We start from the raw sequence: 57524 nt of genomic DNA, 5'->3' as shown, positions 1-57524 counted from the left end.
CTCTCCGGAACCCCCAGTTCCGGATGTTCTTGTACGCCCCTTTCCCGCAAGGCCCATCACCGTGTTCGACGTCGCCGTCTTCGGCTCGCTGTTCCTCACCCTCTTCGTGATCATGGATCCCCCCGGGATCACCCCGATCTTCCTCGCCCTCACCTCCGGCCGCGCCGCCAAGGTCCAGCGGCGCATGGCCTGGCAGGCCGTGGCCGTCGCCTTCGGCGTCATCACCGTCTTCGGCATCCTCGGCCAGCAGATCCTGGCCTATCTGCACGTCTCCGTCCCCGCGCTGATGATCGCGGGCGGTCTGCTCCTGCTGCTGATCGCGCTCGACCTGCTCACCGGCAAGACCGACGAGCCCAAGCAGACCAAGGACGTCAACGTCGCGCTCGTCCCGCTGGGCATGCCGCTGCTCGCCGGGCCCGGCGCCATCGTGTCGGTCATCCTCGCGGTGCAGCACGCCGACACCGTGGCCTCCCAGGTCTCCGTCTGGGCCGCCATCGCCGCCATGCACGTCGTGCTCTGGCTGACCATGCGCTACTCGCTGCTGATCATCCGGGTCATCAAGGACGGCGGCGTGGTCCTGGTGACCCGGCTCGCCGGCATGATGCTCTCGGCCATCGCCGTGCAGCAGATCATCAACGGCGTCACCCAGGTCATCCAGGGCGCCTGACGCCCCCCGGACACCACTGCGCCCCCGTACGGATTCCGCTCTGCGGAGTCCATGCGGGGGCGCGGTGCGCTCTACGGGTTACGAGGCCGAGGTCTCGGCCGGGCGGATCCAGATGCGCTGACCGATTGCGGCGGCCTGCTGCACGATCCGGTTGACGGAGGCGGCGTCCACGACGGTCCGGTCGACGGGCGTACCGTCGATGTCGTCGAGTCGCAGGATTTCGAAGCGCATGGGCTTCTCCCTTCGTCTGAGGTGTTCCTCCTGGAGGAGAACTGTCTTACGTACGGTCCAACGATGTGCATCCTGCAAACATTCCCTACGCTAAGGAAATTTTTCGGATGACTAACTACGTGCCGGTGGGGAGGGACGGGACGGACGCGCTCGAAGCCCGCCTGGAGCGCACCAACGAGCTCCTGCAGCGGATGCTGGCCGAGGTGGCGAAGACCCCCTCCACCCACGCCATCTTCGTCGACGCAGGTTACGTCTATGCTGCGGCCGGGTTGCTGGTGGCGGGAACCGAGGACCGGCGCTCCTTCGACCTCGACGCCGAGGGCCTGATCGAGGCCTTCATCGACACCGCCCGCACGATCTTCGCGGACAGCAGGCTGCTGCGCGTCTACTGGTACGACGGCGCCCGCCGCCGCATCCACACCCCGGAGCAGCAGACCATCGCCGAGCTCCCCGACGTCAAGGTCCGCCTCGGCAACCTCAACGCCAACAACCAGCAGAAGGGCGTCGACTCCCTCATCCGCTCCGACCTGGAGTCCCTCGCCCGCCACCGCGCCATCAGCGACGCCGCCCTGGTCGGCGGCGACGAGGACCTGGTCTCCGCCGTCGAGGCCGCCCAGGGCTACGGAGCCCGCGTCCACCTGTGGGGCATCGAGGCCGCCGAGGGACGCAACCAGGCCGAACCGCTGCTCTGGGAGGTCGACAGCCAGCGCACCTTCGAGCTCGACTTCTGCCGCCCCTACGTCACGCGCAAGCCCGTCACGATGTACGAGAACGAGGGCGAGCCGCCGCCCTCACGCGAGGAGGTGCGCTTCATCGGCGCCCAGATCGCGGCCACCTGGCTCGCCGAACGCGGCCGCGACCAGCTCGCCGAACTCCTCCCGGGACACCCCTACCTGCCCGGCCCCGTCGACCAGGAACTCCTGGTCGTGGCGGAACGGCTGCTCAGCCGCTCGCTGCGGGGCCACGCCGCGCTGCGCCGCGCGCTGCGCGACGGCTTCTGGCAGCACCTCCAGACGCAGTACTGACCTGCGCCGCCCGGTCCCAGAAGGCGGTCAGCCGGTCCGCGAGCTCCTGCGGGTGCGACACGTTGGGGGAGTGGCCCGCGCCCGCCACCACCGTGTGGTGCGCGCCCGTGCGGGCCGCGGCGGCGGCCAGCTCCGGCACCGGCCAGACCGTCTCCTCGTCCCCGTACGCGAGGTGCAGCGGCAACGGCAGCGCCGCCAGCGCGGCCGTACCGTCCGGATCGCCGGTCAGCAGCCGGCCCGCGCCCGCCAGCTGGGCGATCCGGGTGCGCATCCAGCGCCGCCGCAGGAAGCCCACGATCTCCGGCGGATCGGACGCGCCCGGCTCCTCGCCCCGGCTGTCCAGCCACCGGGTCGCCCGCCACACCCGCTCCTTCGACAGCAGCGCGAGCGCCGCGCGCAGCGCCCGGACCCGCGCCCGCTGGGAGCGCGCTACCCGGCCCGGCCCCGAGGACAGCAGCGTCAGCGAGCGGAACGCGTCCGGCGCGAGTCCGGCCGCCGCGCGGGCCACCAGTCCGCCGAACGAGTGGCCCAGCAGGTGCACCGGACCGTCGCCGAGCGCCGCCGCCTGCGCCACGGCGTCCAGCGCCAGCGCCTTGCGCCGGTACGCGGCCCGGCCGCGCGGACCCGGGGTCTCGTGCTGGCCGCGCCCGTCGACGGCCACCGCGCGGTAACCGGCCTCGCTCAGCGGGCCCAGCAGGGCCAGGAAGTCCTCCTTGCTGCCGGTGAATCCGGGCAGCAGCAGGGCGGTGCCGCGCGGCGCGCCTTCGGGGACCGTGTCGAGGACGGCGAAGGAGCCGCGCGCGGTCGTCAGTCGGTACGCACGGGTGCGGGGCGGCAGCGCCAGGGAGCGGGGCTTGCTCATACAGGGACTGTAACCGCCCCCGAACGCGCCGCGGCCCGGCCCCTCGACGAGGAGGGACCGGGCCGCGGCGCTGCCCGTTGCTACGCCTCCGGCGCGGCGACGGCCTTCTTGACGGCGCGCTTGCGCGGCGTCTTCGGGGCCTCTGCGGCCGGCTCGGCGACGGCCGCCTCGGCCGCCTTCTTCGTCGTGCGCCGACGGGCCGGCGTCTTCGGCTCCGAGGCGTCCGGCGCCACGGCGGCGACGGCCTTCTTGGCGGCCCGCTTGCGCGGGGCCTTCGGGGCCTCGGCCGCCTCGACGGCGGTGCTCTCGGCGGCCGGCTCGGCGACGGCCTTCTTGACGGTCCGCTTGCGCGGCGTCTTCGGGGCCTCGGCGGGCGTCTCGACGGCGACCGCCTCCGCGGCCGGCTCGGCGACGGCCTTCTTGGCGGCCCGCTTGCGCGGCGCCTTGGGGGCCTCGGCGGTCTCCGCGGTCTCCGCGGTCGCGACGGCCTTCCTGACGGCGCGCTTGCGCGGGGCCTTCGGCGCCTCGGCCTCGACGACGGGGGCCTCGACGGCCGGGGCCGCCGGGGTCTCGACGGCGGGGGCCTCGACGACCGGGGCGACCGTGGTCTTCGGGGTCCCGATCACCACGACGGCCTCGACCACCGGGGTGGACGTGACCGGGCTGGACGCCTTGCGGGTCGCACGACGGCGCGGCCGGGGCGCGGCAGCCTCCTCGACGGGAGCCGCGGGGGCCTCCGGGGCCACGGGGGCCTCGGTGGTCGCCGTGACCGTGCTCGTGGCCGGCCGGGTGGCACGGCGACGGGCCCGCGGGGCCGGGGACGACGAGGTCTGCGCCGGCACGGCGGCCTCGGCCACCGGGGCGGCGGCGACCGGCTCGGCGGACGGGGCCGCAGGAGCGGCGACGACGGGCTCGGCGGCCTGGGCCGGGACCGCGGTCTCCGCCGAGGCGGTGGCCTTGCGGGTCACGCGGCGGCGGGGCGCCTTGGGCTCCTCGGCGACCGGGGCCTTGGGCTCCTCGGCCGTCTGGGCCGGGACCGAGGCGGTCCGGCGGCCGGCGGCGAGCTCCGCGGCGGCCGTCTCGACCGTCTGGAACGTCACCGTGTCCTCGACCGGACGCGGGCGGACCCGGCGCCGACGCGGGGCCGTGGCCGGGGCCTCGACCGGAGCGGCGGCAGCGGCGGCCACCGGAGCGGCGGCCTCCGTGCGCCCGCCACGGCCACGGCGGCGGCGCGGCTTCGCCTCGGCGGGAGCCTCGGCGGCCTTGAACTCGGCGGCCGGAACCGTCGCGGCGGGGGCCGTCGTGACCGGAGCCGTCGTGACCGGGGCCGTCGTGACCGGGGCCGTCGTGACCGGGGCCTTGGCGGCCGGGGCCGGCTCGGTGCGGACCTCGGCGACCCGGGCCTCGGCCGGAGCGGCCTCCGGCTCGGCGGCAGGGGCCTGCGGCGCCGCGGCGGCACCGGCGACCGGCACGTCGGTCTGGCCCGTGGCGCGGGTGCGGCGACGGCGGCGCGGGGTGCGCGGACCGGCGGGCTCGGCGGCGGCGCCGGCCTCGGCGGACGGGGCCTCGACCGGTGCGGCGGCCGGCGTCACGGCCTGCGCCTCGGCGGCCGGGGCGTCCGAGCCGCCACGGGTACGGCGGCGCTGGCGCGGGGTCCGGGTGCGCGCCGGGCGCTCCTCGGTCTTCTCCTGGCGGTCCTGGCGCGGGCCGCGGGCCCGGCGGCCACCCGGCTCGCCCAGGTCCTCGAGCTCCTCGGCGTCCAGACCCGCACGGGTCCGCTCGGCGCGCGGCAGGATGCCCTTGGTGCCCTCGGGGATGTCCAGCTCGGTGTAGAGGTGCGGGGAGCTGGAGTAGGTCTCGACCGGGTCGTTGAAGTCCAGCTCGAGCGCCTTGTTGATCAGCTGCCAGCGCGGGATGTCGTCCCAGTCGACCAGCGTGATCGCCGTACCGCTCGCGCCCGCGCGGCCGGTGCGGCCGATGCGGTGCAGGTAGGTCTTCTCGTCCTCGGGGGACTGGTAGTTGATGACGTGGGTGACGCCCTCGACGTCGATGCCGCGGGCGGCCACGTCGGTGGCGACGAGCACGTCGACCTTGCCGTTGCGGAAGGCGCGCAGCGCCTGCTCGCGGGCGCCCTGGCCGAGGTCGCCGTGGACCGCGCCGGAGGCGAAGCCGCGGCGCTCCAGCTGCTCGGCGATGTCGGCCGCCGTGCGCTTGGTGCGGCAGAAGATCATCGCGAGTCCGCGGCCACGGGCCTGCAGGATGCGCGAGACCATCTCCGGCTTGTCCATGGAGTGGGCGCGGTAGACGCGCTGCGTGATGTTCGCGTGGGTCGCGCCCTGGTCGTCCGGCGCGGTGGCGCGGATGTGCGTGGGCTTCGACATGTAGCGGCGGGCCAGGCCGATGACCGCGCCCGGCATGGTCGCCGAGAACAGCATGGTCTGGCGCTTCGCCGGAAGCATGTTGATGATCTTCTCGACGTCGGGCAGGAAGCCCAGGTCGAGCATCTCGTCGGCCTCGTCCAGGACCAGGGCCCTGACGTGGGAGAGGTCCAGCTTGCGCTGGCCGGCCAGGTCGAGCAGGCGGCCGGGGGTGCCGACGATCACGTCGACGCCCTTCTTCAGCGCCTCGACCTGCGGCTCGTACGCGCGGCCGCCGTAGATGGCGAGGACGCGCACGTTGCGCACCTTGCCGGCGGTCAGCAGGTCGTTGGTGACCTGCTGGCACAGCTCACGGGTGGGGACGACGACGAGCGCCTGCGGGGCGTCGGTCAGCTGCTCGGGCGTCGCCCGGCCGGCCTCGACGTCCGCGGGGACCGTCACGCGCTCCAGGATGGGGAGGCCGAAACCGAGGGTCTTGCCCGTGCCGGTCTTGGCCTGGCCGATGACGTCGGTGCCCGAGAGGGCGACCGGAAGGGTCATCTCCTGGATCGGAAAGGGGGAAACGATGCCGACGGCTTCCAGGGCCTCGGCGGTCTCGGGAAGGATCCCGAGTTCTCGGAACGTAGTCAGGGAACTGCCTCTTCTGTGAGACGCGGCGCGAGGCGAACGCTGGGGGTCGTACCGTGCCGGATCACTTCCGGTCAGGCCTCGAAGGCCATGACCGGGTGGCGCGGGACCACTGCCGTCGCTCGAGCGTCGTGCCGCTTGAGGGACCCCTCGGCGGGTGCGCCGGAAGGGCTGTCGGGCCGGAGCCGATCGGGCCACCGACCGGGCATCCTCATTCATGAGTCGGCCCACCGGGTACGTCCGAACGTGCGAAAGCATGTCCGCATACTCAGCAGGCGCATTACCACTGTACCCCGGAATCGCGCATGTGTGTCGGGAGAATTCCCGACGAGGCCACGGTCACAGTCGCTGACCAGCGCCCGGGCGGGACACGGGAGCGGGCTATTGTGCGCTTCATGGAGACGCCCGACAACGCCACACCCACCGGTATCGCCGCCCAGGACTGGGCCACGGCCTCCGCCGTGCCGCAGTACCGCGCCGCCGTGATCGACCTGCTCGGCGCCCTCGCCTACGGCGAGCTGGCCGCCTTCGAGCGGCTCGCCGAGGACGCCAAGCTGGCGCCGACCCTCGCGGACAAGGCGGAGCTGGCGAAGATGGCCTCCGCCGAGTTCCACCACTTCGAGCGGCTGCGCGACCGGCTCGCCGCCGTGGACGCCGAGCCGACCTCCGCGATGGAGCCGTTCGCCAAGGCGCTGGACGACTTCCACCGCCTGACCGCGCCGTCGGACTGGCTGGAGGGCCTGGTCAAGGCCTACGTGGGCGACTCGATCGCGAGCGACTTCTACCGCGAGGTCGCGGTCCGCCTCGACTCCGACACCCGAGGCCTGGTGCTGTCCGTGCTCGACGACACCGGCCACGGCAACTTCGCCGTCGAGAAGGTCCGCGCCTCGATCGAGGCCGACCCCCGCGTCGGCGGCCGGCTCGCCCTCTGGGCCCGCCGGCTGATGGGCGAGGCGCTCTCGCAGGCCCAGCGCGTGGTGGCCGAGCGGGACGCGCTGTCGACGATGCTGGTCGGCGGCGTGGACGGGATGGCCGCGGGCTTCGACCTGGCCGAGGTCGGCCGGATGTTCTCCCGGATCACCGAGGCGCACACCAAGCGGATGGCCGCGCTGGGCCTGGCGGCCTAGGCCGCTCCGGCGGGTCGGGACCGGGGCCGCTCCGCCGCCCCGGTCAGCCCGCCGCGGCTGATCGCCGCAGGCGCCGGGAGGCCGGGCGGACCAGCAGCGAGAGCAGCACCGCCGCCACCGCGACCGCGCCGAACAGGGTGGCCAGGAAGTGGCCGGGGCCCAGGGCCCCGTGGGTCACCAGGGCGCCGAAGACGGCGCCGAGCGTGCCCGTGACGAGGACACCGCCCCGCGCGGGGAGGCGGTCGGGCAGCCGGAGCGCGGCGGCCCAGGCCAGGGCGAAGCCGAGCAGGGCGGAACCGAGAGCTTCCAGGAACACGGCGGATCACCTCGCGTGCGGTGCGGGGCGGGCAGTTCGGTCACAGCCGTCCTACCCGGCGGACCCGGAAGACAATCCTCCCGTACCCCCTGACGTGGGCATACGAAAGGCCCGGTGGACCTGGTCCACCGGGCCTTCCGCCGTTCACGTGCCGATCACATGCCGCTCAGAGCGCGCCGAAGCCCACCCGGCGGACCTCGGGCTCACCGAGCTCGACGTACGCGATCTTGTCGGCCGGCACGAGGACCTTGCGGCCCTTCTCGTCCGTCAGGCTGAGCAGCTGCGCCTTGCCGGCCAGCGCGTCGGCCACCGCGCGCTCGACCTCCTCGGCGGACTGCCCGCTCTCCAGAACGATCTCCCGGGGCGCGTACTGCACGCCGATCTTGACCTCCACGGCTATGTCCCTCCGAACGGTCAGCTGTGCGCGTGGTACCGCGCCGTACGCTGCACACATTAGCCCGGTGAGGCGACGCGTACGGCTCAGCCGCCGCACGCCAGGAGCGAACAGACGGCGCGCCGCGGGCCGGACCGGGTCAGTGGCCCTCGGCGGTGAGCTGGCCGTCCACCGGGTGCAGCGGGAAGCCGGCGATGCCGCGCCAGGCGAGCGAGGTCAGCAGCGCCACCGCCTTGTCGCGGGGGACCGGGGACTCGCTGGAGAGCCAGTAGCGGGCGACGACCTGGGAGACGCCGCCGAGGGCGACGGCCAGCAGCATGGACTCGTCCTTCGACAGGCCGGTGTCCTCGGCGATGACGTCGGAGATCGCCTCGGCGCACTGCAGGCTCACCCGGTCGACGCGCTCGCGCACGGCCGGCTCGTTGGTGAGGTCGGACTCGAAGACGAGGCGGAAGGCGCCGCCCTCGTCCTCCACGTACGCGAAGTAGGCGTCCATGGTGGCGGCCACGCGGAGCTTGTTGTCCGAGGTGGAGGCCAGGGCCGTCCGCACCGACAGGAGCAGGGACTCGCAGTGCTGGTCGAGCAGGGCGAGGTAGAGCTCCAGCTTGCCCGGGAAGTGCTGGTAGAGGACCGGCTTGCTGACCCCGGCCCGCTCGGCGATGTCGTCCATGGCGGCCGAGTGGTACCCCTGGGCGACGAACACCTCCTGGGCCGCGCCGAGCAGCTGGTTGCGTCGGGCACGGCGCGGCAGGCGCGTGCCCCGAGGGCGTGCTGCCTCTGTCTGCTCGATGGCGCTCACGCCGCCTCCAAAGATCGATCCATGCGCGCATTGGCGTCGCGCCGCCATCGTACTTTTGGGTAACCCGGCTGTGCGCGGTGCGGACGCAGAATTTCACGGACCGGACGCCCAGGGCGAGAGCGGATTCACCATCGAAGCGAACAAAACAGCGGGGAGCCGCCCGTCGATACGCCTTTTCGGGCGACGTCCGGCCCCGTGCTCCGCCGCGGTCGGCACCGGCCGGCGGTGGTCAGCGGTAGTCGTCCTCGTCCAGTGTGACCACCCGGGCCTGCTCGACGGCGTCCGCGTCGTTCGCCGACTCGTGCGCCAGGTGGTCGAGCGGTTCGTCCTCGTGCTGCTGGAGTTCGGTGTGCTGTTCGGCGGCGTCTGCCTCGGGGATCTCCTCGTCGAGCACGACGTCCTCTTCCTCGGCGAATGTGTCCGGCTCGGTCGGGTCGGCAGTCATGCGGTTCCTTCCGGAACAAGCGGGGTCCGCGGCTCCTGACGGGTCCTGACGGGTCCGGTCCGAGGCCCTCTCCTTCGAGCGTAGGAGCTCCCCGGGCCCGCCGCACCCGATCCTGTGACGCCACCCACACGCGCCCGGGCGTGATCGTCTCGTAATATCGCTGCCATGTCCTCGACCGAGCTGCCGGAAACCCGGACCGCCGCATCGCCCGCGACCCGGTCGCGCGCCGTCCGGGTCGCCGACGGCGAGGAGCTGCGCTCCGTCGCACTGCCCGGACTCACGCTGACCGTGCGCGCCCGGCCCGGCACGAGCCCCGGCCTGCCGCCCGCTCTGTACGTGCACGGCCTCGGCGGCTCCTCGCAGAACTGGTCGGCCCTGATGCCGCTGCTCGCCGACCTCGTCGACGGCGAGGCGCTCGACCTGCCGGGCTTCGGCGACTCGCCGCCGCCGGACGACGGCAACTACTCCGTGACGGGACACGCCCGGGCGGTCATCCGGCTCCTGGACGCCGGCGGCCGCGGGCCCGTGCACCTGATCGGCAACTCGCTGGGCGGCGCCGTCGCCACCCGGGTCGCCGCGGTCCGGCCCGACCTGGTCCGCACCCTGACCCTGGTCTCCCCGGCGCTGCCCGAGCTGCGCGCCCAGAAGACCGCCTGGCCGACCGCGCTGCTCGCGCTGCCGGGCATCGCCCCGCTGTTCGCCCGCCTCACCCAGGGGTGGACGGCCGAGCAGCGGGTCCGCGGAGTGCTGTCGCTCTGTTACGGGGACCCCGGCCGGGTCAGCGACGAGGGCTTCCGGCACGCCGTCGAGGAGATGGAGCGGCGCCTGGAGCTGCCGTACTTCTGGGACGCGATGGCCCGCTCCTCGCGCGGCATCGTCGACGCCTACACGCTGGGCGGCCAGCACGGTCTGTGGCGGCAGGCGGAGCGGGTGCTCGCCCCGACGCTGCTCGTCTACGGCGGGCGCGACCAGCTCGTCTCGTACCGGATGGCGCGGCGGGCCGCCGCGACGTTCCGCGGTTCGCGGCTGCTCACGCTCCCGGAGGCCGGGCACGTGGCGATGATGGAGTATCCGGAGACGGTCGCCGCCGCGGTGCGGGAGCTGATCACCGATGCCGGCGAAGTGGCGTCGGCCGAGGGCGGGAGCTGAGCCGGACCGTGGGACGACATAGTCGCAAGGGGCCCGCCGCGCCGGTGGCCGACACCGGGCAGGGGGAGGCCGCGGGGCCGGGGCCGGGGACGGGGCGACGCAGGAGGGGCGCGGGGCAGCAGCCCCCGCAGGCGCCCGGTGCGTACGACACGCCGGTGCACGGCACCCCGCGCTACCAGGACCCGTACGACACGCCCGGCGACCCCTTCGTCCGCGGGGGGCACCCGGTCCACGAGGAGCAGGCCGCGCCGGCCGCGCGCTACCCGTACCCGCCCGCCGCGCCCGCGGCCCCGTTCATCCCCGCGCCGCGCCGTGAGGCCCCCGCCGCGGGGGAGCGGGCCGTGCCGGCCGGGCCCGTCACGCGGGCGCGCAAACGGCAGGCGGTCCGGGCCGGAGGGCTCGGCCGCACCCTCACGGGCATCGCCGCGGCGGCCATCACCACCGTCCTCGCGATCGTCGTGGCCGGCCAGGTCGCCGAGCGCGGCAAGGACGGGACGCCGCAGTCCCGTCCGGCCGACGACGCCGTGGACCGGGCCGACGCCGCGCACCAGGCGTCCCGCTCCGACGACCGGGACACGCCGGCGAAGCCGCCCCCGGCGCCGGCCGCGCCGCCCTCGTACGAGCAGCTGATGGCCCGGCAGTTCCCGATCGACCCGCATCTGAAGGGGTCGGTGGAGTTCGCGGCCGTCCCCGGCTTCGACCGGGCGCCCGGCAAGGGCCGCAAGATCCGTTACCGGGTCGACGTGGAGAAGGGCCTGCCCCTCGACGGGGCGCTCTTCGCGCAGGCCGTGCAGAAGACCCTCAACGACCGGCGCAGCTGGGCCGGGAACGGCGAGATGACCTTCGAGCGGATCTCCAGCGGCGATCCGCAGTTCGTGATCACCCTGGCCAGCCCGGGGACCACCGGCGAGTGGTGCCGGAAGTCCGGTCTGGACACCACCATCGACAACGTGTCCTGCGACTCCGCCTCCACCGAGCGCGTGATGATCAACGCCTTCCGCTGGGCGCAGGGGTCGGCGACCTTCGGCCCGAAGGCGATGCACGCCTACCGCCAGATGCTCATCAACCACGAGGTCGGGCACCGGCTCGGGCACAGCCATGTGAGCTGCCGCACTCCGGGAGCACTCGCCCCCGTGATGCAGCAGCAGACGAAGTCCCTGGACATCGACGGCATCAAGTGCCGCCCCAACCCGTGGGTCCACCCCGGGAGTTGATGTTCCTTCACGAGGGCGTCCGTCCGGAATGTGAGACGGGCGTCTCGGAAATGCGGATATGCGCGTTGACATCGTTCGGGCGTTCATTCATATTTCTCGGCATGTCGCCCCGCCACGCCGTTTCCGATCGCGCCGCCCTTGAGCTGGCGCTCTTCGGCGTGACCGGACACGCGGTCGCCGACATTCTCTGTAGCTGACGCAGCCCGCGCGCTCGTCGGCCCTCTTTCGCCGCCGTCCTTTTCCCCGCGCCCGGGCCGCCCCAGCCCCGCAGGCGCGCGTTTCCCCTTTCCGAGTTCTCCCGGGCCCTTTCCCGGACTCTCGCAACGGCTCTGCCGTGCCTGCGGAAATCCCTTGCCCTTTCCCGCAGTTCACCGCAGTTCACTCCGAGAGGCTTCCTTCCCATGCGTCAACCGTCCGTCATCTCGCGCCGCGCGGCAGCGGCCGCCGTCAGTCTCGTCCTGGCCTCGGGCGCCGTCGCCTGCGCCGGACCGCAGGACGCCGGTGGAAAGGGTGCCTCCGGCAAGGCCGAGGGCGGCCCGAGGAAGGGCGGCACCCTCACCGTCCTGAACGCCGAGGCGCAGGAGGACTTCGACCCGGCCCGCCTCTACACCTCCGGCGGCGGCAACGTCCCCTCCCTCGTCTTCCGTACGCTCACCACCCGCAACCGCGAGGCGGGCGCCGCCGGCACCCAGGTCGTCCCCGACCTCGCCACCGACACGGGCCGCCCCAACAAGGACGCCACCGAGTGGACGTACACCCTCAAGGACGGGCTGAAGTTCGAGGACGGCACGCCCATCACCAGCGCCGACATCAAGTACGGCATCGAGCGCTCCTTCGCCGCCGAGCTCTCGGGCGGCGCCCCCTACCTGCGTGACTGGCTCGTCGGCGGCGACAGCTACCAGGGCCCCTACAAGGACAAGAAGGGCCTCGCGTCGATCGTCACCCCCGACGCGAAGACCATCGTCTTCAAGCTCAGGAAGCCCGAGGGCGAGTTCCCCTTCGTCGCCACCCAGACCCAGTTCGCCCCCGTCCCGAAGGCCAAGGACACCGGCGCCAAGTACGAGGAGCACCCGGTCTCCTCCGGCCCGTACAAGGTCGTGAAGAACGAGAACGACGGCCAGCGCCTGGTCCTGGAGCGCAACCCGCACTGGGACCCCAAGACCGACGAGGAGCGCAAGGCCTACCCCGACACGATCGACGTCAAGTCGGGCCTGGACGAGGCCGTCATCAACCAGCGGCTCTCCACCTCCGCGGGCGCCGACGCCGCCGCCGTCACCACCGACACCAACCTCGGCCCGGCCGAGCTCGCCCAGGTCGGCTCCGACAAGGAGCTCGCGGCCCGGGTCGGCACCGGCCACTTCGGCTACACCAACTACCTCGCCTTCAACCCGAAGGTGAAGCCCTTCGACAACCCGAAGGTGCGCCAGGCGATCTCCTACGCCATCAACCGCACCAGCGTCGTCAACGCGGCCGGCGGCTCCGCGCTCGCCGAGGCGGCCACCACCTTCCTGCCCGAGCAGAAGTCCTTCGGCTTCACGCCGTACGACCACTTCCCGGCCGGCAAGACCGGTGACCCGGAGAAGGCCAGGCAGGTCCTGAAGGAGGCCGGCTACCCGAACGGCCTGACCGTCACCCTGCTGCACTCCACCGCCCAGAACCGCGCCACCAGCCCCGAGGTCGCCACCGCCGTCCAGGAGGCCCTCGCCAAGGCCGGCATCACCGTCAAGCTGGACGGCCAGGAGCCCAACTCCTTCAACGAGAAGCGCTGGAGCGTCAAGGACGCGCCCGGCTTCTTCCTCTCCCGCTGGGGCGCCGACTGGCCGGCCGGCGGCCCCTTCCTGGCGCCGATCTTCGACGGCCGCCAGATCGTCACCAACGGCTCCAACTACAACCACGCGCAGCTGAACGACCCGGCGGTCAACAAGGAGATCGACGAGATCAACAAGCTGACCGACCTCCAGGCCGCCGCCGTCCGCTGGGGCGCCCTGGACAAGAAGATCGGCGAGCAGGCGCTCGACGTCCCGCTCTTCCACCCTGTCTACAAGCGCCTCGTCGGCAAGGACATCAAGAACGTCGTCATCAGCGACTGGACCGGCGTCCTCGACATCTCGCAGGTCGCGGTCAAGTGACCTCGCTCAGCTCACCGTCCGACGTGTCGGCGCCCGTGGCGGTCACCCCCGCCACGGGCGCCGCCCGGCAGGTGTGGCGGAGGCTGCGCACCCGGCCCTCCGCCCTCGCCGCCGCCTCCGTGCTCGCCCTGCTCGTCCTGCTCGCCCTCGCCGCCCCGTTGCTGGCGGCCCTCGCGGGCCAGGACCCGCACACGTACCACGACGAGCTCGTGGACTCCGCCCGCGGCGGCGTCCCGTACGGCTCCTTCGGCGGGATCAGCGCCGACCACTGGCTCGGCGTCGAGCCCGGCACCGGCCGCGACCTGTTCGTCCGCCTCCTGTACGGCGCCCGGATCTCGCTGCTCGTCGCCGTCGGCGCCACCGCCGTGCAGATCCTCATCGGACTGCTCGTCGGCCTCGCCGCCGGTCTCGGCAGCCGCTGGGTCGACGCCGTCCTGGGCCGGATCACCGACGTGTTCGTCGCCCTGCCGTTCCTCGTCCTGGCCATCGCGCTCACCGCGGTCGTACCGCGCGACTTCCCGCGCCCGCTGCTGCTGATCCTGGTCATCGGCCTGCTCGGCTGGGCCGGCACCTCCCGGATCGTGCGCGCCCAGACCCTCACCCTCAAGAGCCTCGACTTCGTCGCCGCCTCCCGGCTGGCCGGCTCGGGACGCGGGCGGACCGCCCGGCGCGAACTGATCCCCTCGCTCGCGGCGCCCGTCATCACCTACGCGGCGATCCTCGTCCCCACCAACATCGTCGTCGAGGCCTCGCTCTCCTTCCTCGGCGTGGGCGTCACCCCGCCCACCCCGTCCTGGGGACAGATGCTGTCCACCGCGCAGACCTGGTTCCGCGCCGACCCGGCGTACGTCCTGCTGCCCGCCGGACTGCTCTTCGTGACCGTGCTCGCCTTCACCGTGCTCGGCGACGCCGTCCGGACGGCCCTGGACCCGCGCGAGGCCAGCCGCCTCTCGGTGGGCACCGCCCGCGCCAAGCGGGCCCGCAAGGAGAAGACCTCATGACCCGCTACATCCTGAAGCGGCTCGCGGGCGCCGCCCTCGTCCTGCTCGTCCTGTCGGCCCTCGTCTACGGGCTGTTCTACCTCGTGCCCGGCGACCCCGCCCGGCTCGCCTGCGGCGAGCGCTGCAACCCGCAGCAGGTCGCCCAGGTCCGCGAGCAGCTCGGCCTGAACGACGGCGTCCTCGTGCAGTACCTGCACTTCCTCCAGGGCATCGTGGCCGGCCGCGACTACTCCACCGGCACCGGCGTCCTGCACTGCGACGCGCCCTGCCTCGGTCTGTCGTACCAGAACGACCAGCAGGTCACCCAGGTCCTCCTGGAGCGGCTCCCGGCCACCGCCTCCCTCGCGCTCGGCGCGATGGTCATCTGGCTGGTCGTCGGAGTCGGCACCGGACTGCTCTCCGCGCTGCGCCGCGGCGGGCTCACCGAGCGCACCCTGACCGTGCTCACCCTCGCCGGCACCGGCACGCCCGTCTTCATCCTGGGCCTGCTGCTGCTCATGGCGGTCTGCGCCTACCTCCAGTGGCTGCCCTTCCCGACCTACGTACCGCTCGGCGAGGACCCCGAGCAGTGGGCCTGGAACATGCTGCTGCCCTGGCTCACCCTCGGCTTCTTCGAGTCCGCGAAGTACGCCCGGATGACCCGCAGCGCGACCCTGGAGACGCTCGCCGAGGACCACATCCGCACCTTCCGCGCGTACGGCGTGGGGGAGCGGGCCGTCGTCACCCGGCACGCCCTGCGCGGCGCCGTGCCGCCCGTGATCGCGCTCAGCGCCCTCGACCTCGGCACGATGTTCGGCGGCGCCGTGCTCACCGAGTCGCTGTTCGGCATCCCCGGGCTCGGCAAGACCCTCATCGACTCCGTCCGGCACATCGACCTGCCGGTGGTCGTGGGCGTCGTGCTCCTCATGGGACTCGCCGTGGTCGTCGCGAACGTCGTCGCCGACCTCCTCTACGCCGTCGCCGACCGAAGGGTGGTCCTGACATGAGCCCCACCGACGCCCCCGCGCCCGACGCTCCGCTGGTGACCGTCGAGGGCCTCACCGTCGCGTTCGACGGCGGGGTGCGGGCCGTGGACGACCTGTCCTTCACCCTCGGGGCCGGCCGCGCGCTCGCCCTCGTCGGCGAGTCCGGCAGCGGGAAGTCCACCGTGGCCGGCGCCCTCCTCGGGCTCCACCACGGCACCGGCGCCACCGTCGGGGGCCGGGTCACCGTCGACGGCATCGACGTCGGCGCCGCCGGACCGGACGAACTGCGTCGGCTGCGCGGCGGCGTGGCGGCGATGGTCTTCCAGGACCCGCTCTCCGCGCTCGACCCGTACTACGCGATCGGCGACCAGATCGCCGAGGTGTACCGGATCCACCACCCCGGATCCCGCAAGGCCGCCCGCGCCCGCGCCGTGGAGGTGCTCGACCGGGTCGGCATCCCGGACGCCGCCCGCCGCGCCCGGTCCCGCCCGCACGAGTTCAGCGGCGGCATGCGCCAGCGCGCCCTCATCGCGATGGCCCTCGCCTGCGCGCCGAAGCTCCTCGTCGCCGACGAACCGACCACCGCCCTCGACGTCACCGTCCAGGCCCAGATCCTCGACCTGCTGCACGAGCTGCGCCGCGAGACCGGCACCGGCCTGCTGCTGGTCACCCACGACGTGGGCGTGGCCGCCGAGAGCGTCGACGAGGTCCTGGTCATGCGCGGCGGGCGCGAGGTCGAACGCGGGCCGGTGGCCCGGGTGCTGGCCGCTCCCGCGCAGCCGTACACCCGCGAACTGCTCGCGGCCGTGCCCCGGCTCGACGGACCGGCGCGCGCCGTCACGGTCCCCGCCCCGGCGGCGCCCGCCGACTCCGCCGACTCCGCCGACTCCGGCGGGACCGGTGGCCCCGGCAGGACCGGCAGGACCGGCGGGACCGGTGGCCCCGGCGCCGTCGCTCCGGGCGAGCCGCTGCTCGAAGCCGTCGGCCTGCGCCGGGAGTTCGGGCGCGGGAAGGACCGGTTCACCGCCGTCGACGGCGTGTCGCTGACCGTGCGCGCCGGGGAGACGCTGGGCGTCGTCGGCGAGTCCGGCAGCGGCAAGACCACCCTGGGCCGGATGCTGGTCCGGCTCCTCGACCCGACGTCCGGCGGACTCCGTTACGGGGGTACGGAGATCGGCGGCCTGTCCGAGAAGGAACTGCGCCCGCACCGGCGCGAGCTCCAGATGGTGTTCCAGGACCCCGTCTCCTCGCTCAACCCGCGCCGCTCGGTGGGCGAGTCCATCGCCGACCCGCTGCGCGTGGCGGGCGTCCTGGACGACACGCGGATCCGGGCCCGGGTGCGTGGACTCCTCGACCGGGTCGGGCTCGACCCGGACCGCTACGACGCCTACCCGCACGAGTTCAGCGGCGGCCAGCGCCAGCGCGTCGGCATCGCCCGCGCGCTCGCCGCCGAACCGCGCCTGATCGTCTGCGACGAGCCCGTCTCGGCCCTGGACGTCACCACCCAGGCCCAGGTCACCGCGCTGCTCGCCGACCTCCAGGCCGAACTCGGCCTGGCGCTCGTCTTCATCGCCCACGACCTGTCCGTGGTGCGGCAGGTCAGCGACCGGGTCGCCGTCATGCGCGGCGGCCGGGTCGTCGAACAGGGCACCGTCGAGGAGGTGTACGGCACGCCCCGCGACCCGTACACCCGGCGCCTGCTGGCGGCGGTCCCCTCGCTCGACCCGGTGCTCGCGGCGGAGCGCCGGGAGCGGCGCCGGAACCTCGTCGGGGAGCCCGCCGCGGCCTGACCCAGGGTGACCTGACCACTCCGTAGCGCCACGGAACGCTACCGAGGTGGGAAAGTCACGCGCATTCACCCCTTCCGGTGGCGCGACGGACAACCGTCCGTCGCGCCACCGGCATATCCGCTTACGTTCTTCCCGCTGCGGGTCACCGGACCGAAAGGTGGCCGCGTCACGGGAGATCGGGGGTGTGCTCATGCGGATCGGACTGCTCACGGAGAGTGGCTATCCGTATGCCTCGGGTGAGTCCGGGCTCTGGTGCGACCGGCTCGTCCGCGGTCTCGCCCCGCACGAGTTCGACGTCTACGCCCTCAGCCGCGACGCCCGCCAGGAGTCCGGCGCCCGGCTGCCCCTCCCGCCCAACGTCCGCGAGGTCCGCACCGCCTCGCTCTGGGCGCCCGAGGACGACGGCCGCGGCTACGGGCGGCGCGAACGCCGCGGCTTCGAGACCGCCTTCCGCGACCTCGCCGCCGGCATCTGCGCCGAGCAGCCGCCCACCGGGCCCGGCGCCGCGGGGCCCGGCGCCGCGGGCCCCGGGGCCGGGGAAGCAGCGGGCGCCGGGGGCTCCGGGGAAGCGGGGGACGCCGCCGAGCGTTTCGCCGCCGGGCTCTACGGGCTCGCCGAACTCGCCCGCTCCCGCGGCGGACTGCGCTCCGCGCTCCGCTCCGAGGCCGCCGTCCGCGTCCTGGAGTCCGCCGGGCGGGCCCCCGGCGCCCGCCGCGGCCTGGCCGCCGCCACCGTCCCCGACCACCTCGCCTTCCTGGACCGGCTGGAGCGCGCCCTGCGCCCGCTCTCCCTGGACTGGTACGACGAGGAGGGCGCGGGCCTCGGCCGGGCCGACCTCTGCCACGCCGCCTCCGCCGGGGCGGCGGCGCTCCCCGGCCTCCTGGCCAAACGCTTCTTCGGCACCCCGCTGCTCGTCACGGAGTACGGCGTCCAGCTGCGCGCCCACTACCTCGCCGCCGCCGAGGCCCCGCTCGCCACCCCGGTCCGGGCCCTGCTCGCCGCCTTCCACGGCCGGCTCGCCGCCGAGGTCTACCGCCGGGCCGACCTCCTCACCCCCGGCAACGCCCACGCCCGCCGCTGGCAGGAACGGTGCGGCGCCGACCGCGCCAAGCTCCGCACCGTCCACCCCGGCATGCCCGCCGACCGCTTCGCCGAGGTCGGCGAGGACGAGGAGAGCGGCGACCCGGCGACCCTCTCCTGGATCGGCCGCGCCGAACCCGCCAAGGACCTCATCGCCCTGCTGCACGCCTTCGCCGACGTGCGCCGCCGGCAGCCCGACGCCCGGCTGCGGATCATCGCCGCGCCGCCGCGCGAGCCCGGCGCCGCCGGGTACCTCGCGCACTGCCGCAACCTCGCCGAGCAGCTCTTCCCCGACGAGGCCGCCGGCCGGCACGCCGTCGGCGAGAACCCGGTCTCCTTCGAGGAGCTGGGCGGCCCCGAGGCCCCCACCCTGGAGGAGGCCTACGCCTCCAGCGCCGTCGTCGTCCTGTCCAGCGTCGTCGAGGGCTTCCCCGTGAGCCTCGTCGAGGCGATGTTCTGCGCACGGGCCACCGTCTCCACCGACGTCGGCGCCGTCGTCGAGGTCATCGGAGGCACCGGACTCGTCGTCCCCCCGCGCAACCCCAAGGCCCTCGCCGACGCCTGCCTCGCGCTGCTGCGCGACCCCGAGCGCCGCCACCGCCTCGGCGCCGCGGCCCGCGCCCGCGCCCTGGAGCTGTTCACCGTCGAGCAGAACCTGGCGGCGTTCCGCGGCATCTACCTCGAACTCCTCTCCCGCGCACCGGTGTGCCGCCGCACCGCCCGGGCCGTGCCCTTCGCGCACCCCGCCGAGGCGTACCTGCCGGGCAGCTGGGCGGACCAGCCGGTCACCGCCGCGGCCGGTACGGGAGACCCCGATGCCTGAAGGAGGCACACCCATGCGCGGCCCCGCCGCACCCACCAGCCCGGGCCCCTGGGACCCCCGCTCCGAGGCCCTGCTCCAGGCCGCCGTCCCGGCCGCCCTCGCCCTCCCGGTCACGGCCGCCCCCGCCGAAGCGATTCAGCAGCCCGCCCCCGCGCTAGGCCCCCGCGCCCCCCGGCGCGCCACCGCCGACCCCGTCAAGGCCCTGATGCACCGCCACCGCGAGCTGTGCGAACGGGCGGTCGACCCCCTGGAGATCGCCGCCGGACTCGAAGCCCACGGCGTCACCGACCGCACCGCCGCCCGCTTCCGGCACCGGGACGTCTTCTCGCTCGCCGAGGAGCTCTACGCCCGGGTGCCCCGCGGCGAGGCGCCACCCGCCCGCCCCGCACCCGCACCGGCCGCCCCCGGCGGAACGGCGGCCTGGGCGCTCGCCGCCTGTGCCCCCGGCGCCGTCGCCGCCCTCGCCACCGCGGGCCTCGCCCTCACCGAAGGGCCGCTGCGCGGCGCGGTCGGCGCGCTCGGCGCCCTCGGCCTCGCCGCCGCCCTCCTCGTCGCCGTACGCCGCGGCCCCCTGCACGCCGAGGGCCGCACCGCCCCCGCCGCCCGCCTGTGGACCCTCTGGCTGCTCGCCTACGCGGTGGCCGGCGACGGCCTCCTCGACCAGCTCCTGACCGGCGGCCCCGACGGCGCGTGGACCCTCGTCGTCCCCGGCGCCCGCACCGGTCCGGCCGACGGCGCCTGGATCCTCGACACCGGCCCGCTGCTCGCCCTCTCCCTGGCCGTCGCCCCCGCCGCCTGGTGCGCCCGGCTCTTCGCCGTCCGGGCCCGCCGCCGGCTCGCCGCCAGCCGGGGCCTGGCCGACTTCGCGGCCGGCGTCCGCCCGCTGCTGCTCTCCACCGTCGCCCTGCCCCTCGTCCTGCTCGCCGGGCTCCTCGCCCTCACCGGCTTCAGCCCCGGCGCGCTCGCCCTCGGCGCCCTGCTGCTGCTCGCCCGGCTCCTCACGGCGCACGGCCCGCCCGAGGCAGCCGCCCACGCCCTCGCCGCCGCCTGTGCCGCCGAGGCCCTCGCCCTCGCCCTCGTCCTCGCCGCCCGGCTCCCGGGCTGCGGCTTCCTCGACGCCCCGGTCCGCGCCGCCGTCGACACCTGGGGACCCGCCGCCGTACCCGCCCTCGTGTGCGGCGCCGCGGCCCTCGCCCTCCTGGCCCACGCCACCACCGCCCTCTCCCGGGCCTCGGCGCACGCCACCGCCCGCTGACCCCCCACCCGGCGCACCCGCGGAGCCGACGCCGCGGGCGCGCCCCCCGTACCTGGACCATCCCAAGGAGACCCAAGAGACATGACGCGCCAACCCGACACCACGGCCGGTCGGCACGAAGGGGCCGCACGATGAGGGTGCTGCTGCTCGGAGCCAACGGATTCATCGGCCGCTTCGTCGCCGACCGGCTGCTCGCCGACCCGGCGGTGCACCTCACCGCCCTCGGCCGCGGCGACGACGCCGACGTACGGTTCGACCTCGCGACCGGCAGCCCCGGCGCCCTGACCCGCTTCCTCGACGCCGTCCACCCCGGGGTCGTCGTCAACTGCGCGGGCGCCACCCGCGGCGGCGCCCGGGAGCTGACCCGGCACAACACCGTCGCCGTCGCCACCGTCTGCGAGGCCCTGCGCCGCAGCGGCTGCGGCGCCCGCCTGGTCCAGGTCGGCTGCGCCTCCGAGTACGGGCCCAGCCAGCCCGGCTCGTCCACCGCCGAGGACGCCGTGCCCCGCCCCGGCGGCCCGTACGGCGTGTCCAAGCTGGCCGCGACCGAACTCGTCCTGGGCTCCGGCCTCGACGCGGTCGTCCTGCGGGTGTTCTCGCCGGTCGGACCCGGCACCCCGGCCGGCTCCCCGCTCGGCCGGCTCGCCGAGGCCATGCGCCGCGCCATGCAGGCCGGCGACGGCGAGCTCAAGCTCAGCGGCCTGGGCGTGCAGCGCGACTTCGTGGACGTACGGGACGTCGCCCGCGCCGTCCACGCGGCCTCGCTCTCCGCCGCCCAGGGCGTCGTGAACATCGGCACCGGCCGGGCGGTCCGGCTCCGCGACGCCGCCGCCGTGCTGGCCCGCGTCGCCGGATTCGCCGGCACCCTCCACGAGCTGGACGGGCCGCCGCCGCGCCCGGTCATCGGCGCCCCGCGCACCGAGACCATCGCGGAGCAGCTGGCCGCCGCCCCCTTCCCGTACCCCGACGGCTGCGGACCCTGGCAGCAGGCCGACGTGCGCACCGCCCGCGACCGGCTCGGCTGGCGGCCGCGGATCAACCTGGAGGAGTCGCTGGCCGACATCTGGATGGAGGCGGCATGCCGCATCTAGCCGCCACCGGCACGGCCCTGGCGATGGGCGTGGGCGTCCCCGGCTACGCCCACCCGCTGCTCGCCCCCGTCGAGTGGGCCGAGCTCACCCGCCCCGGCACCCCCGTCCACTGGGCCGTCCTGAACGTCGCCGAGGGGCCCGGCGCCCGGCCCGACCCGCACTGTCTTGAGGCCGCCGGGAAGCTGCGCAACGCGGGCGTCCGGGTGCTCGGCCACATCGACCTGCGGCACGGCTCGCGCCCGTTCGGCGAGGTCGTCTCGGACGCCCAGCGCTTCCTCGACTGGTACAAGGCGGACGGCTTCTACCTGGACCGGGCCCCCGCCGACCGGGCCGACCTGCCGGCGGTGCGGCGGATCTCGGCGACGCTGGAGGCGCTCCTCGACGGGGAGCGCGGCGACCGGGCGGCCCATCTCGTGCTGGGCCACGGAACCCACCCGTACCCCGGCTACGCGGAGGTGGCCGACCAGCTGGTCACCTTCTCCGGGGCCTGGGCGGACTACCGCTGGTCGCAGGTGGCGGAGTGGACGGCCGACCACCCGGCGGGGAAGTTCGTCCACCTGGTCCACGGGGTGCCCCGCACCCATCTGGAGGAGGCGCTGCGGATCGCCCGCTGGCAGGGGGCGGCGACGGTCTTCTTCACCGACCGCCGCGGACTGCCGGGACAAAGCGACCAATTCCACACGCTGCCCGGCTACTGGGACGAAATCGTCTCGCGTATCGGACGGGGTGTCTCGGAATGAGAAGGGCCGTGGCAGTGTTGTCGACAGAACCACCGTAGTGAAATACCGACCAGAGTATTGATGAGGTCTCCGTGTCGCTGCCACCCCTGGTCGAGCCGGCTGCCGAGCTCACCGTTGACGAGGTCCGCAGGTACTCCCGCCACCTGATCATCCCGGACGTCGGGATGGACGGGCAGAAGCGGCTCAAGAACGCGAAGGTGCTCTGTGTGGGCGCGGGCGGCCTCGGCTCGCCCGCCCTCATGTACCTGGCCGCGGCCGGTGTCGGCACGCTCGGCATCGTGGAGTTCGACGAGGTCGACGAGTCGAACCTGCAGCGCCAGATCATCCACAGCCAGGCGGACATCGGCCGGTCCAAGGCGGCCTCCGCGAAGGACTCGGTCCTCGGCATCAACCCGTACGTGAACGTGATCCTCCACGAAGAGCGGCTCGAAGCCGAGAACGTGATGGACATCTTCAGCCAGTACGACCTGATCGTCGACGGCACCGACAACTTCGCGACCCGGTACCTGGTCAACGACGCGTGCGTGCTGCTCAACAAGCCGTACGTGTGGGGCTCGATCTACCGCTTCGACGGCCAGGCCTCGGTCTTCTGGTCCGAGTACGGCCCCTGCTACCGCTGCCTCTACCCGGAGCCCCCGCCGCCGGGCATGGTCCCCTCCTGCGCCGAGGGCGGCGTCCTGGGCGTGCTCTGCGCGTCCATCGGCTCCATCCAGGTCACCGAGGCCATCAAGGTCCTGGCCGGCGTCGGCGACCCGCTGGTCGGCCGCCTGATGATCTACGACGCCCTGGAGATGCAGTACCGCCAGGTGAAGGTCCGCAAGGACCCGAACTGCGCGGTCTGCGGCGAGAACCCGACCGTCACCGAGCTCATCGACTACGAGGCCTTCTGCGGCGTCGTGTCCGAGGAGGCCCAGGAGGCGGCGCTCGGCTCCACGATCACTCCCAAGCAGCTCAAGGAGTGGATCGACGACGGCGAGAACATCGACATCATCGACGTCCGCGAGCCGAACGAGTACGAGATCGTCTCGATCCCCGGTGCGCGCCTGATCCCGAAGAACGAGTTCCTGATGGGCACCGCCCTCCAGGACCTCCCGCAGGACAAGCGGATCGTCCTGCACTGCAAGACGGGTGTCCGCAGTGCGGAAGTCCTCGCCGTGCTCAAGGCCGCGGGCTTCGCGGACGCCGTGCACGTCGGCGGCGGCGTGATCGGCTGGGTCAACCAGATCGAGCCCGAGAAGCCGGTCTACTAGGACCACCCGGAAGGGCCCGGACCTCGCACGAGGTCCGGGCCCTTCCGCGTGCCGTCAGCCCGTCAGGAGCACTCCGTGCCGTACGCCGGCACCTTGCCGTCCAGGAAGTACGCGTCGACCGTCCGCGTCACGCACGCCGAGGAGCCGTACGCCCCGTGCCCCTCGCCCTTGTTGCTGACCAGCACGCCGACCCCGCGGCCCAGCGCCTTCGCCATCCGCTCGGCCCCCTCGTACGGGGTGGCCGGGTCGCCCGTGGTGCCGACGACCAGGACCGGGGCGGCGCCGGGCGCGCTCACGTCCAGGGTCGTGTCGGCGCCCTTCACCGGCCAGTTCGCGCACCAGCCGGCCGTGTCCCAGGCCAGGAACTCGCCGAAGACGGGGGAGATCCGGCGGAACTCGGGCAGCAGCGCACGGGCCTGGGCGGCCGTGGGCCGCTCGGCCGAGTCGGCGCAGGAGATCGCCCGCTGGGAGTGGGACTGGGTGGAGTAGTGGCCGGACTCGTCCCGGTCGTCGTACCAGTCGGCGAGCCGCAGCAGGTCCTTGCCGTCGCCGCCCTCCGCCTTGGACAGCGCGGTGGTGAGCAGCGGCCAGCTCTGCTGCGAGTAGAGCGGCATGACCACGCCGGTCAGCGCCAGCGACTGGGTCAGCTTCCGGTCGCCGACGGGCAGCGGCTCGCGGTCGAGCCGCGTCAGCAGCCGCACGATCCGCTCCGTGCCCGCCTTCGGGTCCTGCCCGGTGGAGCGCAGGTAGTTGTCGAGGGCCCGCTGGAAGCCGATCGTCTGGTTGCGGGCGTGCCCGACGCTGTCGGCGGTCGGGTCGACGACCGCGTCCAGGACGAACCGCCCCACGTTCTTCGGGAAGAGGTGCGCGTACGCGGCGCCGAGCTGCGTCCCGTAGGACATGCCGAAGTAGTGCAGCCGGGTGTCGCCGAGGACCTGGCGGACCAGGTCGAGGTCGCGGGCCGTGTCGGCGGTCGTGGTGTGCGGGAGGAGCTTGCCGGAGCGGCGGGCGCAGCCGGCGCCGAAGGCGGTGGCGTCGTCGAGGAAGCGCTTCTCCTCGGCGGCCGTGTCCGGGGTCGCGTCCACCGTGCGCTCGGCGGCGTCCTGTTCCGCGTCGTCCCGGCAGACCACGCCGGCGCTGCGCCGGACCCCGCGCGGGTCGAAGCCGACCAGGTCGTAGCGGCGGCCGAGGCTGCCGTACCCGCTCGCCGCCCGGGGCAGGATGTCGACGCCCGAGGCCCCGGGGCCGCCGAAGTTGAAGAGCAGCGACCCGAGCCGCCGGTCCTTGTCCCCGGCCTCCCTGCGGATCAGCGCGACCGGGATGGTCTCGCCGTCCGGCTTGTCGTAGTCGAGCGGCACCCGGACGTCCGCGCACCGCCAGGCGGAGCCGGGCGCCTCGCCGCCCTCGGGGGCGGCGCAGCGCTTCCAGTCGGGGCGCTGCCCGGTGAGCGAGGCGGGCAGCCCGCCGGACGGCTTGCCGTCGCCGGTCGCCGGGGGAGCGGCGGAGGCCGAACGGTCCGGTGCCCCGCTGCCGCCGGGGCCGGTGCTGCCGCCGGGGCTCGTGCACCCGGCCGCGAGGATCCCCACGAGTGCGAGCGCCGCGCCCGTGAAGCCCTTGCGTTTGCCCGCGTCCGACATGTGCGACCCCCCGTGATCCGTACCGGACCGCCATCGTAGGCGGCGGGCCCGCGGCTACGGGCACACGGTCCCGGAGGCCGGCACCTTGCCGTCCAGGAGGTACGCGTCGGTGGCGCCCTTGACGCACGTGTCGCCGCTGCCGTAGGCGCCGTGGCCCTGCCCCTTGTACGTCAGCTCCACGCCGACGCCCGGGCCGAGGGCGTCCACCATCGAGCGGGCGCCCGCGTACGGGGTGGCCGGGTCGCCGGTGTTGCCGATGACCAGGATCGGGGCGGAGCCGGCGGCGGAGACGTCCGGGTGGTCCCAGGAGCCGGGCACCGGCCACTGGGCGCAGCTGGAGAGCCCCCAGGCCATGAAGTCGCCGAAGACGGCGGAGGCCCGGCGGAACTCGGGGACGCGCTCCCTGGCCTGGCCGAGCGTGTAGCGCTGCTTGAAGTCCACGCAGTTGATGGCGGCGTTGGCGGCCTGGATGTTGCTGTAACTGCCGGTCTGGTTGCGCCCGTTCATGGAGTCGGACAGGGCGAGCAGCAGGGCGCCGTTGCCGCCGTCGGCCTCGTCGAGCCCCTGCTCCAGATAGGGCCAGAACTCCTTCGAGTACAGGGACTGCGCGATGCCGTTGGTGGCCTGGGTCTGGGTGAGCATCCGGTCGCCGATGCCCGGGATCGGCTTCTTGTCGAGCCGCTCCAGCAGGTCGAGGATGAACCCCTCGATCCCGGCGACGCTCGCGCCGGGCAGCACGCACGCGTCCCCGCGCGCCACGCAGTCCTGGGCGAAGTTGTCGAGCGCCAGCTGGAAGCCCTTGGCCTGCCCGAGCGCGCCCTCCTCCACTCCGGCGGCCGGGTCGACGACGGCGTCGAACACGGCGCGCCCGACGTTCTTCGGGAAGAGGTGCGCGTAGACGCCGCCGAGCTCGGTGCCGTACGAGATGCCGAAGTAGTGCAGCCGGTCGTCGCCCAGGACCCGCCGCATCAGGTCCATGTCCCGGGCGGCGTTCTCGGTGCCGACGTAGGGGAGTTCGCGGCCGGCGTCCGCCTCGCAGCCGGCGGCGTACCTCTTCTGGGCGTCGGACAGCGTGCGCTCCTCGGCCGCGTCGTCGGGGGTGAAGTCGAGGGCGTAGTAGGCGTCGAGCTCCTTGTCGCCGAGGCACTGGACCGGCTCGCTGCGGCCGACCCCGCGCGGGTCGAAGGAGACCAGGTCGTAGCGGGAGCGCAGGGACTCGAAGTCGGTGGCGAAACTGGGCAGTCCGGTGATGCCGGAGCCGCCGGGCCCGCCGAAGTTGAACACCAGCGAACCGATCCGCCGCCCCTGGTCCCGCGCCTTGGCCCGGATCAGCGCGAGGTCCACGGTGTCGCCGTCGGGCTTGGCGTAGTCGAGGGGCGCGGTCATGAACGAGCACTCCCACCGGGCGCCGTCCGGCAGCGGCGACGGCGCGGGCCCGCCGCCCTCGGCCGGCGACGGCGGCAGGCACACGGACCAGTCCAGCTTCTGCGTGGCGAGCCGGTCGAGTCCCGAGGGTCCGCCGGTCGAGGGGGTCGCGGTGCCCGAGGAGTCTCCGCCGTCCGAGCACCCGGCGGCGAGGAGCACGGCGGACGCGGTGAGCAGGGCGGCACGCTGGGCTGCGGAGATCGGCATGCCCCCATCGTGGGCCGCCCGCCCACCCCCCGCGCGGGAGGTGGGCCATGCGGGTGGTCCCCGCCGGGCGCCACCCCGCACGGCCGGGGATGCCGTGTCGATCACGCCGCGAGCCCGGCCCGGTCGACACGGCACCGCCCGGAACTACAGCGCCTCGCGCTTGCTCAGCCAGTTGAAGCAGATCCACCCCGGCAGCACCGGCAGCCACAGCGTCAGCAGGCGGTACAGCAGCACCGCGGGCGTGGCGACCTCGATCGGCAGCCCCACCGCGACCAGGCCGAAGGTGAGCGCGCCCTCGACGGCGCCGACGCCGCCCGGGGTCGGGGCCGCCGAGCCGAGCGCGTTGCCCGCGAGGAAGACGACCGCGACGCTCGCGTAGCTGACCGACACGTCGCCGTGCCCGAAGGCGCGGATCGAGGCGTCCAGGCAGAACACGAACGCGCCGGTGAGCAGCAGCATGCCGCCGATGCCGGTGACCAGCTTCATGGGCCGCTGGAGCACGTCCAGCATGCGCGGCACCACGCCCGCGAACAGCGACCGCAGCCGGGTCGAGACGAACTTGCGCATGAACGGGATCGCGGTCACGACCAGCACGAGCACGGCGACCGTCAGCAGGCCGGCGATGACGGTCCTCGACGGCGTGAAGGACTGCGACTTCTCCGTACCGGTCAGGTAGCCGAAGGAGAGCAGCAGCAGGATGTGCGCCCCGAGCCCGAACAGCTGCGAGGCGCCGACGCTCGCGACCGCGAGGCCCGGCCGCACGCCCGCGCGCTGCAGGAAGCGGGTGTTCAGGGCGACCCCGCCGACCGCCGCCGGGGCGACGATCTTCACGAAGGAGCCGGCGACCTGCGCCACCACCGTGCGCCAGAAGCCGACCCGCTCGGGCACGAAGCCGAGCAGGCTCATCGCCGCCGCCACGTAGCTGAGCGCCGAGAACACCACGGCCGCCGCGACCCAGCGCCAGTCCGCCTCGCTGACCGTCGACAGCGGGGTGCGGGCGATCTGCGAGAGCAGGAAGTACGCGGCGACGGCACCGGCGATCAGACTGACCAGGGTGCGCGGCTTGATCCGCTCCAGCCGCACCGGCTCCACCGGGGCCTGCGGCCGGATCTTCAGCACCTGGTGCCGGATCTGGGCGAGCAGGTCCTCCTCGCGGGCCTCGTCCAGGGCCTCGTCGAGCGCCCGCTTCTCGGCCTTCTTGTCGGCCTGCTTCTCCGCGCGGGCCACCTTCCGGTCGGTCTCCAGGTTCGCCTGGGCGCGGGCCTCCGCGCGGGCCTGCCGGGCGGCCTCGGAGGCGGCGAGCACCGCCTCGCGCTCCCGGGCGGAGCGCTCCCGGGCCAGCCGGCGCAGCTCCGCGCGGGTGGAGCGGCTCAGCGCGATCGGCTGCAGCAGCGGCAGACAGTCCGCGATGGCGTCGGGGCCGAGCACCTCGACGGCCGCGGCGACCGCCCGCTCGGCGCCCACCCGCAGTCCGAGGGTGGTGAGCAGCTGGGCGATGTCCATCCGCAGGATCAGGTCGCCGGCGGCGATCTCGCCGCCCCGCAGATCCGTCAGGATCACCTTGCCGGAACGATCCACCAGAATCGCGTCGCCGGCCAGCCTGCGGTGCGCGATGCGGCGCGACTGCAGGGCCTTCACCTGACGCCAGGCGCTGCGCACCAGGTCGTCGGTGATCTCCTCGTCGTCCAGCGAGTCGAGCGTCCGGCCGCCGAGGTGCTCGTAGACGAGCATCACCGCGTCCGGGCCGAGCTCGGAGGTGGCGATCAGCTTCGGCGCGTTGGCACCCGCGGCGATGGCCGCGTAGGCGAGCAGCGCTTCCTGTTCCAGGGCCTGGCGCAGCGAGACGATCGAGCGGCGGGTGGTGATGGTGCGCAGGGTGATGCGCCGCCAGACCCGGTAGAAGAAGCCGTGCGCCTGCTGCTCGCGGTCGACGACCGTGACGTCGAGCGGCGGCCCGTCCTCCAGGGTCACGATGTAGCGGCGGCCCCGGTCCCCGCTGTCCGCGGCGTCCGGCACGCCCTCGGCGCGCAGCGCGGTCACCGGCCGGAAGCCGACCCGGCGCAGGCCCGCGAGGAGCGTCTGCCCGGTCGGCCGGACGTTGGGCGAGCCGACCGCGTACAGCGTGCCGTACGCCACGGTCCAGCCGATCAGCACCGTCAGGATGATCGACAGGGCGGTGGTGTACCCGGCGACCAGCATGGTGAACGCGTCGAGCAGCAGCACCATCCACAGCACCACCCGCCAGCGCGGCCTGCGGGCCATGCCGACGGCGGTCATGTACGCGATGACCGGCGCGAGGTAGTTGTGCACCGGGTCGGTGAGTCCGCCGCCGGACTGCGGCTGGGTCAGCGCGTCCTGGATGGTGCCGGGCGCGCCGTTGGCCACCCACAGGTCGGTGGCGAGGGTGACGCCGTGCGCGAGGACGGCCGCGAGCACGCCGTCCGCGATCCGCAGCCCGTCCCGTTTGATCAGCCGCTCGATGGCGAAGGCGACCGGCACCAGCAGCACGGCGATCGAGGAGACCAGCCCCGCGATCTTGACGAAGACGTCGGGGGCGCCGCCGGCGCCCTTGTTGATGTCCTGCTCCAGACCGGAGGTCGTGCCGTGGGCGAAGGCGGCGATGGCGAGGACGACGGCGATGGCGAGGACGCCGATGAGCAGGCGCATCAGGTCCGAGGGGCGGTGGACCCGGGCGGCGAGCAGCGGCTCGTCGCCGGAGACGCGCTCGGGCAGGTTGGACGGCGCCTCGCCGGGAGACCGCCCCGGAGGCTGGATGTCGTGCCCCATCACCATGTCCGTCTCTGCATGCCGTGTCGCGGCGGCCCGGGCCGCCTCATCGTCCGTCGGCGGCGTCGCGGCTGTCGCCGCAGTCCCTGCCGTCGCTTGTTCTTGTTCTCGTATCACCAGTCACCGCCCGCACGATGGTGGCACGAAGCGGGGCCGTACGGAGGCATCAGGGGGTTGTCGGTGCGGTGAGGCAGGATGAGCCGAATGGAGAACCAGGAGCTGCCCGAGCTGCCCGATTATGCGGAACGGGTCCTTCAGGCCGCCGAGGAGATCCCGCCCGGCCGGGTGATGACCTACGGGGACGTCGCCGAGTACGTGGGGGAGGGCGGCCCGCGCCAGGTCGGCCGGATCATGGCGCTGTACGGCGGATCGGTGCCCTGGTGGCGCGTGGTGCGGGCGGACGGCGCCCTGCTGCCCGGACACGAGCGACGTGCGCTTGGTCACTACCGCGCCGAGGGCACCCCGCTGCGGCAGCCCCAGGGCGGCGGCACGCCGCGGCTGGACATGCGCCGGGCCCGCTGGGACGGAGCGGCCCCGCAGGGCTGAGGACCGGCCGGGCCGGACGCCCCCGGGTCGCCGCCGGGATCGCGTACCGTCGAAGCTCGCGCTTCTCACCCGAGCACCCCGAGAAGACCGCGCAGGCCTCGCACGCCTCGCACCCCGAGCTCCCCGCCCACCATCCACCAGCAGGACCGGCGACCCACGTGACTTCCTCCTCCACCCTCGCGGCTACGCGGGGCCCCGGCGCGTACCGGCTGGTGCGGACCGCGCCGGCGCCGGTGCGGCCCCCTGTGCTGGACGCAGCGCAGCGCGCGGTGGTTGACCACCGGGGCGGACCGCTCCTGGTCCTCGCCGGACCCGGCACCGGGAAGACGACGACGCTGGTGGAGGCGGTCGCGGCCCGGCTGGAGCGGGGCGCCGACCCCGAGCGCATCCTCGTCCTCACCTTCAGCCGCAAGGCGGCCGTCGAACTCCGCGACCGGATGGCGGCCCGGCTCGGCGGCCGGCGGCCCCCGCAGGCGACGACCTTCCACTCGTACTGCTACGCCCTGATCCGCGCCCACCAGGACGCCGAGCTCTTCGCCGAACCGCTGCGGCTGCTCTCCGGACCCGAGCAGGACCTCGCCGTCCGCGAGCTGCTCGCCGGGCAGATCGACCTGGAGAAGGCGGGCCTCGGCCGGGTGAGCTGGCCCGACGAACTCCGTGCCTGCCTCACCACCCGCGGCTTCGCCGACGAGGTCCGCGCCGTCCTCGCCCGCTCCCGGGAGCTGGGCCTGGGGCCGCGGGCCCTGGAGGAGTTCGCCCGGCGGGTCGGGCGCCCCGACTGGCGGGCGGCGGCCGGCTTCCTCGCCGAGTACCTGGACGTCCTGGACCTCCAGGGCGTCCTCGACTACACGGAGCTCGTCCACCGGGCCGTGCTGCTCGCGGACTCCGCCGACCCGGCCGCGCTCCCCGCGTACGACGCGATCTTCGTCGACGAGTACCAGGACACCGACCCGGCCCAGGTCCGGCTGCTGCGCGCGCTGGCGGGCGGCGGCGGGAAGACGGTGCTGGCCTTCGGCGACCCCGACCAGTCGATCTACGCCTTCCGCGGCGCCGACGTCAACGGCATCCTCGACTTCCCCGCGGCCTTCGGCGGCGCGGTCCGCGTCCTCGGCACCTCCCGCCGCTCCGGCGCCGGCCTGCTCGCCGCCACCCGCCTCCTCACCCAGCGCATGCCGCTGCCCCGGCTCCCCGCCGAGCAGGTACGGGCCCACCGTGCGCTCGCCCCGGTACGGGACGGGGGCCGGGCGGAGGTCTACACGTACCCCACCGCCTCCACCGAGACCGAGAACATCGCCGACCTGCTGCGCCGCGCCCACCTGGAGGACGGCGTGCCCTGGCACGAGATGGCCGTCCTCACCCGCGCCGCCGCCCACCTCCCGTCCCTGCGCCGCGCCCTCACCTCCGCCGGCGTCCCCGTCGAGACCGACGCGGCCGACACCCCGCTCCGCCACGAGCCGGCGGTGGCCCCCCTGCTGCTGGCCCTGCGGGCCGCGGCGACGGGGGAGCCGGGCGCCGTCGACGGAGGGACGGACGCCGGTCTCGACGTCGAGCCGGCCGGTGCCGCCGCAGACACCGCAGACACCGCTGACGCGGACGCCGGTCTCGACGTCGAGCCGGTCGGTGCCGACGCCGACGCCGACGCCGACACCGCCGACGCCGACGCCGCCGCCGCAGACGCCGGCGACGGCGCTGCCGATGGCGGTGTCCCGGCCGATGGCCGAGTCCCCACCGCCGACACCGGCTGGCTCGACGTCGAGACCGCCGTCGCGCTGCTCGCCTCGCCGCTCGCCGGCGTGGACCCGGCCGACCTGCGGCGGCTCGGGCGGGCCCTGCGGGACGAGGAGCGGGCCGGGGGGAACGCCGTTCCCGCGCCCTCGGACGTCCTGCTCGCGCGGGCCCTCGCGGAGCCCGAGCGGCTGGTCGCGCACGACCGCTCGTACGCCCGCGGCGCCCGGCGGCTCGGCGAACTGCTGCGCGCCGCCCGGGCGCGGCTCGCGGCGGGCGGCACCGCCGAGGAGGCCCTCTGGCTGCTCTGGGACGGCACGCCCTGGCCCGGCCGCCTCGAACGGGCCTCCCTGCGCGGCGGCCCGGCCGGCCGCAACGCCGACCGGGACCTGGACGCCGTCTGCGCCCTGTTCGAGACCGCCGCCCGCGCCGAGGACCGGGTCGGCGGGCGCGGCGCGCTCAACTTCCTGGAGGAGCTCGACGCCCAGGACATCGCCGCCGACACCCTCACCACCCGCCACACCCGCCCCGACGCCGTCCGGCTCATGACCGCCCACCGTTCCAAGGGGCTGGAGTGGAGCCTGGTCGTCGTCGCGGGCGTGCAGGAGGGCCTCTGGCCCGACCTGCGGCGGCGCGGCTCGCTCCTGGAGGCCGACCGCATCGGCCGCGACGGCCTCGCCGAGCCGCTGACCCCGGGCGCCCTCCTCGCCGAGGAGCGCCGCCTCTTCTACGTCGCCGCCACCCGCGCCCGCGACCGGCTCGTCGTCACCGCCGTCAAGGCCCCCGCCGAGGACGGCGACCAGCCCTCCCGCTTCCTCGCCGAACTCGGCCAGGAGGCCAAGGACGTCACCGGACGCCCCCGCCGCCCCCTGGCCGTCGCCGCCCTCGTCGCCGAGCTCCGCGCCACCACCGTCGACCCCGAGGCCTCCCCGGAACTGCGCGCCGCCGCCGCCGAACGCCTCGCCCGGCTCGCCGCCCTCACCGACGACGAGGGCACCGCGCTCGTCCCCGCCGCCCACCCCGACCGCTGGTGGGGCCTGGCCGAGCCGACCCGCAGCAGCGTGCCGCTGCGGGACCGCGAGCACCCGGTGGCGCTCTCCGGCTCCGCCCTCGACCAGCTCGCCAACACCTGCGCCCTGCAGTGGTTCCTGGGCCGCGAGGTCAAGGCGGACGCCCCCGCCACCGCCGCCCAGGGCTTCGGCAACGTCGTCCACGTCCTGGCCGACGAGGTCGCCTCCGGCCGCACCCCCGCCGACCTCGACGTCCTGATGGCCCGCCTGGACTCGGTGTGGGACGCCCTCGCCTTCGACGCGCCCTGGAAGTCCTCGCAGGAGAAGGAGAACGCGCGCGTCGCCCTCGAACGCTTCCTGCGCTGGCACGTCATGGACCGCGGCGGCCGCACCCCCGCCGCCACCGAGCACGACTTCGACGTCACCCTCGCCGCCGGCGACTACCGGGTCCGCATCCGCGGCTCCATGGACCGCGTCGAGGCCGACGAGCAGGGCCGCGCCTACGTCGTCGACTTCAAGACCGGCAAGTCCGCCCCCACCAAGGACGAGGTCGCCCACCACCCGCAGCTCGCCGTCTACCAGCTCGCCGTCCGCGAGGGCGCCGTCGACGAGGTCTTCGGCGGCCGCACCCCCGAGCCGGGCGGCGCCGAACTCGTGCAGCTGCGCCAGGCCGCCGCCAAGAAGGAGGGCGGCGACGCGCTCCCGAAGGTGCAGGCCCAGGAACCCCTCGCGGGCGAGTGGGTCGGCGACCTGCTGGCCTCCGCGGCCGGCCGGGTCCTCGACGAGCGCTTCACCCCGAGCACCGGCCAGCACTGCGCCACCTGCTCCTTCCGCGCCTCGTGCAGCGCCCGCCCGGAGGGCCGCCAGGTCGTCGAGTAGGGGGGGACCGGAGGCGTGGGACCAGGGGGGACCGGGCGGCGCGGAGTCGCGCGGACGGGGCCGCTCCGGCAGGCTTGGATACCGGGGTGAACCCGCGAGGAGGCTCGCATGGCGTCCCACACCACCAAGCTCCGCGCCGCCGCCACCGCCGTCTGCGCCGCCGTGATCGTCGGCGGAGCCCCCGCGGCCCTGGCGCAGACGCCGTCGGAGGCACGGGCGCCCGCGCTCTCCGCCCCCGCCCCGGCCCCCTCGACCGACCCGTTCCAGGGCCTGACCGCCGACCAGATCGCCGACCGGGCCGTCGCCGCCACCCGGTCCGCGACCTCGCTGCGCATGACCGGCCGGGTCGTCTCCGCCGGGGAGCGGCTGGGCGTCGACTTCTCCGTCAACGACCACGACGAGTGCACCGGCGCCGTGAGGATCCAGGGCGGTGCGGCCCAGCTGCGCCAGTCCGGGGGCGTCACGTACATGAAGGGCGACGAGGGCTTCTGGCGGTCGTCCATGACCTCCCAGGGCATGCCCCCGGAGCAGATCGGCCCCACCATCGAGCTGCTCAAGGGCCGCTGGCTGAAGATCACCGCGGGCCAGGCCGGCAGCAGCGACCTCGGCGGCGTCTGCGACCTGAAGTCCTTCCTGGCCGACCTCGGCAAGGACACCGGACGCACCGGACTGACCCGGGGGCCCGACGGCGTGGTCGCCGGCGTCCCGGTCGCCACCCTGGTCGAGCACAAGCCGGGCGGGGAGACCACCACCGTGTCCGTCTCCCAGCGCGGCAAGCCGTACATCCTCAAGGTGGTCAAGACCGGCGGCGACGAACCCGGCACGCTGGAGCTCTCCGCGTACGACAAGCCCGTCAAGGTCGTGATCCCGCCGGCCGACGAGACCGTCGACCTCGCCAAGCTGGACCAGGGCACCTCGGCGTGACGGAACTCTCGCGCGGTCCGCGTTGTCGGTCCGCCCCGTTAGCCTCTTTGGAGTGACCGCACGCATCACCGACCCCGAGCAGCTCAAGGAGCTGCTCGGCATCCCGTTCACCCCGGAGCAGACGGCCTGCATCATCGCGCCGCCCGCCCCGCAGGTCATCGTGGCCGGAGCCGGCTCCGGCAAGACCACGGTGATGGCCGCGCGGGTGGTCTGGCTGGTCGGCACGGGCCAGGTCGCCCCCGAGCAGGTCCTCGGGCTCACCTTCACCAACAAGGCCGCGGGCGAGCTCGCCGAGCGCGTCCGCACCGCCCTCGTCCGGGCCGGGGTCACCGACCCCGACGTCATCGACCCCGACGACCCCCCGGGCGAACCCCGCATCTCGACCTACCACGCCTTCGCCGGGCAGCTCCTCACCGACCACGGCCTGCGCATCGGCCTGGAGCCCACCTCCCGGCTGCTCGCCGACGCCACCCGCTACCAGCTCGCCGCCCGCGTGCTGCGCGAGGCCCCGGGCCCGTACCCCGCGCTCACCAAGTCCTTCCCGACCCTCGTCGGCGACCTCCTCGCGCTCGACGCCGAGCTCGCCGAGCACCTGGTCAGCCCGCGGGACCTCACGGCGTACGACACCGGGCTGCTCGACGCCCTGTCCCGGGCCAAGCTCACCAACGCCGACCTGCGCAAGGTCCCCGAGGCCGCCGCCGCCCGCCGCGAGCTCCTCGACCTCGTCGTGCGCTACCGCGCCGCCAAGCGCTCCCGGGACCTCCTCGACTTCGGCGACCAGATCGCCCTCTCCGCCGAGCTCGCCACCACCCGCCCCGAGGTCGGCGCGATCCTCCGGGACGAGTTCCGGGTCGTCCTCCTCGACGAGTACCAGGACACCTCCGTCGCCCAGCGGCTGCTCCTGTCCGGCCTCTTCGGCCAGGGCACCGGGCACGCCGTGACCGCCGTCGGCGACCCCTGCCAGGCCATCTACGGCTGGCGCGGCGCCTCCGTCGCCAACCTCGACGACTTCCCCGAGCACTTCCCGTACGCCGACGGCAGCCCCGCCGCCCGGTTCGCCCTCTCCGAGAACCGCCGCAGCGGCGGCCGCCTGCTCGACCTCGCCAACGGGCTCGCCGCCCCCCTGCGCGCCATGCACGCGGGCGTCGAGGCGCTGCGGCCCGCGCCGGGCGCCGAGCGCGACGGCGGCGTCCGCATCGCCCTCCTGCCCACCCACGCGGAGGAGATCGACTGGCTCGCCGACTCCCTCGCCCACCTCGTCCGCACCGGCACCGAGCCGGGCGAGATCGCCGTCCTGTGCCGCACGGCCGGCGACTTCCCCGCGATCCAGGCCGCCCTCGTCGCCCGGGACGTCCCCGTCGAGGTCGTCGGCCTCTCCGGGCTGCTCCACCTCCCCGAGGTCGCCGACCTGGTCGCGGTCTGCGAGGTCCTCCAGGACCCGGGCGCCAACGCCTCCCTGGTCCGGCTCCTCACCGGCCCCCGCTGGCGGATCGGCCCCCGCGACCTGGCCCTCCTCGGCCGCCGCGCCCGGCTCCTGGTGCACCGCCCCGGGCACGGGTCGGACGACCCGGACCAGCGGCTCGCCGCCGCCGTCGAGGGCGTCGACCCGGCCGAGGTGATCTCCCTCGCCGACGCGCTCGACACCTTCCTGGACTCCGGCGGCGAGGACGACGGCCTGCCCTTCTCGGCCGAGGCCCGGGTCCGCTTCGCCCGCCTCGCCACCGAGCTCCGCGCCCTGCGCGGCTCGCTGGCCGACCCCCTCATGGACGTGCTGCACCGGGTGCTCCACGCCACCGGCCTGGAGGTCGAGCTCTCCGCCTCCCCGCACGCCCTGGCCGCCCGCCGCCGCGAGACCCTGGCCGGCTTCCTCGACACGGCCGCCGGCTTCGCCTCCCTCGACGGCGAGGCCACCCTCCTCGCCTTCCTCGGCTTCCTGCGCACCGCCGCGCAGTACGAGAAGGGCCTGGACCACGCCCTCCCCGGCGGCGAGAACACGGTCAAGGTCATGACCGCGCACAAGTCCAAGGGCCTGGAGTGGGACGTGGTCGCCGTGCCCGGCCTGGTCGCCGGCCAGTTCCCGTCCGCCCGCGCCCGCGAGTCCTGGACCTCCCAGCCCCAGGTCCTGCCGCACGCCCTGCGCGGCGACGCGGCCACCCTGCCCGCCGTCGAGGGCTGGGACTCCAAGGCCCTCGCCGCCTTCAAGAACGCCCTGCGCGAGCACCAGCACACCGAGGAGCTCCGTCTCGGCTACGTGACCTTCACCCGCCCCCGCTCCCTCCTCCTCGGCTCCGCCCACTGGTGGGGACCCGCCCAGAAGAAGCCCCGCGGCCCCTCGGACTTCCTCGACGCCCTGTACGCCCACTGCGCGGCCGGCCACGGCGAGATCGAGGCCTGGGCGGACGCCCCGGAGGAGGGCGCCGAGAACCCCCTGCTGACCGCGGACCTCGCCGACCGGGCCTGGCCGCTGCCCCTGGACGAGGAGAGCCTGAAGCGGAGGCGGGAGGCGGCGGAGACCGTCCGCGCCCGGCTGTGGGCGTACGTCCCCCAGGGCCCGTCGGCCCCGCGGGCTCCCCGGGACCCGGATCGCGGGGACCCGGACCCCACGGACCCGGACCCCGAGGACCTCTGGCTCCCCGGAGAGCTCGACTGGGACGAGGAGCCCGTCAGGGACCCGGACGAGGAGCCCGACCGCGACGAGGAGCCCGGCCACGCGGACGTCCCGGCCCCCCGGGCCGCGCTCACCCCCGAGGACGCCAAGACCATCGCCTCCTGGGACCGCGACCTCACCGCCCTCACCACGGAGCTGCACCGCTCCCGCGCCACCACCAGGGACGTCGTCCTCCCCGCCTACCTCTCCGCCTCCCAGGTCCTCCGCCTCGCCGCCGACCCCGACGGCTTCGCGAAGGAGCTGGCCCGGCCCATGCCGAAGCCGCCGCAACCGGCCGCCCGCCGGGGCACCCGCTTCCACGCCTGGGTGGAGTCGCGGTTCGAGGAGCTGCCGCTGCCCCTGCTGGGGCCGGACGAGCTGCCCGGCGGCGAGGAGTTCGCCGGCGAGCCGGAGATCGCGGACGAGCGCGACCTGGAGGCCCTCAAGGAGGCCTTCGGCCGCACCGCCTACGCCCACCGCACCCCGTACCGCGTGGAGATACCCGTCCACCTCACCCTCGCGGGGCGGGTGGTCCGGGGCCGGATCGACGCCGTCTACCGGGACCCGGACACCGGCGCGTACGAGATCGTCGACTGGAAGACGAGCCATCTGCGCACCGCCGATCCGCTCCAGCTGGCGATCTACCGGCTCGCCTGGGCCGAGCAGAACGGACTCGCCCCGGAGGAGGTGGCCGCCGCCTTCGTCTACGTACGGACGGGGGAGGTCGTGCGCCCCGCGCGGCTGCCGGGCCGGGCCGAGCTGGAGGCCCTGCTGCTGGGCGGGGGCTCCCCGGACGGGGACCCCGTCGGCGCCGGATAGGCTCGGAGCCATGAGCCAGACCCCGGACAACGCCGTCCGCACCGCCCGTACCGAGACCGTCCGCGCGTACGTCGAGCAGCACCGTGCCGCCTTCCTCGACGAGCTCGCCGAGTGGCTGCGCATCCCCTCGGTGTCGGCGCAGCCGGACCGCGCGGAGGACGTGCGGCGCAGCGCCGACTGGCTCGCGGACCGGCTGGCCGGGACCGGTTTCCCGACCGTGGAGGTGTGGGAGACGGACGGCGCCCCGGCGGTCTTCGCCGAGTGGCCGTCCGGCGAGCCGGACGCTCCGACCGTCCTGGTCTACGGGCACCACGACGTGCAGCCGGCCGCCCGCGAGGACGGCTGGCACACCGAGCCCTTCGAGCCGACGGTGATCGACGGCCGGATGTACGCGCGGGGCGCCTCCGACGACAAGGGCCAGGTGTTCTTCCACACCCTCGGGGTCCGCGCCCACCTCGCCGCCACCGGCCGCACCGCGCCCGCCGTCAACCTCAAGCTGCTCGTGGAAGGTGAGGAGGAGTCGGGTTCGCCGCACTTCCGCGCCCTCGTGGAGGAGCGGGCCGGCCGGCTCGCCACCGACATCGTGATCGTCTCCGACACCGGCATGTGGTCCGAGACCACCCCGACCGTGTGCACCGGCATGCGCGGGGTCGCCGACTGCGAGATCGACCTGTACGGCCCCGACCAGGACATCCACTCCGGTTCCTTCGGCGGCGCCGTGCCCAACCCGGCCACCGTCGCCGGCCGGATCGTCGCCGCCCTGCACGACGCGGAGGAGCGGGTCGCGATCCCCGGCTTCTACGAGGGCGTCACCGAGCTCTCCGAGGCCGAGCGGGAGCTGATCGCCGAGCTGCCCTTCGACGAGACCGGCTGGCTGACCACCGCCAAGTCGCACGGCACCCTGGGAGAGGCCGGCTTCTCCACGCTGGAGCGCGTCTGGGCCCGTCCCACCGCCGAGGTCAACGGCATCGGCGGCGGCTACCAGGGCCCCGGCGGCAAGACGATCGTCCCCGCCTCCGCCCACCTGAAGCTCTCCTTCCGGCTCGTCGCCGGACAGGACCCGGCGCACATCGAGAAGGCCGTCCGCGCGTGGCTGGCCGGACTGGTCCCGGCGGGCGTCCGGTACGAGATCGTCTTCGGCGCCCCGACCCGGCCCTGCCTCACGCCGCTGGACCACCCGGCCCTGAAGGCCGTGGCCGGGGCGATGAGCCTGGCCTTCGACGGCGCCAAGGTCCGCTACACCCGCGAGGGCGGCTCGGGACCGGCCGCCGACCTCCAGGACGTGCTGGGCGCCCCGGTGCTCTTCCTGGGCATCTCGGTGCCGTCCGACGGCTGGCACGCCCCGAACGAGAAGGTCGAGCTGGACCTCCTCATGAAGGGCGTCGAGGCCACCGCGCACCTGTGGGGCGACCTGCCCGCCGCCCTCTGAGCCACCCGCCGGCCCGGGCGCCGGGCCCGCCCGGCCGGCCGCCCTGCCGCCGAACGCCGAAACCACCGATCCGGGGGAGTTGGAAGCACCTGTGAGCACCTTCCGTTATGAGGCCGCGGACCGTCCGATCGGACTGACCGCTCCGAGCGGCGTCGACCGCGCCGCCCACCACCGCCTGGACGAGGCGTGGCTCGCGGCCGCCTGGAGCCACCCCACGACGCGGGTCTTCGTGGTCTCCGGCGGCCAGGTGCTGATCGACGACACGCCGGACGGCCGGACCGAGCTGGTGATGACCCCGGCCTTCGAGGCCCCGGTCACCGAGACCCACCGCTACTTCCTGGGCACGGACGCCGAAGGCGTCTCCTACTTCGCGCTCCAGAAGGACACCCTGCCGGGGCGGATGGACCAGTCCGCGCGGCCCGCCGGGCTGCGCGAGGCCGGGCTGCTGCTGTCGCCGCGGGACGCGGGTCTGATGGTGCACGCGGTGGCCCTGGAGAACTGGCAGCGGCTGCACCGCTTCTGCTCGCGCTGCGGCGAGCGGACCGTGGTGGCGGCGGCCGGCCACATCCGCCGCTGCCAGGCCTGCGGCGCCGAGCACTACCCGCGGACCGACCCGGCGGTGATCATGCTGGTCACCGACGACCGGGACCGCGCGCTGCTGGGCCGCCAGGTGCACTGGCCCGAGGGCCGCTTCTCCACGCTGGCGGGCTTCGTCGAGCCGGGCGAGTCCATCGAGCAGTCGGTGGTCCGCGAGGTCTTCGAGGAGGCGGGCGTCACGGTCGGCGAGGTCGAGTACGTCGCCAGCCAGCCCTGGCCCTTCCCGTCCAGCCTGATGCTGGGCTTCTTCGCCCGCGCGACCTCCTCGGAGATCGCCGTGGACGGCGAGGAGATCCAGGAGGCGCGCTGGTTCTCCCGCGAGGACCTGGCCGCCGCCTTCGAGTCCGGCGAGGTGCTGCCGCCGTACGGGATCTCGATCGCCTCGCGGCTGATCGAGCTCTGGTACGGCAAGCCGCTGCCGAAGCCGGGCGACGTGGTCTGACCGGGGTCCGGCCGAGCCCCGACCGGAGCCGGCCCGGCCCCGCCCGGCCCCGCGCCACCCAAGCGGAACGCGACAGCCCCCGCCCGGCAGTGCCGGGCGGGGGCTGTTTTCGGCCAGGAGGCGCGAGGGGCCGGCTCAGACGCCGATCTTCTGCTTGACCTGCGCGAGCGACGGGTTCGTCAGCGTCGAACCGTCCGGGAAGAGCACGGTCGGAACGGTCTGGTTGCCCCCGTTGGCCTTCTCCACGAACGCGGCCGAGTCAGGGTCCTGCTCGATGTTGATCTCCGTGTACGCGATGCCCTCGCGGTCCATCTGGCTCTTCAGCCGGCGGCAGTAGCCGCACCACGTCGTGCTGTACATCGTCACAGTGCCCTGCATGGCCTGGAGCTCCTCTGTCTGCGGTCGGGTGCCGAGGGAAGAACGTACGCGGTCACCCGGCCATTCCCGGATCCGGGCCCTTTCCGCGTTCGTATGACCGGTGCCACACCCCTGTGGACAAGCCGCCGCACGCTCCCCGCGAACCTGGCAGCATGGCGGAGTGACAGCAGCAACGCCCTCCACTCTCTTCCCGCAGGTCCCCGAGACGGCCGACGCGGTGCTCGACGGGCTGGACCCCGAGCAGCGCGAGGTCGCCCTGGCCCTGCACGGACCGGTGTGCGTCCTGGCCGGAGCGGGCACGGGCAAGACCCGGGCCATCACCCACCGCATCGCCTACGGGGTGCGGGCGGGCATCCTGGCGCCCGCGAGCGTGCTCGCCGTCACCTTCACCAACCGCGCCGCCGGCGAGATGCGCGGCCGGCTCCGCCAGCTCGGCGCGGGCGGCGTCCAGGCCCGCACCTTCCACTCCGCGGCCCTGCGCCAGCTCCAGTACTTCTGGCCGAAAGCGGTCGGTGGCGAGCTGCCCCGGCTCCTGGAGCGGAAGATCCAGCTGGTCGCCGACGCGGCCGCCCGCTGCCGCGTCCGCCTCGACCGGAACGAGCTGCGGGACGTCACGAGCGAGATCGAGTGGGCCAAGGTCACCCAGACCGTCCCCGGCGACTACCCGGCGGCCGTCGCCAAGTCGCTCCGCGACGCCCCCCGCGACCCGGCCGAGATCAGCCAGGTCTACGCGATGTACGAGCAGCTCAAGCGCGACCGCGACGTGATCGACTTCGAGGACGTGCTGCTGCTCACCGTCGCCATCCTGCAGGACCGGCACGACATCGCCGACCAGATCCGCCGCCAGTACCAGCACTTCGTGGTCGACGAGTACCAGGACGTCTCGCCGCTCCAGCAGCGGCTGCTCGACCTGTGGCTCGGCGAGCGCGACACCCTGTGCGTGGTCGGCGACGCCAGCCAGACCATCTACTCCTTCACCGGCGCCACCCCCGACCACCTGCTGAACTTCCGCACCCGCCACCCGGGCGCGACCGTGGTCAAGCTGGTCCGGGACTACCGCTCCACCCCGCAGGTCGTCCACCTGGCCAACGGGCTGCTCAGCCAGGCGAGCGGCCGGGCCGCCGAGCACCGCCTGGAGCTGGTCTCCCAGCGCGACCCGGGCCCCGAGCCCGGCTACGCCGAGTACGCGGACGAACCGGCCGAGGCGGAGGGCACCGCCCGCCGGGTCCGGGACCTGATCGCCGCCGGCGTCCCGGCCGGCGAGATCGCCGTGCTCTACCGGATCAACGCCCAGTCCGAGGTCTACGAGCAGGCCCTCGCCGACGCCGGCGTGCCCTACCAGCTGCGCGGCGCCGAGCGCTTCTTCGACCGCGAGGAGGTGCGCAAGGCGGGCGTCGCCCTGCGCGGCGCCGCCCGCGCCGGGGGGAACGACGCGCTGCTCGACGACGTCGAGGACCTGCCCGCCCAGGTCCGCGCCGTGCTCTCCAGCACCGGCTGGACCGAGCGCCCGCCGACCGGCTCCGGCGCGGTCCGGGACCGCTGGGAGTCGCTGGCCGCCCTGGTCCGGCTCGCCGAGGACTTCGCCCGGGCCCGGCCCGGGGCCACCCTCTCCGACCTGGTCGCCGAGCTCGACGAGCGGGCCGCCGCGCAGCACGCGCCCACCGTCCAGGGCGTCACGCTGGCCTCGCTGCACGCCGCCAAGGGCCTGGAGTGGGACGCCGTCTTCCTGGTCGGCCTCGCCGAGGGCATGATGCCGATCACGTACGCCAAGACCGACGAGCAGGTCGAGGAGGAGCGGCGGCTGCTCTACGTCGGGGTCACCCGGGCCCGGGTCCACCTGACCCTCTCCTGGTCCCTCTCCCGCTCCCCGGGCGGCCGCGCCTCCCGGCGCCCCACCCGCTTCCTCAAGGGCCTGCGGCCCGGCTCCGGGGCCCTCGGGAGCGCCGGCGCGGGCGCGGGCGGCGGGATCGAGCGCGGCACCGGCGGCGGCGCCGAGCGGCGCAGGCGGCGCGGACCCGCCCGCTGCCGGGTCTGCGGGGCCACGCTCACCGAGGCGGGCGAGATGAAGCTGATGCGCTGCGAGGACTGCCCGTCCGACATGGACGAGGGGCTGTACGAGCGGCTGCGGGACTGGCGGGCGGTTCAGGCCAGGGAGCTCGGCCAGCCGGCCTATTGCGTGTTCACCGACAAGACGCTCATGGCGATCGCGGAACGGGTCCCGGAGTCCGGAGGGGAGCTCGCCGTGATCTCCGGGGTGGGTGCCCGCAAGCTGGACCGCTTCGGAGCCGATGTTCTCGCCATCTGCGCAGGTGAGGACCGTGGAGGAAGCGACGACGACACGTGAGGAAAACTCGTCGGAAAAATAGTTTGCGCCCGCCCCGTCAAGCCCCATAGGTTCTTAACCACGGAAACGGCGGCTTCTTCGAAGCCCTGTCTTCGTGCTGTACTTGTCCAAATGAACATGAGGGTCCGGTTCACCCCGGCCCCTCCGAGACGCCGAGAGGAGGCGATTCCAGTGATCAGCATCATCGAGAACATCAAGACCGGCACCGCCAAAATGACCGATCGCTCGGTCGTCTCCGCCTGCTCGCTCGGCCTCTCCGTCGACGCCTTCGCGTCCTCGGCGGCCTCCGCCTCCTTCGCGACCTCCGCGCTCCTTGGCAGCGGTCTGCCCGGCACCGGTATGCCCGTTCTCGGCATGCCGCGTCTGCTGGCCGATCGGCCGGAGCGCAATGAGCGACCGACCAAGGCACTGGAAGCAGGAGTAGTGGGCAAGGCCCAGGCCACGGCCTATGGCTTTGCGGCGACCGGTGCCGGCATTGAGCAGAAGCAGCAGACGACGCAGCACCACACGATGTGGGCCTTCCGTGGGCTCGAACCCTGGAGTGATCCAGCCTGATCGACGATCAGGCCGGCGCCTTCAGGGCCGCGGAACCCCACCCGGGATCCGCGGCCCTTCTGTTTGTCCCCGAACGGGGACGACGGACCGAAGGTGCCTCGGGACCAGTAGCAACCGGTACCAGCAGAAACCCCGGCCCACCGGCCGGAACGACAGACGAGGAAGAACACCCGTGCAACTCGAAGCGCACGCCCCGTCCGTACCGCCTTCCGAAACGATCCCCCCGCCCGGCCTCACGGAGGACTCCGCCTTGACCCCCCTCACCGCGCTCACCGCGCTCGACGACGCCATCGAGAACCTCGGCGTACCCGTCCCCTGCCGCTCGTTCGACCCCGAGGTCTTCTTCGCCGAGTCCCCGGCCGACGTCGAGTACGCCAAGTCGCTCTGCCGGACCTGCCCGCTGATGGCGGCCTGTCTCGCGGGCGCCAAGGAGCGTCGCGAGCCTTGGGGCGTCTGGGGTGGCGAGCTCTTCGTCCAGGGCGTGGTCGTGGCCCGCAAGCGGCCCCGTGGCCGTCCGCGCAAGAACCCGGTCGCGGCATGAACGTCACCGGAACCATCGACCGCCCCCTCACGCACGATCCCCAGAAGCAGGCCCCGATGACCTCGCCCGCCCACGAGCCCTCCGGCTCCGCTACCCCAGACGTTTCGATCATCGGCGCGAACCGCTCGCGTCAGAACAGGACCCGTGAGATGCAACTCATCCCAGAAGCCCTGGCCCGTGCCCATATGCACGACCGTCAGCGCGAAGCCGACGCGGAACGCCAGGCCGTGCGCCTGGTAGCCGCCCGGCGCATGCAGCGCCGCGCCGAGCGCGTGTCGCTGCGCGCCCGTCGCGCGCTCGCCATGGCCGTCATGCACTGATCCGGGCCGCAGCCGGGCGGCAGCCCCGGCAGCGACCGGTCATCGGTCAGGCAGAACAGAACGCGGGGGTCGGTCCGAACGGACCGGCCCCCGCGGTGCGTTGCCCTGCCGCCGGGCGCTCGTCGGGTTATCGTCACGAAGGTGAACGAAGCCCCCACCCCCGAGGCCCCCTACGTGTGCGCCCGCTGCGGCAGGACCGCCCGGGAGCTGCCCCTCACCTGGACCTGCTCCGTCGAGAACGGCACCCGGCAGTACTTCTGTGACGAGTGCGCCCGCGCCAACATCAGGGCCATCGAGGGCCGCCTCGACTCCTCCTGGTGGTGAGCGCTACTCCTCCGCCGCCGCGAAGCCGGGCAGCCACTCGGCCAGCTCGTCCCGCAGCCGGACCGTCGCGTTCAGCTGGCACAGCACCCCGATCGTGCTCAGCGTCACACGGTGTATCAGCAGATACGCGGGCGGCAGATTGAGCTGCTTGCCCAACTGGTGGGCGGGGGAGCGGGGATCGGCGATCCGGGCGGCCTGGGTGCGCATCCAGCCGCGGGTGAAGACGAAGGACTCCGCCTCGGCCGGCTCGATGATCGGCAGCAGGTACTCCAGGACCGCGTCCGGGTCGAGCGCGATGGACTCCTTCACGAAGCCCTCCGCGCACAGCAGCTCGTAGACCGTCTCCGCGTCCCCGGCCAGGGTCATCCGCAGACAGGTGCCGATCGTCTCCGGAAGCCCGCCGGGCAGCCGGTCCACGGTGCCGAAGTCCAGCACCCCCAGCCGCCACCCACCGGGCTCGCCGCCCCCGTCAGCCCCGTCGGCCCCGTCCGCCGTCACGGGGCCGGGCAGCAGCCGGAAGTTGCCCGGGTGCGGATCGGCGTGCAGCAGGCCCGTACGCGCGGGGCCGGAGAAGAGGAAGCGGGCCAGCAGCTGGCCCGCCCGGTCGCGCTGCTCCGGCGTGCCGTCCGCGATCACCTCCGAGAGCGGGACGCCGTCCATCCACTCCGTCACCAGGACCTGCTCGGACTGGTGGACCACCGCGGGGACCACCACGTCCGGGTCGTCCGCGAACTCCGCCGCGTGCTCCCGCTGGGCCTCGGCCTCCAGCGCGTAGTCCAGCTCCTCCGCGACGCGGTCGCGCAGCTCCGTGATCAGCGGCTTGACGTCCATGCCGGGGATCAGCGGGCCGAGCAGCCGGGCGAAGCGGCTCAGCTGGGTCAGATCCGACAGCAGCGCGTCCCCCGCCCCCGGGTACTGCACCTTCACCGCGACCTCGCGGCCGTCGTGCCACACCGCCCGGTGCACCTGGCCGATCGAGGCCGCCGCCGCGGGCTTCTCCTCGAACTCCAGGAAGAGCTCCCGCCATTCCTCGCCGAGCCGCTCCGCGAGCACCGCGTGCACCGTGCGGGTCGGCATCGGGGGCGCCGCCTCCTGGAGCTTGGTGAGCGCCGCCCGGTAGGGGCCGGCGACCTCCTCCGGGAGGGCCGACTCGAAGACGGACAGCGCCTGCCCGAACTTCATCGCCCCGCCCTTGAGCTCGCCGAGCACCTTGAACAGCTGCTCGGCCGTGCGCTGCTGGAGCTCCCGCGCGACGATCTCGGCCGACTTCCCGCCGATCCGCTTGCCCAGCCCCCAGGTGGCCCGGCCCGCGAAGCCGAGCGGCAACGCGGCCAACTTGGCGGTCCGGGTGACCGCTTTCCGGGGAAGATCAGACATGCGCCCTCCAAGTCCCAGACTGCCGTGCCGGGCAGGCCCTACCCCGCCATTGTGTCCTGCGCCCTCCCCACCGCCGAGGCATGCTCCCCCCTCCGCGCGCGCCCGGCCCCGCACGGACACTCCGGATGCGCCCGCACCGGCTCCGTCCGCCACTCCAGCAGCGGCAGCGACACCTCCCAGCGGGCTCCCGTGCTCGACGGCGGGTCGCCGTCGAGGAAGGCCAGGGCGTGCGCCGCCGCGAGGCCGGCGACCGCCGAGGCCAGGGCCACGTCGCAGGCCGGCAGCGGATGCGGTGCGCCGGACCGCCACTGGGCGGGCAGCCGCGGCCAGACGGGCTCCCGCTCGCACCGCTCCCGCTGCGCGCAGCCCGCACAGGCCGTGGCACCGGGCAGCACCAGCGGGCCCACCACGCCCGTCGCCTCCAGGACCCCCGCGTACAGGTGGGGCGTGCCCGTGGAGAGCCAACCCTCGGCCGGCAGCGGGTCCGGCACGTACGCCCCGAGGCCGTCCCGGGGAGTCACCACCACGAGTGAGAGCCCGGGCTCGCGGCACCCGTCACCCGGTCCGGTACGACGCTCCCCCGGCGGGCGCCCGCCCGGAGCCGAGCGCCCCACCAGGCGCCGGGCCGCCACCGCGCGGCGCTCACCGACCGCCTCGGCCGGCAGCCCGCCCGGGGACACCTCCCACGGCGCGACCGTGCCCGCGTCCAGGACCTCCACGCGGCCCACGCCCGCCGCCGAGAGCAGCGCCGCCACGGCCGCGCCGACCCGCCCGGCGCCCCGGACCTGCACCCGCATGCCCCGCCGCGCGGCCAGCGTGCGGGCCGCCCCGTCCGGCGCGCGGTGGACGACGGAGAGCGAGGCCAGGTCCGCCCGCACCGGGTCCAGCGCCGGGTCCCCCCGGCGCGCCGGGGCGTCGGCGATCAGCCCCGCCGCCGCGAGCCGCCCGAGCAGCGCCTCCAGGTGTCCGTCGGGCAGCCCGAGGGCCCGGGCCTCCGCCCGCAGCAGCTCCGTCCCGCGGGTCCCGTCGAACAGCCCGATCAGACTGCCGGTGGTCGTGTCGACCGGACCCAGGACGACGGCGTGCGCGGGCGTGACCCCGAACTGCACGTACCGCAGATTGCGCCAGGCGCGCCGCAGCGCCGGTTTGACCATCGGATGCATGACCCCGCCCCCGTAATTCCGTAAACGATCTTTCTTCGCCCTGTCGTGCCGCGGTGGGCTCCGAGGTCAGATTGCCCGGGCGGCGGGTTCGGCGCGGAAAGTTGTCCACAGGGCCGTGGCATTAATCATTTGAATGGCGCGGGACTTCCCGCGCCGCCAGCGGGTAACGTCGGGCCCGTGCCGGCCGACCCACAGCGCAGCGTGACGAGCGATCCGCCCCGCGGTTCCGGGACGAGTGCGGTCGAGGTCCGCAGAAGCTCCCGCCGGAGCAGAACCGTCTCCGCATACCGCGAGGGCGACCGGACCATCGTGCTCATCCCGGCCCGGATGTCGGAGGCCGAGGAGCAGCGCTGGGTCACGGTCATGCTGGACAAGCTGGCGGCCCAGGAGAGCCGCGGCGTCCTCGGCGACCGCGAGCTGACCGAGCGCGCCGAACGCCTGGCCGAGCAGTACTTCGGCGGCCGGGCCCGCCCCAGCTCCGTGCGCTGGGTGACCAACCAGAACACCCGCTGGGGCTCCTGCACGCCCTCCGAGGGCAGCATCCGCCTCTCCCACCGGCTCCAGGGCATGCCCGAGTACGTCGTCGACTACGTCCTCTGCCACGAGCTGGCCCACCTGCTGGTGCCCGGTCACGGACCGCGCTTCTGGCGGCTCCTGGAGGCCTACCCGCGCACCGAGCGGGCCCGCGGCTATCTGGAGGGCGTGGTGGCCGCCGGCCGGCTCCCGCACCCGCCGGCCGCCCGGGAGGAGTGATTCCGGAAGTGCTCCGGTTCTGTACCGAATGCGTTCGGGCTTGGCTCAATGCCGTGGTCAGCCGTTAGCCTGGCGCGACGCAATCGTGAATCGGGATGGGGGACGGTCGTCACATATGGCCAGGGAATTCCAACGCGGCCACAAGGCCAAGATCAGTGATCTCACGGCGGGCACCGATCTGTACGTGGGCGTGCAGATCGCGGCGCCCGGCCTGACCTTCGACATCAGCTGCTTCGGCCTCGACGCGGACGAGCGGCTCTCCGACGACCGGTACTTCGTCTTCTTCAACCAGCCGAAGTCGCCCGAGGAGTCCATCCAGCTGCTCGGCGCCCAGGCGGGCGACACCGAGTCCTTCCGCGTCACCCTCGACCGGGTGCCCGCGCACATCCACAAGCTGTCGTTCACCGCGACGATCGACGGCGCCGGGCAGATGTCGCAGGTCGGCCCCGGCTGGATCAGGATCGTCGCGGGCGGCGAGGAAGTCGCCCGCTACGCCTTCACCGGTGCGGAGTTCTCCACCGAACGCGCGGTCATGCTCGGCGACTTCTACCTGAAGGACGTCTGGCGCTTCGCCGCCGTCGGCCAGGGCTTCGACGGCGGCCTGGAGGCGCTGCTCCGGAACTTCGGCGGCGAGGTCGCCGAGGAGGAGCCGGCCCCGCAGCAGGCCCCCGCGTCCGCCCCGGGCTTCGCCCCGCCCGGCCAGGCCGCCGCGCCGCCGGCCTTCGGCGCGCCCGCCGCGCCCGCCGCCCCCGCTCCGGCCCCCGCCTTCGGCGCCCCGCCGGCCCCGGCCCCCGCTCCGGCGCCCGCGCCGGTGCACACCGCGCCGACGATGGTCGCGCCGCTGGCGCCCCCGGCCCCGGCGCCCGCCCCGGCCCCGCCCGCCCCGGCGCCCGCGCCGTACGGGCAGCCGCCGCAGCCCCCGCAGTACGGCCAGGTGCCCGGCCAGACCCCGCCGCCCGGGGTCTACGGCCAGCCGGCCCCCGCCCCGTACGGCCAGCCGCAGTACGGCCAGGTCCCGGGGCAGCCCCCCGGCCAGTTCCCTCCGCAGCACGGGATGCCGCCGGGCGTCCCGCAGGGCGCCCCCGCCGCCGGCGCCGGGCTCGCCGCCGCGCTCGCGCCGTACAAGGAGGCCGCGACCGGCGCCCGCTGGACCCCGCAGAACCAGCAGCTCATGCGGGTCGACCTCGCCATGGGCGGCGCCCCCGTGCTCGCCCGCCAGGGCTCGATGGTCATGTACCAGGGCAAGGTGGACTTCGCCTACAAGGGAGCCGGATTCGCCGGCCGGATCGTCGGCAACGCCACCGGCCAGGAGATGCAGCTGATGCGCTGCACCGGCCGCGGCCAGGTCTTCCTCGCCGAGAACGGCGCCCATCTGCACCCGATCGAGCTCCAGGGCGACGGCATCTGCGTCTCCGCCGAGAACGTGCTCGCCTTCGACGAGTCGCTCCAGTACGAGGTCCGCCGGATCGAGGGCCACGGCATCCCCGGCGGCGCCCTCTTCACCATGCAGTTCCAGGGCGCCGGCACCGTCGTCGTGAAGACCCACGGCGTCCCCGTCGTGCTGCCCGTCACGCCGACCACCTTCGCCGACTGCAACGCCGTCGTCGCCTGGTCGTCCGCCTCCCAGGTCATCCTCTCCAGCCAGGTCCGGCTGCGCCGCAACGCGTACCCCGGCCACAGCGGGGAGACCGTGAACCTCCAGTTCCGGGGCGCCCCCGGCAACTTCATCGTCGTCCAGCCCTACGAGGTCTGAGGGAGCCCGGAACCATGAACCAGCAACTCGCGGGCTACGCCCCGACCCCCGTCACGGCCCGCATGGAGAACCACGGGCGCTCCATGCTCAAGGTCGCCATGGCCACCGGCCAGGACCTCTACGCGCGCACCGGCTCGATGATCGCCTACGAGGGCTTCATCACCTACGAGCCCAACCCGCCCGCCGTCCGCCAGGTCGCCCAGCAGTGGCTCACCGGCGAGGGCGCCCCGGTCATGAAGTGCTCCGGCGACGGACTGCTCTACCTGGCCGACTACGGCGCCGACGTCGTCGTCATCAACCTGAACAACGAGTCCCTGTCCGTCAACGGCAGCAACCTGCTCGCCTTCGACGCCCACCTCCAGTGGGGCGTCGAGCGGGTCAAGGGCCTCGCCAAGTTCGCCGGCCAGGGCCTGTTCAACGTCCAGGTCGCGGGCACCGGCTGGGTCGCCCTCACCTCGCGCGGCACCCCGATCGTCGTCGACTGCGGCCGCGGCGACGACGAGACCTACGTCGACCCGGACGCGCTCGTCGCCTGGTCCCCGGCGCTCAAGGTCAAGGGCAAGCGCAGCTTCAAGGCCTCCTCCCTCATCGGGCGGGGCAGCGGCGAGGCCTACCAGATGGCCTTCTCCGGCCAGGGAATCGTCGTCGTACAGCCGAGCGAGGACAGCTCCGACCGCCTTCGGGTCCGGGGCTGAGGGGGAGCGAGAACACATCATGCAGAGCCCGCTTTTCAACCACGCCGAACAGCAGAGCCAGGAACGGTACGTCATCCAGAACCCGCAGCTGCTGCGGGTCACCCTGGGCGGCCAGGACGACATCCTGGCCCGCAAGGGAGCGATGGTCGCCTACCAGGGACTCGTCGACTTCGACGGCGAGTACCAGTCCGCCAACCAGCGCCGGGCCCGCGCCCGCACCGGTGAGGGACTCGACCTCATGCGCTGCTCCGGCCAGGGCACGGTCTACTTCGCCAACCTCGCCCAGGACATCCACGTGGTGGACGTCGAGCAGGAGGGCCTGACCGTCGACAGCTCCTACGTGCTCGCGCTCGACTCGACGCTGCACACCGAGGTCATCGCCGTGGACAGCCAGTACGGGGTCTCCGGCACCGGCAAGTACCAGCTGAACATCTCCGGCCGCGGCAAGGTCGCCCTGATGACCTCGGGCCAGCCGCTGATGATGCAGGTCACGCCCGACAAGTACGTCAGCGTCGACGCCGACGCGATCGTCGCCTGGTCCACCGGGCTGCGGGTGCAGATGCAGGCCCAGACGCACAACTCGGGCGTCCGCCACCGCCGCGGCGGCACCGGCGAGGGCTGGGAGCTCAGCTTCCTCGGCCAGGGCTTCGCCCTGGTCCAGCCGAGCGAGGTCATGCCGCCGCAGCACGCCGCCATCGGCCAGGGCCTCGCCGCCCAGTACGGCGTCGGCCAGCACGGCGCCCACGCCCAGAACCAGAACAACGCCTGGAGCTGACGCGCAGCACGGCAACGGTAAGGGGCGGTCGCCCAGGCGACCGCCCCTTACCCGTGGGCAGGTGTCAGAGGCGCCGCAGCGTGCTCTCCAGGAGCCGCACCACCGAGGTGTCCGCCACGTCCGCCACCTCGTCGTACGCGAACCAGCGCAGGTCCAGCGACTCGTCGCTGATCGCCGCCTCCGCGCCCGCCGGGGCCAGCGCCGCGTACTGCACGTCCAGGTGCCAGTTGCACGGAGCCGGGATCGGGTGCCGGTCGAGCCGCACCGGGCCGCCCGGCAGCAGGGTCAGACCCGCGACACCGGACTCCTCCGTCGCCTCGCGCAGCGCCGCGGCCTCGACCGTCGGGTCGCCCGGCTCGCAGTGGCCGCCCATCTGCAGCCACATGTTCAGCTTCTTGTGCAGGGTCAGCAGCACCCGCCCGCGCGAAGGGTCGATCACCAGCGCGCTGCTGGTGAGGTGACCGGCCGCGCACGGCTTGTACATGCCGTCCGGGTGCTCCGCGAGGTGCGCCAGATAGACGTCGCGCAGCTCCGGCTGGTCCCCGTACTCCTTCAGGACGAGGACCGCGTCGTCGTACAGGCTCACTCGGACGAACCGCCCTTGCCCTCGTCCTCCGCGTCGCCCTTGGCGGCCTCGCCGAGCATCTTGTCCAGCTCGGAGAAGTCCAGGTGCTCCCGGTGCACGAAGCCGTCCGGGTCGTCCAGGTCGGTCGCCGTCGGCAGCATGTCCGGGTGCTCCCACAGCGCGTCCCGGCCGTCCGTCCCGCGCGCGTCCGTGAGCGAGGCCCACAGCCGGGCCGCGTCCCGCAGCCGGCGGGGCCGCAGCTCCAGGCCGATCAGCGTCGCGAAGGTCTGCTCCGCGGGGCCACCGGTCGCCCGGCGCCGGCGCAGCGTCTCGCGCAGCGCGTCCGCCGAGGTCAGACGGGTCTTGGCGGCCTCGTGGACCACCGCGTCCACCCAGCCCTCGACCAGCGCGAGCGCCGTCTCCAGACGGGCCAGGGCCGCCTTCTGCTCCGGCGTGTCCTCCGGCTGGAACATGCCCTGCTGGAGAGCCTCCTGCAGCTGCTCGGGGTGGGTCGGGTCCAGCTGGCCCACCGCCTCCTCCAGCTTGGAGGTGTCGACCTTGATCCCGCGGGCGTAGCCCTCGACCGCGCCGAACAGGTGCGAGCGCAGCCACGGCACGTGCGCGAAGAGGCGCTGGTGCGCGGCCTCGCGCAGGGCCAGGTAGAGCCGGACCTCCTCCGGCGGGACGCCCAGGTCCTTGCCGAAGGCCTCGACGTTCAGCGGCAGCAGCGCCGCCCGGCCGGCCGGGCCGAGCGGCAGACCGACGTCCGTCGAGCCGACGACCTCGCCCGCGAGCGCGCCCACGGCCTGCCCGATCTGCTGGCCGAACATGGCGCCGCCCATGGAGCGCATCATGCCGATCAGCGGGCCCGCCATGGCCTGCATCTCCTGGGGCAGCACGTCACCCATCGCCGTGCCGACCCGCTCCGCGACCGGGTCGACCAGCTGCTGCCAGGCCGGCAGGGTCGCCTCGACCCACTCGGCACGGCTCCAGGCCACCGCCGTGTTCGCGCCCGAGGGCAGCGAGGTCGCCTGGTCCAGCCACAGGTCGGCCAGGCGCACCGCCTCCTCGACCGCGGACTTCTCGGCCGGGCCGACGCTGGCGTCCTTGGTGCCGTCGGGCGTGCCCTGGGCGACCACCTGGCGCGCGATCTGCTTGGCCATGTCCCAGTTGACCGGGCCGCCCTCGTAGCTGAGCATCTGGCCGAGCTGCTGGAAGGCCGCGCCCAGGTCCTGGGGGTTCAGCGACCCGAACATCGCGGCGAACGGGTTGTCCCCGCCCGCGCCGCCCATGCCGGGCAGCCCGCCGAAACCGAACGGGTTTCCGCCCTGGCCACCGGACCCCTGGCCACCTCCGGCGGGGTCCTTCTTCTTGCCCTCGTCGCCGTTCTCCGGCTCCTCCGGCGGAAGGCCGAATCCGAATGGGGTGTCACTCACAGGTTTCCTCGGCTCGTAGGGCCGCCGGCTTTCTCTTCCGACGGCGGGTTCTCGGCTCGGCTCGCCTCCCCGACTCCACACCACCAGCGTAGACATCCGTGCCGGATCCGGGCTCGGTGCTCCGCCGGGCCGACGGCTGCGGCAGGATGGACGCCACCTGGTACGTACGCGTCATTCACGCACGTACTGAAGACAACCGCTGGAGACGCCCGGTGAGTTCCCCAGATCCTCAGGTTCGCGCAGCGCGAAACCACTCGGCCAGGTCCGCCGCGCGCGGCCCCGTCGTCGCGGTCACCGGTGCCGCGACAGGCGTCGGCGACCTCCTGACCAGGCGTCTCGCCGCCTCGGAGGAGATCAAGCAGGTCATCGCCATCGACGAGCGCCGGGGCGAGGTGTCCGAGGCCCAGTGGCACATCCTCGACGTACGCGATCCGGCCATCGCCGAGAAGCTGCGCGGCGCGGACGTGGTCGTGCACCTGGCCGTCGACCTCGACCTGGAGACCGACCCGGCCGCCCGGACCGCCTACAACGTGCGCGGTACCCAGACCGTGCTCACCGCCGCCGCCGCGGCCGGGGTGCACCGGGTGGTGCTGTGCACCTCCACGATGGTCTACGGGGCCCTGCCCGACAACGACATCCCGCTCTCCGAGGACGCCGAGCTGCGCGCCACCGCCGAGGCCACCGGGGTCGGGGACCTCCTGGAGATCGAGCGCCTGGGACGCCGCGCGCCCCGCGCCCACCCCGGACTCAACGTGACCGTGGTGCGGCCCGCCGTCCTGATCGGCGGTACGGACACGGCGCTGACCCGCTACTTCGAGTCGCCCCGGCTGCTCGTCGTCGCCGGATCCCGCCCCACCTGGCAGTTCTGCCACGTCGACGACCTGGTCGGCGCCCTGGAGTACGCGGCCCTGGAGAAGGTCGACGGCGAGTTCGCGGTCGGCTGCGAGGGCTGGCTGGAGCAGGAGGAGGTCGAGGAGCTGTCCGGCATCCGCCGCATGGAGTTGCCCTCGGCCGTCGCCCTGGGCGCGGCTGCCCGGCTGCACCGGATCGGGCTCACCCCGTCCCCGGCGGGCGACCTGGCGTACACCATGCACCCCTGGGTGGTCAGCGTCGGGCGGCTGCACGACGCCGGCTGGCGGCCGCAGTGGACCAACGAGGAGGTGCTCGCCGCGCTCCTGGAGGAGGTCCAGGGCCGGCACACCGTCGCCGGACGCCGGCTCGGGCGCAAGGACGCGACGGCGGCGGGCGCGGCCGGTGCCACGGTGGCGCTGCTCGGCACGGCGGCCCTGGTCCGGCAGATGCGGAAGCGGCGCGGCCTGTAGGACCCTCCTACGGAGGGCCGGCGCCGCCGGTCGAAAGCGCTATTCCGCGATGTCCGTGCGGTGCGGCACGATGGACGGCATGGCAGACACGCACGCCCACCCGAGCGACCACCCCGGCGAGCTGGGCGCGGACGACCCGATCAGGCTCCTGGCGATCCGCGACACCCCGCTCTCCGTCGACGAGGTCTTCCGCGCGGTCGGCGACGACGCCGCCGGCGGCACGACCCTCTTCGTGGGCACGGTCCGCAATCACGACGGCGGTGCCGACGTCGACGCCCTGGGCTACTCCTGCCACCCCAGCGCCGAGGCCGAGCTGCGCCGGGTCGCCGAGAAGGTCGTGGCCGACTACCCGGTCCGCGCCCTGGCCGCCGTCCACCGGGTGGGTGACCTCCGTGTGGGTGACATCGCGGTCGTCGTCGCCGTCTCCTGCCCGCACCGCGGCGAGGCCTTCGAGGCCTGCCGCAAGCTCATCGACGACCTCAAGCACGAGGTCCCGATCTGGAAGCACCAGACCTTCTCGGACGGTACCGAGGAGTGGGTCGGCGCCTGCTGACGCGCTCGCCCGGGGAGTCTCGCGAACACGAGGAGTGAGGGCCCGCTGGCAAGGAGCCACGCCGACGACCTGTAGTCGAACGCCCCGATTTGCGTAACCGCCCCCCAGGCATGAGCGTTGATTCCGCGGATGAATAATCTGCTGATCAACTCACTGGGGACCATCGGGGATGGGAGGTCGGGATGGCAGCGCTCGCCTGGTTGCTGATTCCGCTTTTCGCAGTCGTCGGCGCGGCGATATGGGGAAGCTGGGCTTCACGCAACAAGACCATCGGTGACGTCGCCGAGCTCGCGGGCTACGCGAGGTTCCGGGACGCCATGGAGCGGTCCCACACGACCGCCTCCGCTTCGGCCCGCCCGGAGCACGAGCCGGCCCCCGCGGCCGCGGCGCCGACCCCCGCCACGAGCACCACCACCGGCTGAGCCCCGAAGGCGCACTCACAGGCCGGTCCCGTACTGTCGTTCCATGCCACGCCGCACCGCGACGATGCTCGCCTCCACCCTGGTCCTGATCACGCTGCTCTGCGTGGGCGTCCTCATCCCGGTGCCGTACTCGGAGATGAGCCCCGGTCCGACGGTGAACACGCTCGGCGAGGCACGCGGCGAGCCGGTCCTCCAGATCTCGGGTCGTCAGACCTACCCGACCACCGGCCACCTCAACATGACGACGGTCCGGGTCACCGGCGCGGACTACAACATGAACGCGGTCGAGGCCGTCTACGGCTGGCTCGCCCACGACAGCGTCGTGGTCCCGCACGACACGCTCTACCCGGACGGCAAGACCGAGGAGCAGTCGAGCCAGGAGAACGCCGAGGAGTTCAGCCAGTCCCAGGAGAGCGCCAAGGTCGCGGCCCTCGGGGAGCTGGGCATCCCGGTGACCACCCGGGTCGTCGTCGCCACCGTCGTCAAGGACACCCCCGCCGAGGGCAGGCTGCACGCCGGCGACGTGATCCGCGCGGTCGACGGGGTGGCCGTCAAGGAGCCCGGCGACGTCGCCAAGCAGGTCACCAAGCGCAAGCCCGGTGAGGACGTCGAGTTCACGATCGTCCCGGCCAAGGAGGCCGCCGCGGCCGAGAAGGCCCACAAGGACGCCACGACGACCCAGAAGGTGGTCATCACCACCGTGAAGTCACAGGAGGGCGACCGGGCCATCGTCGGCATCCAGGCCGGCACCGACCACGTCTTCCCGTTCACCATCGACATCAACCTGGCCGACGTCGGCGGCCCCAGCGCCGGTCTGATGTTCGCGCTCGGCATCGTCGACAAGCTCACCCCCGAGTCCCTGACCGGCGGCAAGTTCATCGCCGGCACCGGCACCATCGACGACAAGGGCAAGGTCGGCCCGATCGGCGGCATCGAGATGAAGCTGGTCGGCGCGCGGGACGCGGGCGCCGAGTACTTCCTCACGCCGGCGGACAACTGCGCGGCCGCGGCCGCCGACACGCCCGACGGCCTCACCCTCGTCAAGGTGGGCACCATCGACGACGCGACCAAGGCCCTGGAGAAGCTGCGCAAGGGCGACACCGCGTCCCTGCCCAGCTGCTCCAAGAGCTGAACCCCGGGCTTCCGGGCTCCTCCGGGCTCTTCCGGGCGACCGGCGCCGCTCAGGAGGCGAAGGTCGCCGACAGCGCCTCGGCGAGACCCGGCACCAGGTCGGGGCCGGTGAGCACCTCGTTCGGCGAGTCCTTCTCGCGCAGCCGGATCGCCGCCTCGCGGGAGCCGTCGCGCAGCACGGCCACGGTCATCCGGACCTCCTGGCGGTCCGGGTGCCGGGCCACCCACTTGGCCAGCGCGGCCCCGCCCAGGTCCTTGGGCACGGCGGCCTCGGCGGACGGCGGCAGCATCATCCGCTCCACGGTCAGCGCGCAGCCGGTCACCGCGTCGGGCCAGGCGATCGTGCCGAGGAACTCGTCGAGGGCCTTGCCGCGGGGCAGCTGGTCCTGCTCGATCGGGGTGTAGCCGGCGGCGGCCTCGGCGCCGAGGCCGAGCTGGGAGGCGAGCGAGGGCTCCTGGGCGCGCAGCTTGGCGGTGTCGACCAGGGCGAAGAGACGGGCCGGCTGGTCCCAGCCGAGGCCCGAGGCGTACTCGTCGATCTCGAGCACGGCGCGGGTGAGGGGGCTCGCGGCCATCTGGGGGCCGGAGGGGGAAACGTTGGACATGGACAACATCCTCCCCCCTCTTCCGCGGAACTTCCGCCGAGGGAGCACCCGGGGAGCACCCGGGGAGCACCCAGGGACCA

The 57524-nt window shown here is 74.1% G+C and carries 50 protein-coding genes; 34 read left to right on the top strand and 16 right to left on the bottom strand.

The window, feature by feature from the left end; translation table 11 throughout:
* Positions 1-61: 61 nt before the first annotated feature.
* Entirely contained in the window at positions 62-667 is a 606-nt protein-coding gene (locus ABD981_RS14315; protein WP_046911622.1) for a MarC family protein, read from the top strand.
* Positions 668-745: 78 nt separating this feature from the next.
* On the opposite strand, the gene ABD981_RS14310 is transcribed toward ABD981_RS14315, so the two are convergent.
* Positions 746-898, bottom strand: coding sequence for a hypothetical protein (locus tag ABD981_RS14310; protein WP_086823662.1), 153 nt, complete (start codon positions 896-898; stop codon positions 746-748).
* Positions 899-1005: 107 nt separating this feature from the next.
* Here ABD981_RS14310 and ABD981_RS14305 point away from each other — a divergent pair, with 107 nt between their 5' ends.
* Positions 1006-1923: an NYN domain-containing protein gene (locus tag ABD981_RS14305; RefSeq protein ID WP_046911621.1), complete on the top strand. Its 918-nt coding sequence runs from the start codon at positions 1006-1008 to the stop codon at positions 1921-1923.
* On the opposite strand, the gene ABD981_RS14300 is transcribed toward ABD981_RS14305, so the two are convergent.
* Together ABD981_RS14300 and ABD981_RS14295 are read right to left on the bottom strand one after the other, a co-directional pair.
* Positions 1841-2785 (bottom strand): alpha/beta hydrolase, encoded by a 945-nt coding sequence (locus tag ABD981_RS14300; protein WP_123955164.1) that lies wholly within the window; start codon positions 2783-2785, stop codon positions 1841-1843. The two genes, ABD981_RS14305 and ABD981_RS14300, sit on opposite strands and share 83 nt — an antisense overlap.
* Positions 2786-2865: 80 nt before the next feature.
* Complete coding sequence (locus ABD981_RS14295) at positions 2866-5703, bottom strand: DEAD/DEAH box helicase (protein ID WP_345529383.1); 2838 nt, start codon at positions 5701-5703, stop codon at positions 2866-2868.
* A 482-nt stretch (positions 5704-6185) separates the two neighbouring features.
* Here ABD981_RS14295 and ABD981_RS14290 point away from each other — a divergent pair, with 482 nt between their 5' ends.
* Positions 6186-6917 carry a ferritin-like fold-containing protein gene (locus ABD981_RS14290; RefSeq protein WP_046910989.1) on the top strand — a complete coding sequence of 244 codons (732 nt, stop codon included), beginning with the start codon at positions 6186-6188 and terminating at the stop codon, positions 6915-6917.
* A gap of 43 nt (positions 6918-6960) precedes the next feature.
* Here ABD981_RS14290 and ABD981_RS14285 read toward each other — a convergent pair whose 3' ends face one another.
* The 4 genes from ABD981_RS14285 to ABD981_RS14270 form a co-directional block, all read right to left on the bottom strand.
* On the bottom strand, positions 6961-7233 hold the full coding sequence (locus ABD981_RS14285) for a hypothetical protein (RefSeq protein WP_046910958.1): 273 nt from the start codon (positions 7231-7233) through the stop codon (positions 6961-6963).
* 166 nt (positions 7234-7399) lie between these two features.
* Positions 7400-7627, bottom strand: a complete 228-nt coding sequence (locus ABD981_RS14280; protein ID WP_046910959.1) for a DUF3107 domain-containing protein — start codon at positions 7625-7627, stop codon at positions 7400-7402.
* Between the two features lie 139 nt (positions 7628-7766).
* Complete coding sequence (locus tag ABD981_RS14275; RefSeq protein WP_046910960.1) at positions 7767-8426, bottom strand: TetR/AcrR family transcriptional regulator; 660 nt, start codon at positions 8424-8426, stop codon at positions 7767-7769.
* 229 nt (positions 8427-8655) lie between these two features.
* Positions 8656-8871 carry a hypothetical protein gene (locus ABD981_RS14270; RefSeq protein ID WP_046910961.1) on the bottom strand — a complete coding sequence of 72 codons (216 nt, stop codon included), beginning with the start codon at positions 8869-8871 and terminating at the stop codon, positions 8656-8658.
* Positions 8872-9036: 165 nt separating this feature from the next.
* Here ABD981_RS14270 and ABD981_RS14265 point away from each other — a divergent pair, with 165 nt between their 5' ends.
* The 12 genes from ABD981_RS14265 to moeZ all read left to right on the top strand — a co-directional run bounded on the left by ABD981_RS14265 (position 9037) and on the right by moeZ (position 23358).
* Entirely contained in the window at positions 9037-10020 is a 984-nt protein-coding gene (locus ABD981_RS14265; RefSeq protein WP_046910962.1) for an alpha/beta fold hydrolase, read from the top strand.
* An 8-nt stretch (positions 10021-10028) separates the two neighbouring features.
* Positions 10029-11234 carry a DUF3152 domain-containing protein gene (locus tag ABD981_RS14260; protein ID WP_046910963.1) on the top strand — a complete coding sequence of 402 codons (1206 nt, stop codon included), beginning with the start codon at positions 10029-10031 and terminating at the stop codon, positions 11232-11234.
* Entirely contained in the window at positions 11234-11431 is a 198-nt protein-coding gene (locus ABD981_RS14255) for an Ms4533A family Cys-rich leader peptide (RefSeq protein ID WP_046910964.1), read from the top strand. Before ABD981_RS14260 ends, ABD981_RS14255 begins: the two co-directional genes overlap by 1 nt.
* Before the next feature lie 204 nt (positions 11432-11635).
* Positions 11636-13363, top strand: a complete 1728-nt coding sequence (locus tag ABD981_RS14250; RefSeq protein ID WP_046910965.1) for an ABC transporter substrate-binding protein — start codon at positions 11636-11638, stop codon at positions 13361-13363.
* Complete coding sequence (locus ABD981_RS14245) at positions 13360-14364, top strand: ABC transporter permease (RefSeq protein WP_205628283.1); 1005 nt, start codon at positions 13360-13362, stop codon at positions 14362-14364. The genes ABD981_RS14250 and ABD981_RS14245 overlap by 4 nt, the downstream gene beginning before the upstream one ends.
* Positions 14361-15350 (top strand): ABC transporter permease, encoded by a 990-nt coding sequence (locus ABD981_RS14240; RefSeq protein WP_046910966.1) that lies wholly within the window; start codon positions 14361-14363, stop codon positions 15348-15350. The genes ABD981_RS14245 and ABD981_RS14240 overlap by 4 nt, the downstream gene beginning before the upstream one ends.
* On the top strand, positions 15347-17119 hold the full coding sequence (locus tag ABD981_RS14235; protein WP_046910967.1) for an ABC transporter ATP-binding protein: 1773 nt from the start codon (positions 15347-15349) through the stop codon (positions 17117-17119). Before ABD981_RS14240 ends, ABD981_RS14235 begins: the two co-directional genes overlap by 4 nt.
* A 190-nt stretch (positions 17120-17309) precedes the next feature.
* Positions 17310-19022, top strand: coding sequence for a DUF3492 domain-containing protein (locus ABD981_RS14230; RefSeq protein WP_046910991.1), 1713 nt, complete (start codon positions 17310-17312; stop codon positions 19020-19022).
* 13 nt (positions 19023-19035) lie between these two features.
* The gene (locus ABD981_RS14225; RefSeq protein WP_046910968.1) at positions 19036-20277 is read left to right on the top strand and encodes a hypothetical protein; all 1242 of its coding nucleotides are present in this window, start codon (positions 19036-19038) and stop codon (positions 20275-20277) included.
* Between the two features lie 131 nt (positions 20278-20408).
* Entirely contained in the window at positions 20409-21368 is a 960-nt protein-coding gene (locus tag ABD981_RS14220; RefSeq protein WP_046910969.1) for an NAD-dependent epimerase/dehydratase family protein, read from the top strand.
* Positions 21356-22108 carry a spherulation-specific family 4 protein gene (locus ABD981_RS14215; protein ID WP_046910970.1) on the top strand — a complete coding sequence of 251 codons (753 nt, stop codon included), beginning with the start codon at positions 21356-21358 and terminating at the stop codon, positions 22106-22108. Before ABD981_RS14220 ends, ABD981_RS14215 begins: the two co-directional genes overlap by 13 nt.
* 71 nt (positions 22109-22179) lie before the next feature.
* A complete protein-coding gene (gene moeZ, locus ABD981_RS14210; protein ID WP_046910971.1) occupies positions 22180-23358 on the top strand; it encodes an adenylyltransferase/sulfurtransferase MoeZ in 1179 nt (392 codons plus the stop codon).
* Between the two features lie 62 nt (positions 23359-23420).
* On the opposite strand, the gene ABD981_RS14205 is transcribed toward moeZ, so the two are convergent.
* From ABD981_RS14205 to ABD981_RS14195, 3 genes are all read right to left on the bottom strand, one after another.
* Complete coding sequence (locus tag ABD981_RS14205; protein WP_046910972.1) at positions 23421-24995, bottom strand: alpha/beta hydrolase; 1575 nt, start codon at positions 24993-24995, stop codon at positions 23421-23423.
* A 54-nt stretch (positions 24996-25049) separates the two neighbouring features.
* Positions 25050-26627 carry an alpha/beta hydrolase gene (locus tag ABD981_RS14200; RefSeq protein ID WP_046910973.1) on the bottom strand — a complete coding sequence of 526 codons (1578 nt, stop codon included), beginning with the start codon at positions 26625-26627 and terminating at the stop codon, positions 25050-25052.
* A 144-nt stretch (positions 26628-26771) separates the two neighbouring features.
* A complete protein-coding gene (locus ABD981_RS14195; protein WP_240495426.1) occupies positions 26772-29414 on the bottom strand; it encodes a lysylphosphatidylglycerol synthase transmembrane domain-containing protein in 2643 nt (880 codons plus the stop codon).
* 204 nt (positions 29415-29618) lie between these two features.
* Between ABD981_RS14195 and ABD981_RS14190 the strand changes: the two genes are divergently transcribed.
* From ABD981_RS14190 to nudC, 6 genes are all read left to right on the top strand, one after another.
* Entirely contained in the window at positions 29619-29960 is a 342-nt protein-coding gene (locus ABD981_RS14190; RefSeq protein ID WP_123955043.1) for an MGMT family protein, read from the top strand.
* Between the two features lie 158 nt (positions 29961-30118).
* On the top strand, positions 30119-33574 hold the full coding sequence (locus ABD981_RS14185; protein WP_123955044.1) for an ATP-dependent helicase: 3456 nt from the start codon (positions 30119-30121) through the stop codon (positions 33572-33574).
* A gap of 108 nt (positions 33575-33682) precedes the next feature.
* Positions 33683-34498 (top strand): hypothetical protein, encoded by an 816-nt coding sequence (locus ABD981_RS14180; RefSeq protein WP_046910976.1) that lies wholly within the window; start codon positions 33683-33685, stop codon positions 34496-34498.
* A gap of 52 nt (positions 34499-34550) precedes the next feature.
* The gene (locus ABD981_RS14175) at positions 34551-37964 is read left to right on the top strand and encodes an ATP-dependent helicase (protein ID WP_046910977.1); all 3414 of its coding nucleotides are present in this window, start codon (positions 34551-34553) and stop codon (positions 37962-37964) included.
* A 10-nt stretch (positions 37965-37974) separates the two neighbouring features.
* Positions 37975-39393 (top strand): dipeptidase, encoded by a 1419-nt coding sequence (locus ABD981_RS14170; RefSeq protein WP_046910978.1) that lies wholly within the window; start codon positions 37975-37977, stop codon positions 39391-39393.
* A gap of 91 nt (positions 39394-39484) precedes the next feature.
* Positions 39485-40432: an NAD(+) diphosphatase gene (nudC, locus tag ABD981_RS14165; protein WP_046910979.1), complete on the top strand. Its 948-nt coding sequence runs from the start codon at positions 39485-39487 to the stop codon at positions 40430-40432.
* Positions 40433-40567: 135 nt separating this feature from the next.
* Here the strand turns inward: nudC and ABD981_RS14160 are convergent, their stop codons facing one another.
* Entirely contained in the window at positions 40568-40810 is a 243-nt protein-coding gene (locus ABD981_RS14160) for a mycoredoxin (protein ID WP_030688646.1), read from the bottom strand.
* A 160-nt stretch (positions 40811-40970) separates the two neighbouring features.
* Here ABD981_RS14160 and ABD981_RS14155 point away from each other — a divergent pair, with 160 nt between their 5' ends.
* The 5 genes from ABD981_RS14155 (at position 40971) to ABD981_RS14135 (ending at position 44894) form a co-directional block, all read left to right on the top strand.
* Positions 40971-43154 (top strand): ATP-dependent DNA helicase UvrD2, encoded by a 2184-nt coding sequence (locus ABD981_RS14155; protein ID WP_046910980.1) that lies wholly within the window; start codon positions 40971-40973, stop codon positions 43152-43154.
* A 171-nt stretch (positions 43155-43325) separates the two neighbouring features.
* A complete protein-coding gene (locus tag ABD981_RS14150) occupies positions 43326-43709 on the top strand; it encodes a hypothetical protein (RefSeq protein ID WP_046910981.1) in 384 nt (127 codons plus the stop codon).
* Between the two features lie 172 nt (positions 43710-43881).
* Positions 43882-44250, top strand: a complete 369-nt coding sequence (locus tag ABD981_RS14145) for a WhiB family transcriptional regulator (protein ID WP_046910982.1) — start codon at positions 43882-43884, stop codon at positions 44248-44250.
* Positions 44247-44570 (top strand): hypothetical protein, encoded by a 324-nt coding sequence (locus tag ABD981_RS14140; protein WP_046910983.1) that lies wholly within the window; start codon positions 44247-44249, stop codon positions 44568-44570. The genes ABD981_RS14145 and ABD981_RS14140 overlap by 4 nt, the downstream gene beginning before the upstream one ends.
* A gap of 141 nt (positions 44571-44711) precedes the next feature.
* On the top strand, positions 44712-44894 hold the full coding sequence (locus ABD981_RS14135; RefSeq protein ID WP_046910984.1) for a hypothetical protein: 183 nt from the start codon (positions 44712-44714) through the stop codon (positions 44892-44894).
* A 3-nt stretch (positions 44895-44897) separates the two neighbouring features.
* On the opposite strand, the gene ABD981_RS14130 is transcribed toward ABD981_RS14135, so the two are convergent.
* A complete protein-coding gene (locus ABD981_RS14130; protein ID WP_046910985.1) occupies positions 44898-46271 on the bottom strand; it encodes an ABC1 kinase family protein in 1374 nt (457 codons plus the stop codon).
* 38 nt (positions 46272-46309) lie between these two features.
* Complete coding sequence (locus ABD981_RS14125) at positions 46310-47434, bottom strand: TOMM precursor leader peptide-binding protein (protein WP_046910986.1); 1125 nt, start codon at positions 47432-47434, stop codon at positions 46310-46312.
* A gap of 177 nt (positions 47435-47611) precedes the next feature.
* On the opposite strand from ABD981_RS14125, the gene ABD981_RS14120 reads away from it, so the two are divergent.
* From ABD981_RS14120 to ABD981_RS14105, 4 genes are all read left to right on the top strand, one after another.
* The gene (locus tag ABD981_RS14120; protein ID WP_123955046.1) at positions 47612-48187 is read left to right on the top strand and encodes a M48 metallopeptidase family protein; all 576 of its coding nucleotides are present in this window, start codon (positions 47612-47614) and stop codon (positions 48185-48187) included.
* Between the two features lie 115 nt (positions 48188-48302).
* Positions 48303-49940, top strand: coding sequence for a TerD family protein (locus ABD981_RS14115; RefSeq protein ID WP_345529359.1), 1638 nt, complete (start codon positions 48303-48305; stop codon positions 49938-49940).
* Between the two features lie 14 nt (positions 49941-49954).
* Positions 49955-50635, top strand: a complete 681-nt coding sequence (locus ABD981_RS14110; RefSeq protein ID WP_046907374.1) for an AIM24 family protein — start codon at positions 49955-49957, stop codon at positions 50633-50635.
* Between the two features lie 19 nt (positions 50636-50654).
* Positions 50655-51410: an AIM24 family protein gene (locus tag ABD981_RS14105; RefSeq protein WP_046907373.1), complete on the top strand. Its 756-nt coding sequence runs from the start codon at positions 50655-50657 to the stop codon at positions 51408-51410.
* Positions 51411-51474: 64 nt separating this feature from the next.
* On the opposite strand, the gene ABD981_RS14100 is transcribed toward ABD981_RS14105, so the two are convergent.
* Both ABD981_RS14100 and ABD981_RS14095 read right to left on the bottom strand, forming a co-directional pair.
* Positions 51475-51996 carry an NUDIX hydrolase gene (locus ABD981_RS14100; RefSeq protein ID WP_046907372.1) on the bottom strand — a complete coding sequence of 174 codons (522 nt, stop codon included), beginning with the start codon at positions 51994-51996 and terminating at the stop codon, positions 51475-51477.
* Positions 51993-53411 carry a zinc-dependent metalloprotease gene (locus ABD981_RS14095; protein ID WP_046907371.1) on the bottom strand — a complete coding sequence of 473 codons (1419 nt, stop codon included), beginning with the start codon at positions 53409-53411 and terminating at the stop codon, positions 51993-51995. Before ABD981_RS14095 ends, ABD981_RS14100 begins: the two co-directional genes overlap by 4 nt.
* A gap of 212 nt (positions 53412-53623) precedes the next feature.
* Between ABD981_RS14095 and ABD981_RS14090 the strand changes: the two genes are divergently transcribed.
* The 4 genes from ABD981_RS14090 to ABD981_RS14075 all read left to right on the top strand — a co-directional run bounded on the left by ABD981_RS14090 (position 53624) and on the right by ABD981_RS14075 (position 56840).
* Positions 53624-54733, top strand: a complete 1110-nt coding sequence (locus ABD981_RS14090; protein ID WP_046907370.1) for an SDR family oxidoreductase — start codon at positions 53624-53626, stop codon at positions 54731-54733.
* A gap of 79 nt (positions 54734-54812) precedes the next feature.
* Positions 54813-55286 (top strand): molybdenum cofactor biosynthesis protein MoaE, encoded by a 474-nt coding sequence (locus ABD981_RS14085; RefSeq protein ID WP_046907400.1) that lies wholly within the window; start codon positions 54813-54815, stop codon positions 55284-55286.
* A 182-nt stretch (positions 55287-55468) separates the two neighbouring features.
* On the top strand, positions 55469-55708 hold the full coding sequence (locus ABD981_RS14080) for a hypothetical protein (RefSeq protein WP_046907369.1): 240 nt from the start codon (positions 55469-55471) through the stop codon (positions 55706-55708).
* A gap of 43 nt (positions 55709-55751) precedes the next feature.
* Positions 55752-56840, top strand: a complete 1089-nt coding sequence (locus tag ABD981_RS14075) for a YlbL family protein (protein WP_046907368.1) — start codon at positions 55752-55754, stop codon at positions 56838-56840.
* Between the two features lie 49 nt (positions 56841-56889).
* On the opposite strand, the gene ABD981_RS14070 is transcribed toward ABD981_RS14075, so the two are convergent.
* Complete coding sequence (locus ABD981_RS14070; RefSeq protein ID WP_046907367.1) at positions 56890-57444, bottom strand: PPA1309 family protein; 555 nt, start codon at positions 57442-57444, stop codon at positions 56890-56892.
* Positions 57445-57524 lie beyond the last annotated feature (80 nt).

The sequence above is a fragment of the Streptomyces showdoensis genome (genome assembly GCF_039535475.1).
Lineage (GTDB): Bacteria > Actinomycetota > Actinomycetes > Streptomycetales > Streptomycetaceae > Streptomyces > Streptomyces showdoensis.
Note: the sequence above shows the minus strand (reverse complement) of the source record. Positions and strands in the feature narration are given on the sequence as shown.

Coding starts and splice junctions, on each gene's coding strand:
- ABD981_RS14105 (WP_046907373.1), top strand. CDS start 50,655: ATGCAGAGCCCGCTTTTCAACCACGCCGAACAGCAGAGCCAGGAACGG.
- ABD981_RS14305 (WP_046911621.1), top strand. CDS start 1,006: ATGACTAACTACGTGCCGGTGGGGAGGGACGGGACGGACGCGCTCGAA.
- ABD981_RS14085 (WP_046907400.1), top strand. CDS start 54,813: ATGGCAGACACGCACGCCCACCCGAGCGACCACCCCGGCGAGCTGGGC.
- ABD981_RS14265 (WP_046910962.1), top strand. CDS start 9,037: ATGTCCTCGACCGAGCTGCCGGAAACCCGGACCGCCGCATCGCCCGCG.
- ABD981_RS14110 (WP_046907374.1), top strand. CDS start 49,955: ATGAACCAGCAACTCGCGGGCTACGCCCCGACCCCCGTCACGGCCCGC.
- ABD981_RS14310 (WP_086823662.1), bottom strand. CDS start 898: ATGCGCTTCGAAATCCTGCGACTCGACGACATCGACGGTACGCCCGTC.
- ABD981_RS14225 (WP_046910968.1), top strand. CDS start 19,036: ATGCGCGGCCCCGCCGCACCCACCAGCCCGGGCCCCTGGGACCCCCGC.
- ABD981_RS14195 (WP_240495426.1), bottom strand. CDS start 29,414: ATGGGGCACGACATCCAGCCTCCGGGGCGGTCTCCCGGCGAGGCGCCG.
- ABD981_RS14070 (WP_046907367.1), bottom strand. CDS start 57,444: ATGTCCAACGTTTCCCCCTCCGGCCCCCAGATGGCCGCGAGCCCCCTC.
- ABD981_RS14290 (WP_046910989.1), top strand. CDS start 6,186: ATGGAGACGCCCGACAACGCCACACCCACCGGTATCGCCGCCCAGGAC.
- ABD981_RS14255 (WP_046910964.1), top strand. CDS start 11,234: ATGTTCCTTCACGAGGGCGTCCGTCCGGAATGTGAGACGGGCGTCTCG.
- ABD981_RS14140 (WP_046910983.1), top strand. CDS start 44,247: ATGAACGTCACCGGAACCATCGACCGCCCCCTCACGCACGATCCCCAG.
- ABD981_RS14230 (WP_046910991.1), top strand. CDS start 17,310: ATGCGGATCGGACTGCTCACGGAGAGTGGCTATCCGTATGCCTCGGGT.
- ABD981_RS14080 (WP_046907369.1), top strand. CDS start 55,469: ATGGCAGCGCTCGCCTGGTTGCTGATTCCGCTTTTCGCAGTCGTCGGC.
- ABD981_RS14075 (WP_046907368.1), top strand. CDS start 55,752: ATGCCACGCCGCACCGCGACGATGCTCGCCTCCACCCTGGTCCTGATC.
- ABD981_RS14115 (WP_345529359.1), top strand. CDS start 48,303: ATGGCCAGGGAATTCCAACGCGGCCACAAGGCCAAGATCAGTGATCTC.
- ABD981_RS14180 (WP_046910976.1), top strand. CDS start 33,683: ATGGCGTCCCACACCACCAAGCTCCGCGCCGCCGCCACCGCCGTCTGC.
- ABD981_RS14220 (WP_046910969.1), top strand. CDS start 20,409: ATGAGGGTGCTGCTGCTCGGAGCCAACGGATTCATCGGCCGCTTCGTC.
- ABD981_RS14240 (WP_046910966.1), top strand. CDS start 14,361: ATGACCCGCTACATCCTGAAGCGGCTCGCGGGCGCCGCCCTCGTCCTG.
- ABD981_RS14160 (WP_030688646.1), bottom strand. CDS start 40,810: ATGCAGGGCACTGTGACGATGTACAGCACGACGTGGTGCGGCTACTGC.
- ABD981_RS14125 (WP_046910986.1), bottom strand. CDS start 47,434: ATGCATCCGATGGTCAAACCGGCGCTGCGGCGCGCCTGGCGCAATCTG.
- ABD981_RS14130 (WP_046910985.1), bottom strand. CDS start 46,271: ATGTCTGATCTTCCCCGGAAAGCGGTCACCCGGACCGCCAAGTTGGCC.
- ABD981_RS14190 (WP_123955043.1), top strand. CDS start 29,619: ATGGAGAACCAGGAGCTGCCCGAGCTGCCCGATTATGCGGAACGGGTC.
- ABD981_RS14215 (WP_046910970.1), top strand. CDS start 21,356: ATGCCGCATCTAGCCGCCACCGGCACGGCCCTGGCGATGGGCGTGGGC.
- ABD981_RS14270 (WP_046910961.1), bottom strand. CDS start 8,871: ATGACTGCCGACCCGACCGAGCCGGACACATTCGCCGAGGAAGAGGAC.
- ABD981_RS14170 (WP_046910978.1), top strand. CDS start 37,975: ATGAGCCAGACCCCGGACAACGCCGTCCGCACCGCCCGTACCGAGACC.
- ABD981_RS14250 (WP_046910965.1), top strand. CDS start 11,636: ATGCGTCAACCGTCCGTCATCTCGCGCCGCGCGGCAGCGGCCGCCGTC.
- ABD981_RS14295 (WP_345529383.1), bottom strand. CDS start 5,703: ATGACCCTTCCGGTCGCCCTCTCGGGCACCGACGTCATCGGCCAGGCC.
- ABD981_RS14200 (WP_046910973.1), bottom strand. CDS start 26,627: ATGCCGATCTCCGCAGCCCAGCGTGCCGCCCTGCTCACCGCGTCCGCC.
- ABD981_RS14235 (WP_046910967.1), top strand. CDS start 15,347: ATGAGCCCCACCGACGCCCCCGCGCCCGACGCTCCGCTGGTGACCGTC.
- ABD981_RS14205 (WP_046910972.1), bottom strand. CDS start 24,995: ATGTCGGACGCGGGCAAACGCAAGGGCTTCACGGGCGCGGCGCTCGCA.
- ABD981_RS14300 (WP_123955164.1), bottom strand. CDS start 2,785: ATGAGCAAGCCCCGCTCCCTGGCGCTGCCGCCCCGCACCCGTGCGTAC.